A 57671-nucleotide genomic window follows, 5' to 3' on the forward strand; every position below is an offset into this window, starting at 1 on the left:
CCCGCCACGCGGGTCCGTGGCCGACGATCATCCAGGGCGGGATGGGGGTCGCCGTCTCCTCCTGGACGATGGCGCGCGCCGTGTCGCTCGCCGGCCAGCTCGGCGTGGTGTCCGGGACGGCGCTCGACGTCGTCCTCGCCCGCAGGCTGCAGGACGGCGACGTGGGGGGGCACCTGCGGCGCGCGCTCGCGCACTTCCCCGTGCCGGCGATCGCGCAGCGGATCCTCGACCGGTACCTGCGTCCCGGCGGACGTCCGCCCGGCCAGCCGTACCTGCCCGTGCCGAAGCTCAACGCCCGCCCGTCCGCCCGTGGCAGCGAGCTGGGCACGGTGGGGGCGTTCGCCGAGGTGTGGCTGGCCAAGGAGGGTCACGACGCGCCGGTGGGGATCAACCTCCTGGAGAAGGTCCAGCTGGCGACGCCGAGCGTGCTCTACGGCGCGATGCTCGCGGGCGTGGACGTCGTCCTCATGGGTGCGGGCATCCCCACCCAGATCCCGCGCCTGCTCGACCGCCTGGCCGGGCACGAGGAGAGCTCCCTGGACCTGCACGTCGACGGTGCCACCACGCGGCACGGCGTCGGCTTCGACCCCCGCGCCCTCACCGGGGTCGTGCTGGCCAGGCTCCGCCGGCCGCGGTTCCTGGCCATCGTCTCGGCGCACGTGCTGGCCGCCCACCTGGTCCGGGAGGAGGTGACCCGGCCGGACGGGTTCGTGATCGAGGGCTGGCGGGCCGGCGGGCACAACGCGCCCCCGCGTGGCCGCATGGTCCTCGACGACCAGGGGCAGCCGGTGTTCGGGCCTCGCGACGACGCCGACCTGGCCAAGGTGGCCGACATCGGCCTGCCGTTCTGGCTCGCCGGCGGCACGGGGAGCCCCGAAGGTCTGCGCGACGCGCTCCGCGCCGGCGCGACCGGCGTCCAGTGCGGCTCGCTGTTCGCCCTGGCCGAGGAGTCCGGCCTCGACGACACCCTGCGTGCGCAGATGCTCGCCGCGTTGCGCGCCGGGACGCTCGAGGTCCGCACCGACCCGCGGGCGTCGCCGACGCGCTTCCCGTTCAAGGTCGTCTCCCTGCCCGGGACGCAGTCCGACGACGCGGTGTACGCGGCCCGGCCGCGGCTGTGCGACATCGGCCACCTACGGACGCCCTACGAGCGGACGGACGGGTCGCTGGGCTACCGGTGCCCGGGTGAGCCGGTCGCGACGTACGTCGAGAAGGGCGGGCCGGAGGCGGAGACCGCCGGACGCAAGTGCGTGTGCAACGCGCTGCTGGCCGGTGCCGGGCTCGGTCAGGTCCGACGCGACGGGTACCGCGAGACGGCCCTCGTCACGCTGGGCTCGGACGTCGAAGGGCCGACCCGGATGCTCGCGGAGCACCCGGAGGGCTGGACCGCCGCCGACGTGGTCGCCTTCCTCCTGGACGGCTCCGGCGGCGTTCCGTCGAGCACGACGCCCGGCGGGCCCGACAGCGCCGTGTGACGGGCCGGCGGCCCTCCCCTGCCCCCTGCCGGGCGCGTCACGTCCGGCCCGGCCGCCGTGGTGATGGGCGTGTGGGGGCGGCCGCTGCGAGGCCGGGTGCCAGCCTCAGCCCACCTCGAGCGTCGACCCGGGGACCAGCTCGCGGATCGTCACGACGAGGGCCCGGGCGGCGTCCTCGTCCTCGTCGTACGTCTCGTGGTGGCAGACGGTCAGCTGCGGTGCGAGCGAGTCGTCGGTGAAGGAGACCTCGACCGCGTGGTCGGGCGGCACGGGCAGGCCGACCAGAGCCTCGAGCGCGGGCAGGTTGTCGTCCCACGCGGCGGACACGCGCTGCGCCCACTGCGCGTCGGAGACGTGCCGCGAGCCGTTGTCGGTGCTGCGGGAGCCCAGCGCGTCGGGGTCGCGCTCGATCGTGGTCCCGTAGACGACCTCCGCGTGCGCGCCGTCGACGCCGATGGCGATGCCGACCTCGACCGCGAGGGACGACGCGCTCCACCTGCTGCCCGCCGCCTGCAGCACGCCCTCCCACCAGCGGACGGCCACCTGGGCCGTCGCGACGGCGGCGTCACGCGGGACGTCGCTGATCGTGAAGGCGCCGTCCTCCGCGTCGAGGCTGATCGTCGTGGTGGGGATCGCCGCGTACAGGTCGTCGTGCGCCTGGGCCAGCACGTCGAGCGCGGGCACCGCGTGGTCGGGCAGCGCGAAGGCCGAGTACGGCGCGTGCTCGTCGTCGGAGTCGTGGACGGAGAGGTGGACCGACCAGCGCTCGTCGCCGGCGCGGACGACCTCGACGACGGAGGCCAGCAGCGCGGAGCTCTGCGACCGGTCGGCGACCGCCTGGACGAGGTACGTCAGCTCGATGCCCTTCTCGGGCTCGGTCAGCTGGATCTGCGCCCCGGCCGGCAGGGTCGACTCCAGCGTCCGGACCCGCGCGTGGGCCGCCTCGCGGTCGTAGGGCGTGTCGTTGCCGGTGAGGAAGTCGAGGAGTCCCATGGGGCGACGGTACGGGGCTGCGCGCCCGCCACCCGACCGGGACGCCACCCGCACACCGCCAGCGGGCTGGATCGCCCTCTGGCGGTGAGGGGTCGTTCCGGCCCCGCGCCGACCAGTCCGGCGAGCGTGATCGGTCGACCCGGCGACCTCCCGTTCCTAGACTCCCGCCATGGCCTGCCGCATCAGTGAGCTCGTCCTCGACGCCGCCGACCCCGAGGGTCTGGCCGTCTTCTGGTGCGGCGTCCTGGGGTACGTCGAGGTGGGGCGCGAGAGCGACGGCAGCATCGAGATCGGGCCGCCCGACGTGGGTTTCGGGGGCCCGCAGCCGACGATCGTCCTCAGCCCCAGCAGCGAGCCGCGCCGCGGCAAGCTCCCGCTGCACCTCGACGTCAGCCCCACGGACCGGGACCAGGACGCGGAGCTCGTCCGGCTGCTCGCACTGGGCGCGCGACCCGTCGACGTCGGTCAGCCCGCCGATGCGACCTGGCACGTCCTGGCCGACCCGGAGGGCAACGAGTTCTGCCTGCTGCGCACCCGGCTCCCCCCGGTCTGAGCCCTGGCGGACCTCAGGACGCGTCGTCCCACGACGCGATCCGCGCCCGGGACGTCTGGATCCACTCCAGCGTCGCGCGGCCGCGCAGCTCGCCCGCGTCGAGGGTGAGCAGCGCCCAGCGCTCGTCCGGGTCGTCGGTGTCGAGGGCGGCGCGGATCGCCGCGAGCCCGGCGAGGCGCTCGCGGACGTCCCGCTCGGTCGACGCGAGCAGGTCCAGGGCCCCCTGCCGGCCGAGCTGCCGTCCGAGGAACACGCGCAGCAGCACCCCGTCGCGCGGTGGCGCGGTCTCGGGCGGGGTGCGCAGCTCCTCCCGCAGGCGGGTGAGCCCGTCGGGGGTGATCGCGAACCGTCCCTCGTCGTCGCGGCGGACCAGGCCGCCGGCCTCGAGGCGCGCGAGCGTGGGGTAGATCTGCCCGTAGCTCTCGGTCCAGAAGTGGCCGAGCGTCTCGAGGATCTCCTGGCGCAGGCGGTAGCCGGACATGGGGGCCAGCGCGAGGGCGCCGAGGACGGCGAGCTCGGTCTGGGCGCGGGGACGCGGCATGGCTTGACTCTATCTGACAGATATACGACGCTCATCGCATGACCCAGCTCGCCGTCGTCGTCGCCCTGGTGCTCCTGGGCGCGCTCGCGGTGCTGCAGGTGCTGCTCGCCGCCGGCGCGCCCCTCGGGCGGTACGTCTGGGGCGGCGGGCACGACGTCCTGCCGCGCGGGCTGCGCATCGCCAGCGCGGCCTCGGTCCTGCTCTACGCCGGCTTCGCGCTGCTCCTGCTCGACCGCGCGGGCCTCACGGACGTCCTGCCGGACACCGTCGCGCGCGTCGGGACGTGGGTCCTGCTCGGCTACCTGGTGCTGGGGGCGCCGACGAACGCCCTGTCCCGCAGCCGCCGCGAGGCCCTCGTCATGACGCCGACGTGCCTCGTCCTGGCGGCCTGCGCGCTGGTCGTCGCGACGTCCGCCTGAGGCGCGTCCCCGCAGCTGGTCACCTGTCCGGGTGGACGGTGCGGCCCGTGTCACCCGTCTGCCCGCGGCCCGGGACGACGTCACCCGTCGTTCACCACCCCGACGTCCCGCGCTCGTCGTCCCGTCGCGGCACCCGCCTAGCGTCCCCTCCGACTTGCCGGCCCGCCGGCGCCCGTGAGGAAGGACCCCCGTGAGCGAGCACCGCCCGCAAGCCCCCCGTGCCCGGTACCGACGTGGGGCCGCGACCGTCGCCCTGACGACGCTGCTGGGCGCGGGCCTCGTCCCCGCGCTGCTGGCACCCGCGTCGGCGAACCTCGTCGCAGAACCGGTGCGCTACGACGCCACGGACGCGGCGCTCACGCTCGCACCGCTCGGCACCTACGAGACGGGCGTGTTCGACGCGTCGGCCGCGGAGATCGTGGTCTTCCACGCGGGCACGCAGCGGCTGTTCGTCGTCAACGCGGAGTCGGGCGAGGTCGACGTCCTCGACGCCTCGGACCCGTCCGCGCCCACGAAGGTCGGGACGATCGGCGTCGCCGGCATCGTGGACGCGCTGGGCGACACGGTGCCCGAGGGGGCCTCGGTGAACTCCGTCGACGTGCGCGCGGACGGGCTCGTGGTCGTCGCGGTCGAGCACGCGACGAAGACCGAGCGCGGCTGGGTCGCGTTCCTCGACGCCGTGTCGCTCGACGTGCTCGGTGCGGTGCGCGTCGGCGCGCAGCCCGACCGCGTGGTCGTCGCGCCCGACGGTGCGTGGGCCGTGACGGCCGACGAGGCCGAGCCCGCCGACGACTACAGCAGCGACCCGGCCGGGTCGGTGAGCGTCGTGGCCCTGCCGTCCGGCGTGGCCGCACCCAGCCAGGAGGCCGTCAGCACGGCGGGCTTCGACGCGTACGACGCACCCGGTGCGCTGCCCGACGGCGTCCGCGTCTTCGGACCCACCGGCCCCGGGACGCCCGCGCTGCTCCCGTCGCTCAACCTCGAGCCGGAGTACGTGACGGTCGTGGGCGGCACCGCCTACGTGACCCTGCAGGAGGCGAGCGCGCTCGCGACCGTCGACCTCGCCACCGCCACGGTCACGGGCATCCGCGCGCTCGGCACGCAGGACCACTCCGTCGTCCCGCTCGACCCGTCGGACCGTGACGGCGGCTTCTCCCCGCGCACGTACGACGGCCTGCGCGGCCTGTACCAGCCGGACTCGATCACGTCCTACGAGGCCGACGGCGTCACCTACCTCGTCACCGCGAACGAGGGCGACGCCCGCGAGTGGGGCGACTACGCCGAGCCCGCGCGCGTGAAGGACCTCGGCGACGACGGCCTCGCGCCGGTCTGCGAGCCGCTCGCCGGCCTCACGGGCGACGCGGACCTCGGGCGTCTCAACGTCTCGACCGCGTCCGGCCTGGCCGCCGACGGCTCCTGCTACGAGGAGCTGTACGCCTTCGGCTCGCGGTCCTTCTCGATCTGGACGACCGACGGCACGCAGGTCTGGGACTCGGGGTCCTCGTTCGAGGACGTCACCGAGGCCGCGGCGCCGGACTTCGTGAACTCGAACCACAGCGAGTCGAACCTCGAGGGCCGCAGCGACGACAAGGGCCCCGAGCCGGAGGCCGTCACGATCGGTGAGGTCGACGGGCGCACGTACGCGTTCGTCGGGTTCGAGCGCGTCGGCGGCGTGGCCGTCTACGACGTCACCGACCCGCGCGACGCGACCTTCGTCAGCTACGTCAACAACCGCGACTTCTCGGTGTCCGTCGAGGACGGCGGCGACCTGGCCGCGGCCGGCGACCTCGGGCCCGAGTCCATCACGTTCGTCCCGGCGGCGGACTCCCCGACGGGTGAGCCGATGCTCGCCGTCGGCAACGAGGTCTCGGGGACGACGACCCTGTTCGCCGTCGAGACCGACGCCCCCGCGGACGACGAGCTCGTCGAGCTGCAGCTGCTCGGCATCAACGACTTCCACGGGCGCCTCGAGCCGGACCTGCGCGGCGGTGTCGCCGGTGCGGCGGTCCTGTCCGGGGCGGTGCAGCAGCTGCGCGGCGAGAACCCCGACACGGTGTTCGTGTCCGCGGGCGACAACATCGGCGGGACGACCTTCCCGTCGGCCGTCGCGCAGGACGTCCCGACGATCGACGTGCTCAACGCCGCGGGCCTGGACGTCTCGGCCGTCGGCAACCACGAGTTCGACCAGGGCGTCGACGACCTCACCGACCGGGTGCAGCCGCTCGCCGACTTCCCCTTCCTGGGGGCGAACGTCTACGCGCGGGGCACGACGGAGCCGGTGCTGCCGGAGTACGAGGTCGTGGAGCGCTCCGGCGTCCGCGTCGCGTTCGTCGGCGTCGTCACCGCGCAGACGCCCACGCTGGTCTCCCCGGACGGCGTCGCGGATGTCGAGTTCGGCGACCCCGTCGCCGCGCTCGACCGCGTCGCGGCGCAGGTCGAGGCGCAGGACCTGGCCGACGTCACCGTCGCCCTCGTGCACGACGGCTCCGCCGTGAGCGACTGCACGACGGTCGGCACGGAGGCGAGCGACTTCGGGCGCGTCGTGCGCGACACGTCCGCCGACGTCGACGCGATCTTCTCGGCCCACACGCACCGCACCTACGCGTGCGCGTTCCCGGTCGAGGGCAGCGACGTGCCGCGGCCCGTCGTGCAGGGCGGCCAGTACGGCTCGCACCTGGCGCGCGTCGAGCTCACGTACGACCCGGCGGCGGACCAGGTCGTCGCCGCCACGCAGGACCTGCTGCCGATGGTCGTCGCCGGTGCCCCCGCCTACCCGGCGGACCCCGCGGTCCAGGAGATCGTCGACCGGGCCGTCGCGGACTCCGAGGAGCTGGGCTCCGAGGTCGTCGGGAAGCTGACGGCCGACGTCCTGCGGGCGCGGAACGCCGCCGGTGAGGTCGACCGCGGGCTGGAGTCGCCGCTCGGCAACCTCGTCGCCGACATGCACCTGTGGGCGACGAGCACCGCCAACCCCGCCTACAGCGGCCCGCCGGCCGACCTTGCCGTCATGAACCCGGGCGGCCTGCGCGCGGACCTGATCGCGGAGGAGGACGGCAACGTCACGTACCGCGCCGTCGCCGACGTCCAGCCGTTCGCCAACACGCTGGTCGTCGTCGACCTCACCGGCGCGCAGGTCGCCGCGCTCCTCGAGCAGCAGTGGGGCACGGCCGCCGCGCCGCGCGCCCGCCTGCACCTCGGGCTCTCCGCGAACGTCACCTACGTGTACGACGAGTCCGCGCCGGTCGGGCAGCGGGTCGTCTCGGTGCGGATCGACGACCGGCTCGTCGACCCGGCGGCCACCTACCGCGTCGCGGCGAACTCGTTCCTCGCGGCGGGGGGCGACGGCTTCACGGCGCTCGCGGACGGCGCCGCGCGCGTCGACTCCGGGCAGGTCGACCTCGCGGCGTCCGTCGCGTACGTCCGCGCCAACAGCCCGGTGTCGCCCGCCGCGCTCGGTCGGGCCGTGCCGCTGGCGGCTGTGCCGGGTGTCGTCCCGGGGCCGGGCGTCCAGCCCGCGCAGCCGGGTGCCCGTCCGGTCCCCGGGGCGGCCGCCGCGCGGCTCTCCGACACGGGCACCGACGTCGCGCTCGGCCTGCTGGCGGGTCTGGGCCTGCTGGGCGCAGGGGCCGCCCTCCTGGCAACACGATCCCGCCTCCGCCGAACCCGCCCGGCGACGGACTGACCCCGCCGGGCGCGGGTGGCCGGAAGTGGTCACTCGTGCCGGCTCGCCCCGCGGAAGTGGTCACCTACGTGACCACTTCCGCGGGGCTGTGGGGTTGGGCCAGGTGGGTGGTGCGGGGTCGGGGAGCGGTCGGGGCGTGCTGGGTGCCGGAGGATGGGGGGGCGGGTGCTTGCGGCCGGGCCCTCGGGCCCCCGACGATCGTGCCCGCGGCTGGCACGGTGCCGGCAGCCCGACCTCCGGAGCGCCCCATGTCGCAGCACCCCGTCCCCGCCCGTCCGACCGCCGCGTTCATCGGCGCGTCGTGGGTGGCCCTGCTCATCGCCATCAGCTCGTTCGCCATCGGGCTGTGGAACGCGGACATGCTCCTGTCGGAGAAGGGGTTCTACGGCACCCTGCTGCTGCTGGGCCTGTTCTCCGCGATCTCCCTGCAGAAGTCGGTCCGTGACCGCGCCGAGGGCGTGCCCGTGACCAGCATCTTCCTCGGCCTGTCGTGGAGCATGGTCATCGTCTCCCTCGTCCTGGTGGCGGTCGGCCTGGTCAACGCGACGCTGACCCTGTCGGAGAAGGGGTTCTACGCGCTGGGCTACACGATGGCGCTGTTCGCCGTCGTCGCCGTGCAGAAGAACATCCGTGACGTCGCCGCCGCCGGACCCGCGGCCCCGCAGCCGCCCGCCGAGCCGGACGTCCACGCGACCGTCTGGAAGTGAGGGCGGGGCCGGGCGGGCCCGCTCACGGCGAGTCACGGGGCAGCCACGCTGCGGCGTGCTGATCGGCCGGCTTGGGGACGGTCAACGTCGCCAACGCGGGCCCGGAGCCCCGGCGGCACTACTTCGCGATCTTCGAGCGAGTTGTAGCGCGCCGGGCGCGGCATGGTCGACCGGGTCGACGCCCTGACCCGCCTGACCCGCCAGCGCGGGGTGGGTATGGCGATGATCTCCCACACGATGATTGCCTGATCGGTGGCCGTTCGGCCGAGACGCTGAGCGACCTATTCACCCCGACGATGAAGAACCCGTGGAAGTAGGTTGACGGTGATCCCAGAGGAGACCCTGAGATGGCTCCAGCAACTCTCGGAACGCTGCGATCCACCACCGTGGAGGGCGAGCGCCGAAGGTCGTGATCACGAATCGGGCGAGGACATGATCATGACTGGCCCCGACGGTGATCGAGGGGAGGATATCTACGTCACGCGCGACAGTGGTCCCGCCTCGGCGGCGTACCTTGATCTTATCGCCGCAGCCCGGACCTACCTCCCTGTTCTCATTGACGAGTTGCGCGCCGCTCGGCAGCAGTAGGGCAACTGGTGGCCCGAAGGATCCTTGCGGTCATTCGTGCCTCATCGGCACTCTTGCATATCAATTGCCCCAGGGCCGAGATCCAGCCGGTGCGTCAGGCAAGCAAATCTCGAAGCCTGAAAGGTCCCCGACTCCCACGACCCAGGCTTGGGCGCTGTGCCTGCGCGCCACGGCCGCGCGACTTGCGGGCGTTCGGGCTTTTCGAGGCCGCATCGGCCTCGATTGCCGCAAGGCACGCGAGCACTCGGCGGAATTTGACAAACCGCTCCCGCGGAGGGGTGGCCGGTCAGAGTAGGACGCTCGGAGCGGTCCATCTGCGCTGCATCTCGACACCTAGCTGTGAGCCCCGGCCGTGAGCGCACGGGAACCCGACCCCTGCCGGCGGACCTGTAGACGTAGTTGTAGTAACTACGTCTACAGAACGAGCCCCCGCCCATCGACCGGCATCATGTCCCCATGAGCGCGACCCTCCAGACCCGTGGCGTGGCCGCCGCGTTCGGCGACCGCGAGCTGTTCGCCGGCCTCGACCTCGTCGTGGCGCCCGGGGACGTCGTCGGCCTCGTCGGCCCCAACGGCGCCGGCAAGACCACGCTGCTGCGCATCCTCGCAGGTCAGCGCCCTCCCGAGGCCGGGACTGTGCAGCTGTCGCCGCCGTCTGCGCAGGTCGGGTACCTCGTGCAGGAGGTCGAGCGGCGCGCGGACGAGAGCGTGCGGACGTTCCTCGAGCGGCGCACCGGGGTGGACGACGCGCAGCGCGCGATGGACGCCGCGTCGGACGCGCTCGCCGCCGACGAGCCCGACGCCGGGGACGTGTTCACCCAGGCGCTGGAGCGCTGGATGGCGCTCGGCGGCGCGGACCTCGACACCCGGCTCGCCGTCGTCGCCGACGACCTCGGGCTCGCCGTCGACCTCGACCTGCCGATGACGGCGCTGTCCGGCGGGCAGGCCGCGCGCGTCGGCCTCGCGGCGCTGCTGCTCTCGCGCTTCGACCTGTACCTGCTGGACGAGCCGACCAACGACCTCGACGCCGACGGCCTGGACCGGCTCGAGGAGTTCGTCGAGCGCGCGCAGGCACCGATCGTCGTCGTCAGCCACGACCGCGAGTTCCTCGCACGGACCGTCACGTCCGTCGTCGAGATCGACCGCAGCCTGCAGCGCGTCGCGACGTACGGCGGCTCGTACGACGCGTACCTCGACGAGCGCTCGACGGCCCGTCGGCAGGCGCGCGAGGCGTTCGAGGACTACGCGGGGCGCCGCGACGCGCTCGCCGGCCGCGCGCGCATGCAGCGCGCGTGGATGGAGAAGGGCGTCCGCAACGCCCGCCGCAAGGCGACCGACAACGACAAGCACGTCAAGCACCACCGCGGTGAGACGTCCGAGAAGCAGGCCGCGAAGGCCCGGCAGACCGACAAGATGATCGAGCGGCTCGAGACCGTGGAGGAGCCGCGCAAGGAGTGGCGCCTGCAGATGAGCATCGCGACGGCGCCGCGGTCGGGTGCCGTCGTCGCGACCGCGCGGGCCGCCGTCGTGCGGCGCGGGGACTTCGTCCTCGGGCCCGTGGACCTGCAGCTCGACTGGCAGGACCGCGTCGCGGTCACCGGCCCCAACGGCTCGGGCAAGTCGACGCTGCTCGCGCTGCTGCTGGGTCGCGCCATCCCCGACGCGGGCAGTGCCGCGCTCGGCCCGGGCGTGCTGGTCGGGGAGGTCGACCAGGCGCGCGCCGCGTTCGAGGGCGACGTGCCCGTCGGCGACGCGTTCGCGCGCGAGGTGCCCGACTGGACGACCGCGGACGTGCGCACGCTGCTCGCCAAGTTCGGCCTCGCGGGCCACCAGGTCGGACGGCCCGCCTCGTCGTTGTCCCCCGGGGAGCGCACGCGCGCCGCGCTCGCGCTGCTGCAGGCCCGCGGCGTCAACCTGCTCGTCCTCGACGAGCCGACCAACCACCTGGACCTGCCCGCGATCGAGCAGCTCGAGCAGGCGATGGAGTCGTTCGACGGCACGATCCTGCTGGTCACGCACGACCGGCGGATGCTCGACACCGTGCGGCTCACGCGCCGCTGGCACGTGGAGGACGGGCAGGTCGGCGAGGTGCAGCCGGACTGACCGGACCACGTCAGGGGCGGTCGACCCAGCGCTCCCCGACGCGGGTCGGCACGACGCGGCCCGACGTGAGCGCCGCGACGCTCGCCACGAGCGCCTGCGGGTCCGTGACGCCCAGCAGCAGGCGGACGTCCTGCGCGTACTCGGCCTCCAGCACCTCGACGCCCCGGAGGCGCAGCTCGCCCTCGACCCGCCCGGCGTCCGCGTGGTCGAGACGCAGGCTCCACTCCTGCAGCAGGCGCCGCTCCAGCGTGCCGACCTCCGCCAGCCCCGCGGCGACCGCGTCGCCGTACGCCCGGACCAGGCCGCCCGCCCCCAGCAGGGTGCCGCCGAACCAGCGGGTGACCACGGCCGCGACGTCGGTGACGCCGCGGCCCCGGAGCACCTCGAGCATCGGGGCGCCGGCCGTGCCGGACGGCTCACCGTCGTCGGACGAGCGTTGGAGCATCCCGTCCGGTCCGATGACGAAGGCCGAGCAGTGGTGGCGCGCGTCCCAGTGGGCCCTGCGCAGCTCCTCGACCATCGCCCGCGCCTCGGTCTCCTGCTCGACCCGGCGCAGCGAGCAGAGGAAGCGGGAGCGCTTGACCTCGATGGTCGTCTCTCCGCCACGGGCGATGGTCAGGTACGAGGTCATGGCGAAGCACAGGCTCCCACGGACGAAGCGCTCGGAGCGCAGCGCGCGGGGAAACGCCTCGGGGATCACCCCGAGGTCGAAGGGCCCAAACGGTTCTCCGTGGGGTTGACCGGGGGTCGTCGACCAAGAAACGCTGAGTTTCGGAAATGCCGCACCACCACCTCCGAAAGGACAGCGAGACATGCGTCAAGCTCTGCGTGCCACCGTGGCCACGATCGGCACCGTGGCGACCGTCGCCGCCACCCTCGTCCTCACCGCCGGACCGGCGAGCGCCGCGTCGTGCTGGGAGAACAGAACGCACACCAGCACCATCCTGCACAACATGTACCTCTACGACACCGGGGCCTACACCCGCCCGGTGGCCGACGGCCTGATCGACCGGGAGGACCTGCACCGGGTCCAGAACAGCAACGCGCCGAACGAGGTCCGCGACGCCGCCACCTACTTCATCAACAACCCCGGCGAGTTCGCCCGGCTGGAGAGCATCAACAACGGCGGCCGACAGGACGGCCTGCTCAACCAGTCCGACCTGGAGGCATTCCGGAACCAGCACGGCTGCGGCGAGAACTGCACGGCGAACCGCACGTACACCGAGCGCATCTTGCACAACGAGTACCTCTTCGACACCGGCTCGTTCACCCGTCCCTCCGCCGACGGCCTGATCGACCTCGAGGATCTGCGCCGGGTACGGGACGGTAGTTCGCCGATCGAGCTCCGCGACGCGGCGCGCTACTTCCTGAACAACACGGGCGCCTGGTTCACGATGGACGGCGTCAACAACGGCGGCCGCACCGACGGCCTGGTCAACCACGCCGACCTGGTCGCCTTCGGGGACCGGTACGGCTGCGGCTGAGCACACCCGCCCTGCGACCGACCCGCGTCGTCCCCGCGACCGATGCCCGGTCGCGATCCCGCTGGCTAGCGTGGCAGTCCGACCACAGGAGGCCCGACATGGCGACCGTCCCGAGCTCGCGTGCACTCACCGCCCTGGTGACCGGCGTGGCCACGACCGCGTACTACGCCGTCCCCGACGTCGCGTCGTCCCGCGCCGCCCGCGGCTGGCTCAAGGCGGCCTGCGCCGGCGTCATCGTCGCGGCGTCCGCGCCCGGCGGCCGCGAGGCCTGGCAGGAGATGCGGTCGTCGTGGCGCGACGCCTCCGACGCCCCGGACACCTCGGTCCTCGACGACGCGGAGCCCGACGCCGACGCGACCGGCTCCCCGGCCCGGGCAGCAGCGCTGGCCGTGGCCGGCGTGGCCGTGATCGTGGGCTCCGTCGTCCTGACCGTCGCCGGTGAGCGGTGGGTGTTCCGCCGTGGCGAGGCGCGCGCAGCAGCCGGCGTGCGGTTCGCGCACACCCGGGCGGCGCTGGTCTTCGGGGCGCTCAACGCAGCCGCGACCTACTTCCCCGACGCGCCCGGGCGTCGCTGAGGTCACGCCCCCCGGGGGCATGCGGCTTCCCTCCGGAGCGCGTCGTCCCTAACCTGGAGGTGAGTCCGCCGCGTCGTGGCGACCATCCCAGCCCCCGGGAGCGTGCGATGCCGGACGACCCGCAGATCCACGCCACCACCCGGCACGCCCTGGGACGGCGCACGTTCCTCGCGCTGACCGGGGCGACCGCGGCCGTCGTCGCCGGGGCGGGGGCCGCCGCCGCCCACGACGGACGCTCGTGGGGACCGCGGCCCGTCGTGCGGCCGGGACCCGGGCACCACCACGGCGGGCGGGCGGGTGCCGAGCGCGCCGCCGTCGCGTTCGTCCGCGCCGCCGCCGACGCCTACCCGACGATCAACACCGGTCCGCGCCTCGCGCAGAGCTACACCGACGAGCTGGGCCTGTTCTCCACCGCGTTCGTCTACGACAACGCGCTCGCGATCTGCGCGCTGCTGGGCGACGGGCGGCGCAGCAGCGTCGACTCGGCCCGCATCATCGGCGACGGGCTGGTGTTCGCGCAGGACCACGACCCCGACCACGCCGACGGCCGCCTGCGCCAGGGGTACAACGTCGGCCCGTACGTCTTCTACGACGGCAACCCGCAGCCCGACGGGTTCGTCCGCGCCGACGGCTACGCGAACATCGGCTGGCAGTTCGGGTTCCTCGGCACCGCGGTCGGCGACATGGCGTGGCCCGGCATCGCCCTGCTGCAGCTGTTCCGCGCGACGCGCGACCCCCGGTACCTGGACGCGGCGCGGCGCATCGGGGAGTGGATCACGACGAACACGTGGTCGACGGCCCCGCTCGGCGGCTTCTCGTTCGGCGTCGACGGCGGCAACGTGCCCGTGCCGAACGGCTCGACCGAGCACAACGTCGACTGCGTCGCGTTCTTCACGATGCTGCGCAAGGCGACCGGCGACCGGCGCTGGACCGACGCCGCGGAGCACGCGCTCGCGTTCGTCGACCTGATGTGGGAGCCGCGCTCCAGCTGGTTCTGGACGGGGACGAACGACGGCGTCGAGATCAACCGCGACCCCGTCCCGCTGGACCCCGCGACGTGGAGCCGGCTCGCGATCCGCGAGCGACGCTACGACGGCGCGCTCGACTGGGCCGCGACGGCGCTCGCGGTCACGGACGACGCGGCGGACGCGACGTCGCAGCTGCCCGACGACGCGCGACTCTCGGGTGTCACGTTCAGCAGCGCGTCGCTCACGTCCACCGCCCAGTACAACGGGGTGACCGTGCACCCGCAGGGCGTCTGGCTCGAGGGCACCGCGCAGCTCGCGACGTCGCTGCTCGACCGTGACCGCCGCGGGGACCGGCAGCAGGCCGAGAGCCTGCTGCAGCAGGTGCGGCGTGCGCAGGACATGCTCGGTGGCGGCCAGAACCTCGGCGGCAACCCGGTCAGCGGGGGCGTCGTCGCGGCGTCGAGCCTGCTGGACTCCGGCTTCGGGTTCGGCTACTTCCAGGTGCAGCACGTCGGCGCGACGTCGTGGTTCCTGCTCGCCTCGACGCACTCGAACCCGATGCGCTGGGGCGGGCTGCGCTGAGGGGCGGCCCGGCGAGCCGGCGCTCAGCCGGGCGGCGCGAGGCGCCCGTCGACGTACTGCCACCCGTCGGCACCACGGGTGAAGCTGCTGACCTCGCGCATCGACCCCCGGCCGTCCGGGCTGCGCCAGTGCGCCGCGAACTCCACGGTGCCGGTGGTGTCGAACGCACCGCCGCCGGACGTCGCGAGCACGTCGAGGCGGAGCCAGCGCACGTCGTCGTCGATCGTGAGGTCCGCGGGGCGCGTCGACGGGTGCCAGGAGCGCAGCAGGTACGCCGCGTCGCCGACGGCGTACGCGCTGAAGCGTGACCGCATGAGCTGCTCGGCGGTCCCGGCGGTGCGCTCACCCCGGTGCAGGGGCGCGCAGCACTCGTCGAGGGGCAGGCCGCTGGAGCAGGGGCACCGGGTCACGCACCCATCCTCGCGCAGCGCCGACGTCCCGTCGTCGGCGCGTCCCGTGGGTAGCGTGGCCGGGTGACGACGACGACGCCCCCGCGTGCCCTGGTCCTGACCGGTCGCGACCGCTACGGCGACCCGTGGCACGACCACGCGGCGACGTCGCACCGCATCGCCGGGGAGCTGACCGCCGCCGGGTTCGACGCCGACGTGCGCAGCACCTTCCCCGAGGCGCTCGACGGCCTCGCCGTCGCCGACCTGCTCGTCGTCAACGCAGGTCAGGGCCCTGCGGACGAGGACGACGCCGCGTGGCGCCCGTTCCACGAGCGCGTCCGGGACCATGCCGCGGCGGGCGGGCCCGTGCTGGCGCTGCACCAGGCGACCATGGCGTTCGCGGACAGCCCGTGGTGGGTCGACGTCGTCGGTGGGCGGTGGGTGCACGGCACGTCGTGGCACCCGCCCCTGGCGCTCGCGACGTTCGATGTGCAGCCCGGGCACCCCGTGACCGACGGCCTGGGCGCGCTCGTGGCCGACGACGAGCGGTACACCGACCTCGTCGTCGACGCGGGTGTGCGGGTGCTCGTCTCGCACGACGAGGCCGCGACGACGCACCCGGTCGTGTGGGTCACCGCCGCCGGGAACGTCGTCTACGACGGGCTGGGTCACGGCGTGGCGTCGTACGGGTCGGCGTCGAGGAGCGCGCTGCTGCGCCGCGAGGCGCGTTGGCTCGTCGGCCTGCCGATGACCTGAGCGGGCCTGACGGCCCGACCCGTCAGACCGTCTCGGGCCGTTTCTGCCGCGCGAACCGCGCGGGTGTGCTCGGGCCGTCCCACACCTGCACCGCACCCCAGATGGACGCGGCGATCGGCACCGCGAGCACGGCGCCGGTGATGCCCGCCAGGACGGTGCCGATGGTCAGGGCGACCAGGATGACCAGCGGGTGCAGGCTCAGGGAGCGCCCCATCACGACGGGCTGCAGGAAGTCGCCCTCGATCTGGTTCACGGCGACGACGATGGCGAGGACGACGAGCGCCTCGACCGGCCCGAGCGACACGAGCGCGACCAGCGCGGCGAGGGTCCCTGCGAGGGTCGCCCCGACGAGGGGGATGAACGCGAGCAGGAACACCAGGACCGACAGCGGGATCACGAGGGGCACGCCCACGATCGCCAGGCCGATGCCGATGCCGATCGCGTCGACGGCGGCGATGATCGCGGTGCCGCGGATGTACCCGCCGAGGGTCTGCACGGTCCTGCCGCCCACGCGCAGCCCGCGCTCGTAGCGCTCGCCCTCGAACGGCCGGAGCAGGAACTCCCAGATCTTGGGGCCGTCCTTGAGGAAGAAGAACAGCACGACGACCATGATGAAGAAGCCGGTGACGAAGTTCGCCGTCGCGGACAGGCCGGCCAGCGCACCGGCGCCGACGGTGTCGGACGCGAGCAGCCCCTGCAGGGCCTCCTGGGCCTCGGTGATCTGCTCGTCGGTGATCTCGAACGGCAGGCCCACGATGAGGGACTGGAGCTCGGTCAGGCCGTCGGACGCGGATGCCGCGAGCTCGTCCCACTGGTTGATGACGGCGAGGACGACGCCCCACACGATGAGGGCGAGCACGCCGACCAGCGCCAGCAGCGCGATCCAGGTGGCCAGCAGCGAGGGCACGCCCCGGCGGCGCAGCCACGACACCAGCGGGCTGATCGCTGCGGCGAGCACGAGCGCGATGAGCACGGGGATGACGACGAGGGTCAGCTGCATGACGGCCAGCACCCCGACGGCGACGACGGCCAGGACCGCGAGCGTCTGGAGCGACCGGGTGCCGGCGCGGCCGAACCCGTCGGCCCACAGGGCGCGGGTGGCGCTGCGAGGGGGCTCGGGCGGGGCGGGCGGGGGCACGGGCGCCACGTCGGGTCGCTTGCCGAACCAGCCCATGGGTGTCCTCCGTCGTCCCGGGTGCCCGGCGCGCCCGTGGTGTCCGACGCTACGGGCAGAGCCGTCGCGTGGCGCGGTGAGCGTGGGCGTGACCGTGGCGTGGGCGGTATGACCGGTTCATCCGATCGGGCGACGCGCCTCATCGTTCTCTCATGCCAGGGTTGGTGACCGATAAGTAAGTAATCCGTACGTATCCCGCCGGGGGGCGAGAGGAGCGCACGTGCGCCACATCAGAAGCAGACGTCTCACCGCCGTGACGGCCGCCCTGGCCCTGGCGACCAGCGCCGTCGTGGGAGCCGTCGCCGCCGCGCCGGCCGTCGCGGTCGGCCCCGACCGGTTGCCGATCGTCGTCGGCAACCAGTCCGGCCGCGCCGAGCAGGTGTACCTGTACGTCCTGGGCACGAACCTCGCGACGGGCCGCCTGGGCTGGGTCGACGGCAGCGGCGCGTTCCACGCCTGGCCCGCCGGCGCCAACCCGCCGTCGCCCGCACCCGACGCGTCGATCGCCGGACCCTCGAACGGGGGGACGGCCACGGTCCGCGTGCCGCGCGGGTTCTCCGGGCGCATGTACTTCTCGTTCGGGCAGAAGCTGCCGTTCTCGCTCACCCCCGACGGGCTCGTGCAGCCCGCGCCGTGGGCGGGCGGCGACCCGACGCGCGACATCCTGTTCGACTGGAGCGAGTTCACCTACAACGACTCCGGGCTGTGGCTCAACAGCTCGCAGGTCGACATGTTCGCCGTGCCGCACTCCGTGAGCGTCACCGGCGCGTCGGGCAGGACGAGCACCACCGGGCAGCTCGTCGCGAACGGCCGCACCGCCGTCGTCGACGCCCTGCGCGCCCGCCCCGAGTGGGCCGGCAGCGTCGTCACGCGCGCCGACGGGACCGTGCTGCGCGTGCTCGCCCCGGGCAAGGCCGCCGCCGCGGGGCTCATGAGCAAGACGTTCCTCGACGGGTACATCGCGTCGGCCTGGGGCGCGTACACGTCGCGGACCCTCACGGTCACGCCCTTCGGCGACCGCCCCGACGTGCGCTACACCGGCCGCAGCGTCGGCACGTCGCTCGTCTTCACCGACACGGGAGGGCGGCAGGTCGCGTCGTTCGCGCGCCCGTCGTCCGCCGACGTCTGGGGCTGCGACGGCGCGCTGCACGCGCCCAACGACCAGGTCGTCGGGCCCATCGCCCGCACGCTGTGCGCCGCGCTGTTCCGCGGCACGCTCGGCACGTCGACGCTCGAGCCCGTCACCGACGCGTCGCAGTTCTACCGTGCGAACCCCGTCAACGAGTACGGCAAGGCCGTCCACGCCGCCATGGTCGACGGGCGTGCGTACGCCTTCGCGTTCGACGACGTGGGCGCGTTCGAGTCCCTCGTGCACGACGGCGACCCGCGCTCGGCGCGCGTCGACCTCACGCCGTTCGTCGGCGGGAGCGGCACGGGCGGCGGGGGCACCGGCGGCGGCGAGACGGGTGGCGGGGACACCGGCGGCACCCCCGTCACCGGCCGGACCCTCGTGTCCAGCCTCAACGGCAAGTGCCTCGACGTCCCCAACTGGCGGTTCGAGCCGGGCACGCGGGTCGTCATGTGGGGCTGCCACGGCGGCACCAACCAGCGGTGGGAGCTGACCGGCGGCACCGTCCGCACGCAGGGCAACCAGTGCCTCGACGTCGCGTGGGGGGCGACCGGCAACGGCGCGCCCGTGCAGATCGCGACGTGCAGCGGCAACGCCGCGCAACGCTGGGTGCTCACGGGCGCCGGCGACCTGGTGAACCCGCAGTCCGACAAGTGCCTCGACATCGTCGACCTCAACCGCGCCGACGACGCGCTGCTGCAGATCTGGCAGTGCGGCGGCACGCCCAACCAGAAGTGGTCGCTGCGCTGACGGGCAGCAGCTGACGTTCCGACGGTGTCCTGCGGCGATACCGCAGGGCACCGTCGACGTCATCCCAGGACCGTGTACCGCAGCCCACCCGCCCCGCCGTCGACGAGGTCGACCGCGACCAGCAGCCGCTGGTACGCGGACACCTGGTCGGTGCCGTCCGGCAGCGGGCCGCGCCACATCTCCGAACCGTCGGCGGGGTCCAGGGCGACGATCTCGCTCTGCTCACCCCGGCTCGCGACCGCGGCGAGGGCCAGCAGGTGCCGCCCGTCCGTCACGGGATGCTGGTTCGTCGCGTCCGAGCGCCACAGCTCGGCACCCGTGCGCGCGTCGAGCGTCAGCACCTCCGTGCCGGTGTCGACGTGCACGCGCCCGTCGAGGACCAGCACGCCTTCCTCGGGCACGGCGTCGGCAGACCAGAGCCGGCCGCCGTCGACACCCCAGCCGGTGAGCCGGCCACCGACCGTCGTGAGGACGAGGCCGGGCACGCTGCCGTCGTCGACCGTGGAGAACAGGACGTCTCCCTCCACGTCGACGTCGCCCTCGGGGCGCACGACGGTGGTCGTGGTGGACCGCTCGACGGCCGACCCGCCGGCGCCCCGCTCGTACCCGTCCGGGTACGGCAGGAGATAGACCTCCTCGCCGGACCCGCCCGACGCCCGGCGGCCGTGGAGCGGCACGGTGCGCACGGTGCGTCCCGCGGCGTCGAACAGCCGGAGCTCGGTCTCCGTGGCGAGAGCGACGAGGTCCCCGACCGTCGAGACGTACGCACCCTGCGAGTCCACCGCGGGGACGTCCCGCTGCCAGGCGAGCGTCCCCTCCGACGTCACCGCGCGGACCTCGGTCACCCCGTCGTCACCGTGGGTGCCGACGACCACCAGGTCGCCCGCCACCGTGAAGCTCGTGCCGGAGGCCGGGTCGCCCAGCGCGTCGGCGAGATCGGCGACGACCGACCCGTCGGCGGTGTCGAGCAGGACCAGGCGGGCGGCCGACGCGGGGAGGTCGACGAACAGGTCGTCGACGGTCGCCGACATGCCGTCGTGCACCCAGCAGAGGGCGAGGTGCTCCTGCCCGGGGTACGCCGTGCACCGACCGGACCACGCGCTCACCTCCGCCGCGGGATCCGGTTCCGGCCGCGTCGTGCCGTCGAGAAGCTCGACCTCCCACAGCGTGTCGCCCGTGGCGGCGTCGAGCGCGACCACCCGCACCGGCCCGTCGGACGCGTGCTCCACCCCGACCAGCGACCCGTCCGCCGCGCGCAGCCCGGAGCCGTAGAACAGGTCCTCGTCCGTCGCCTCCCACCGGGCCGTCGGGGCACCCGACAGCAGGTCGACGGTGCCGGGCAGCGCGGCGACGGCGGCGAGCCGCGCGCGCTCACGGCCGTCGACGACGGACTGCCCGACGACCGCACCCACGACGACGAGCGTCAGCACCACGGCGCCGACGACCAGCGGGCGGGTGCGGCGGCGCCCGTCGCCCGGGTCGCTGGTCGACGGTGCCGGGTCCGGGCCGGGCGGGAGGTCGTCGTGCTCGTCGTCGTCGACGAGCTCCACGTCGTGCAGAGGTCCGCGGCGCGCCATCGTCGCAGGCTAGCGCCGCACCGCGCGGCTCCGAGGTGGTTCGGCCGCGGCGGTTCGGACGGGGTCAGCGCAGCACGCGGTACGCCCCGCCGCCCTCGCCGTCGGACTCGGCGCCGAGGAGCAGCCCCTCCACCACGGCGAGCGCGGAGTCGACCGGCATCGGCACCCGCCACGCCTCGGTGCCGTCGGCGGGGTGCAGGGCGACCAGGTCGTACGGCGCGCTGTGCCGCCCGCCCTGGGACGCCGTCACGTACAGGTGACGCCCGTCGGTCGCGGGGTTCCCGGTCGCCGTCGGTCGCCGGACCCGCCACAGCTCGGCGCCCGTGGCGCCGTCGAACGTCACGACCGCCGCGGACGTCCCCACGTGGACGCGGCCGTCGAGGATCGTCGCGTCCTGGGCGTCGACGATCGTCGTCGCCCACCGTGCCTCGCCGTCGTCCGCGTCCCACGCCTGCAGCCGCGGCATGCGCGTCAGGACGAGCCCGGGGACGCTGCCGTCGTCCACGGTCACGGGCAGGGGTGAGCCGTCGACCCGGACCTCACGCGCCGCCGACGCGATCGTCGTCCCCGTCTCGTCCCCCACGACGGCCGCCGCCAAGGGCCGCGAGGTGGCCACCCGCGTCGACTGCGTCAGGCCCGCCTCGACCGCGGCCGTCGGCGCACCCACCGTCCGCAGGACGTCGCCGTCCGTCGAGACGAGCGTGACGGCGCTGCCGTGGTCGACGGCCAGGGTCTGCTCGTCGACGAGCGCGCTCACGGCCGTCGCCAGCGAGAACGGCCCGTCGTCCGCCGCGACGTCGGCGGTCACGTGCCACCGTTCCGTGCCGTCCACCAGGTCCTGCGACCGCACGTGCACCACGCCGCCCACGTTGCCGACGAGCAGCACGTCGTCGCCGAGCGGCGTGAGCCACTGCGCCGACACGGGCACCTCGCGGTCGACGACCACCGTGCCGTCCGCGGGGTCGAGCACCAGCAGTCGCGTCGTCGTCGCCGGGTACGGGGTCCACCGGCCGGAGTCCAGGTCGGTCCCGCCGTCGCCCACCAGGCACGTCACCTGCCCGGGGCGGGCGGGCAGCGCCACGCAGGGCGCGGGGTCGGCCTGCGCGTCCGGGCTCCAGGCGGGCCTCGCGTCCACCAGGTCGAGCACCCAGGCCCGCGCACCCGTCGCGACGTCCCGGCCCTCGAGCGTGACCGCGTGGTCGGCCGTGACGTGCGCGGCGACCAGCATCGACCCGACCCGCGCGGCCCCGTCCAGGCGCGTTCCCGGGTCGACGTCCCACGCGACCGCGACCGTGCGGTCCAGCGTCGCGGCGACCCCGGGGACGGCCGCCAGCGCGGCCAGCTCCGCGCTCTCGCGGCGGTCCGTGACGACCTGGCCGACGACGAGCGCGAGGACCACCGTCACCGGGACCGCGGCCCACCACCAGCGGCGTCGGCCCGCCGGCGGGGCGGTCGGCCGGTCGGTCGGTGGCGGGTCGCTCGGCGAGGAGGGCGCGGCCTCGTCGGGGGCGTCGTCGAGGAGCACCTCGACCCTGCGTGCACGCGCCATGCCGCGCACGCTAACCCGCGGGGCGCGCGGAGGCGCGCGGGGGCAGCGGCCCTCACCCGACCGCGCCGCCGAGCTCGCAGCCCGGCGGCTCATCGCGGGCCGGAAGCCGCCGAAGGACGAGATCGGCGCCCGGCGATCGGTCGGTGGCCGGTGAGGGCGGCTCTCAGCCCAGGACCGTCAGGCTCGTCTCGTCGGCGTCCGGGTCGTACCGGTACGCGACCAGCAGGTGGAGCACCGACGTGAGCGCGTCGGTGGGGCCGGGCAGAGGGCTGCGCCACACCTCCGACCCGTCCGACGGGTCCAGCGCGACCAGCTCGCTGCCGGCGTCACCCGCCGGGTCGGATACCAGCGTCAGCAGGTGGCGCCCGTCGGTGACGGGTTGGTGGCTGCTCACCCCCGACCGCCACAGCTCGGCGCCCGTGCGCGCGTCGAGAGCCACCTGGTCCGTGCCGAGCGTCAGGTGCAGCCGCCCGTCGAGCAGGACCGCGCCCCAGGCGGTCACGGTGTCGAGGGACCACAACGCACGCCCCTCGCGGTCCCAGGCCCGCGTCCCGTTGCCGACGGCCGTGAGCACGAGGCCCGGCACGCTGCCGTCGTCGAGGCCCAGGCCGACGGGATCCCCGTCGACCTCGACTTCCCCGTCGGCGCGCACCACCGTCGTCCGCAGCGGCGGACCCAGCTCGTTGCCGTCGCTGTCGAACTCCTGGCGGTTCGTCAGGTAGAACGCGTCGCGCCAGGCGCCCATCACCGTGCGGTCGCCCAACGGGACGGCCCGGACCGTGGTGCCCTCGGCATCGAGCAGCAGCACGTCGGTCGGCGTCGCGACGGCCACGAGGTCGCCGACGGGCACGACGAGGCTGCTCGCCGCGCCGTCGGCGGCCGGCAGGGGCCTCTGCCAGGCCAGGGTCCCGTCGAACCGCACGCCGCGCACCTGCGTGTCGCTCCCCGTCAGACCGTCGTACAGGACGACGACGTCGTCGACGGTCGCGAGCCAGGGTGACGTGCCCGGGGCGAGCGCGTCGCTGAGGTCGGTGACGACCGACCCGTCCCGGGTGTCGAGGACGACGAGGCGCATCGTCGAGGGGGCCGCACCCCCCTCCCAGCTCCCGTCGGCGAAGGACGCCGACCCGTCGTGCGCCAGGCAGACCGCCAGGTGGTCGTCGGGCAGGCCGGCCGCGCAGGAGCCGGAGTCCCGGTAGAGGTCGTCGCGGGAGTCCGTGTCCGGCCGGCCGGACCCGTCGATCAGCTCGACCTGCCACGCCACCTCGCCCGTGCGGGCGTCGAGCGCGCGCACGTGGACGGGCCCCTCCGCGCTGTCCGACACCCCCACGAGCAGCCCGTCCGGCGTGCGCACGTCCAGACCGCTCAGCATCTCGTCCGACGCGGCCCACAGCAGCGACGCGGGTCCCGCGAGCGGCGCCACCGCCCCCGGCAGCTCCGCGACGGTGGCGACGCGGGCGCGCTCGCGGCGGTCGACGACACCCTGCGCCACGACGGCGCCGCCGACCACGACCGCGAGGACGGCGGCGGCCAGGGCGAGCCGACGGCGGGCGCGGGGGTCGGACGGGGCGGCGGCGGGCGGGGCGTCGGTGGGCGGGGCGTCGTCGGCGGGCGGGTCCGGCCGCACGTCGGCGGCCGACATCGGCTCGTCGTCCTCGACCAGCTCGACGTCGTGCATCGGACCACGTCCTGCCACGGTCGCAGGGTAGCGCCGTGCTGCCGTCGGGCGGAGAGCCTCGGGCGGGCTGTCCGCACGGGCTCACGGACCGTCGTCGCGCGGCGCGCCTGTCAGCCCAGGACCGCGAGGTGCAGGGCGTCGGACCCGGCGTCGTACCCGTACGCGATCAGCAGGTGCAGCTGGGACTCGACCTCGTCCGTGCCGTCCGGCAGGGGGCTGCGCCACACCTCCGAGCCGTCGGACGGGTCCAGCGCGACCAGCTGGCTGCGGGCGCCCCGTGCCGGCACCGCCGCCAAAGCCAGCAGGTACCGGCCGTCGGTGACGGGCGATCGGCTCGTCGCGTCCGACCGCCACAGCTCGGCGCCCGTGCGCGCGTCGAGGGCCACCAGCTCCGTCCCGCTGGTCAGGTGGACGCGACCGTCGAGCACGATCGCTCCCCAGGCCGACGTCTCGTCGTACGACCACAGCGCGCGACCGTCGCGGTCCCACGCCTGCATCTGCCCGTCCACGCCGGTCGTGAGCACGAGGCCCGGCACGCTGCCGTCGTCGACACCGACGCCGAAGACGTCCCCGTCGACCTCGACGTCGCCATCGGCCCGCACCACCGTCGTCCGGGGCGGCGGCCCCAGCAGGGTGCCGTCGTCGTCCCTCGCCGGCCTCGCCGACAGGTAGAGCGCACCGTGCCCCACCCCCATCAGCACGTGACCGTCCAACGGCACGCTGCGGACCGTCGCGCCGCGCGCGTCGAGCAGCAGGAGGTCCGTCGGCGTCGTGACGGCCAGGACGTCACCGACGCTCGTGGCGAAGGTCTGGGCGTCGCCGGTGCTCGCCGGCACCGGCACCTCCCAGACTGCCGTCCCGTCGACGCGGATCGCCCGCACGGAGGGCTCCTCGTCCTGAGCGCCGTCCGCGTGCAGGACGACGAGGTCGTCGAAGGTCGTGAGGGTGGGCGTCGAGCCCTCGACGAGCGTGTCACTGAGGTCGGCCACGACCGACCCGTCACGGGAGTCCAGGACGACGAGGCGCGTCGTCGTGGGCGCCACCTCCGCCCAGGTGTCGTTCGCGACGTACGCCGACCCGTCGTGCGCCAGGCACACCACCAGGTGCTCGTCGCTCAGCCCACCGGTGCAGGAGCCCGACTGCGCGTAGACCGAGCCCCGCAGGTCCGGAGCCCGCCGGTCCGCCCCGTCGACCAGCTCGACCTGCCACGCGGTCTCGCCCGTGCGGGCGTCGAGCGCGACCGCCCGGACCGGACCCTCGGCGGTGTGCGCCAGCCCCACGAGCAGCCCGCCCGGCGTCCGCACCTGGACCTGCTCCAGGTGCTCGGCCGGCGCGTCCCACAGGACCGTCGCCGGTCCCGCGAGCGGTTCCACCGCCCCCGGCTGCGCGGCGATGGCGGCCACGCGGGCGCGCTCGCGACGGTCGACGACGCCCTGCGCCACCACGGCACCGGCGACCGCGACCGCGAGGACCGCGGCGCCGAGCGACAGGCGGCGCCGCCGGCGACGGACGCGCGCCGGGTCGTCGGCGGTGGGGCCAGGCGCAGCGGCGTCCGACGTGGGCTCGTCGTCCTCGACGAGCTCGACGTCGTGCCTCGCACCGCGGCCCGCCACCGTCGCAGGCTAACGCCGCACGGCGCGGCCAGGGACGGTGGGCCCCACCCCAGGGCGCGAGAGGTCGATCCAGCCCCACCACCCCGGTCACCCGGAGCGGGGCGCGCCCTCAGCCCAGGACGGCGAGGACCTGCCCCGAGCCGCCCGGACCCCCCGAGGTCGTCCGCGCGAGCAGCGTCCCCTCGAGGGCGCGCAGGTCCCGCACGTCGTCCGGGAGCGGACCGCGCCACAGCTGCGAGCCGTCCGCCGGGTCCAGCGCGACGAGGTCGAGCTCCCCCGACGACGCGCCGTCACGGTCGACGGTCCGGAACAGGTGCCGGCCGTCGGTCAGCACCGCGCCGCCCTGGTCGCCCTCCCACGAGCGCCACAGCTCGTCGCCGGTGCGCGCGTCGATGGTGACCAGCGACGTCGACGTCTGCAGGTGGACCCGTCCGTCGAGGACCGTCGCGTTCCACGTCGACGGCACGGGCGCCGTCCACAGCGCCTGCCCGTCGCGGCCCCAGGCACGCAGGTCGACGTCGTCGGTGAGCACGAGCCCGGGCACGCTGCCGTCGTCGATCGCCGTGGGGACGGGGGTCCCGTGCACCGTGACGTCGGCGTCGGCGCGCACCACGGTCGTCGTCCCGTCCTGCACGACGTTCAGCCGTCCGGCGTCGGGGTCCCACGACGTGACGTACCCGCCTGCGGACTCGTCGACCGTGTGGGTGCGGCGCACCTCGCCCGTCGCACCGTCGAGCACGACGACCTCGGACGACGTCATCACGGCCACGGCGTCATCGAGACGCTGGACGCTCAGCGGCGTCCACGGGCCCGTCGCCGCGCCCACGCGGACCACCTGCCACAGGAGCGCGCCGTCGCGGTCCACCGCGCGGACCGCGACGTCCCCGCCGGGCGTCGTCCCTGCCAGGACGGTCGACGTGCCCAGGACCGCGGAGGCCGTCGCCCAGCCGTCGGCCGCCGAGCCCGCAACGAGGTCCGACATCACCGAGCCGTCGACGACGTCCAGCACCAGCAGCCGTGCCGACGTCGGCGCCACCGCCGTCCACCGGCTCAGTTCCACGACCCGCCACAGGTCGCTGACCAGGCATGACACGTGCTCGCCGTCGCCCGGGACGCGCTGGCAGCCCTGCAGCACCGGCTGCGCGTCGGGCGACGGGCGGGTCGCCGGGCCGGCGGCGGGCTGCTCCCACCGTGCCTCGCCCGTCGCGACGTCGACGGCGACGACGGTCCGGGACCCGTCCGCCGCGGTCCGCACACCCACGACGCTCGACCCGTCGACCGTGCGCACCCCCGTCGCCAGCACGTCCGCGACGTCGCCCGACCAGCGGACCCCGGGCGGTGCGTCGAGCGGTGCGACGACGCCGGGCAGGCGCGCCAGGTCGGCGAGGTATGCGCGCTCCCGCGCGTCGACCGCCACCTGGGCGCCCGCGAGGGCGACGGCGAGTGCCACGGCGGCGGCGGTGCCGACCAGGAGGCGGCGGGTGCGTCGCGGGTGGGGGGTGACGGGAGGGGGTGCGTCGGGTGCGACGGGTCCGTCGCGCCCGGCGGACGAGGGTGGCGCACCGGCGACGTCGGGCGTGGTGCTGCCCGACGATCTCCCGCCGGGGCGCCGGGCCGGCGAGGCGTGACCGGGACCCCGCGTCGGGCCGAACGCGCGGGGCACCTGGTCGAGGACCTCGTCCTCGACCAGCTCCACCTGGAGCATCGCGCCACGTCGCACCACGCTGCACGCTAACCGCACCACCGGCAGCTGGACCTCACCCCCCACCCCGGTTCACCCGACCGCACAGTGGTCGATCGTCCGGTCCCCAGGTGGCGAAGTGGTCGCACAACTGACCACTTTCCGCGGGTGTGGGCTGGGTAGACGTCACCCCCCGGCCGGGGGGGAGGGCCGGGGGGTGACGGGTGTGCGGGGCGGGCGCTGGTGCGCCCGCCGGTCAGCTGTCGGTGCGGTGGCGGCGACGTGCCAGGACGAGTGCGGCACCGCCGGCGATGGCGGCGATGGCGGCGAGCAGACCCATCACGGCCTGCGTGCCGGTCGCGGCGAGCGTGTTGTCGTCCTCGACGGCGGCGAGCACCTCGGCGCGCTCCGTCGCGGTGGGCGACGGGGCGGACGAGGGGGCCGGCGACGGCGCGGGCGTGCTGCTCGCGGTGGGCGTCGGCGTGTCCGCCGGTGCCGGCAGCACCTCGCTGGTCTCCGACGGGGACGGCGACGGGGTGGGCGTCGGCGTGGCCTCGGGCTCGTCGTCGACCTCGGCGGTCGGCGACGGGGTCGGGGTCGGGGTGGACGACTCGGTCGGCGTCGGGGTGGGCGACTCCGACGGCTCCGGCGACGGGCTCGGCGTGGGCGACTCCGACGGCTCCGGCGTCGGCGTCGGGGTGACCGTCGGCTCGGGCGTCGGTGTCGGTGTCGACGTGACCGTCGGCTCCGGCGTCGGCGTCGGGAGGACCTCGTCCTCGGCGCACAGCGCGTCGACGTCGACCAGACCGCTCACGTCGTAGTGCCCGTAGAACGCCAGCGTGAAGTCGGTGGGGAACCCGCCGTCGGGCGGCGTGATCGCGGTCGGCATGATCGACGGGACGTCGAGCCCGCGTCCCGCGATGCCGTCGCCGATGAGGTCGACCTGCAGGCCGTACGCGTCGGGCTCCGCGCAGACCGCGGCGACGTCGGCGTCGTCGAGCTCCAGCGGGATGATCTGCGGGTTCTTCGGCAGCGCACGCGACGCACCGTGGCGCGCCGAGCGGTCGGCCGTGGGCCAGGCCCACACGTCGTGCAGGGCGACACGGTGCTGCGGGCCGCTGTTGGAGAAGGACGCCGACTTGCTCGCGTCGAGCTTCTCGTACAGGAAGTACCCGGTCGCCTGCTCGCAGGTGTAGTCGTTCCACCCGATGACGGCGCCGGCGCGCTTGCCGCCGCACAGGTCACCGCTCAGGGCGGGCGTGGGACGGCCCTTGTCGGGCTTGCCGCGGTCGGACCCGGCCGAGTGGCCGGGCTTCCCGGAGCCGTGGTTGCCGCCGGCGGTGGCGGTCGCTGCGGGCAGCACGGTGAGGGCTGCGACGGACAGGAGAATGAGGGGTGTTCGGCGGTTCACGGGGATGACTCCTCGGCCGCGGACGCTTGGACGGGTGCCAGACGGCTGCGGCCGCACCATCGGGCAGAACGGACAATAGAGGCAAATGTCAGAGATTGGTGAACTTCTGTCCAACTTGTGCCCGAATCATCCGTTCGGACCCCTGATCGGCCGCTGACCAGGCGCGTGCGAGTACGACAGGGCCCGTCCCTGCTGTACATCGCCGGGTGTTGCGGCCCTCAGGCAGATGTCGCCAGCGACGCGACGGCGCGGGCGAGCAGGTCCAGCGACCCCTCGGCGCGGGCGTCGTCGTGGTCGACGACCCAGGTCTGGATGACACCGTCGGTCGCCGACAGGACCAGGGCCGCGACGTGCTCGGCGTCGCCGGCCCACGTCACGCCGCCGTGCTGCGACCAGGTGGCGAGCTGCCGCTCGATCTCGGCCAGGTACTGGCGGCGTTCCCACGCGGCGGCGCTGACTCCCGCGTCGTCGCGGGCCGCCCGGATGAGCGCGGCCACGACCGCCTGGTGGGCGGGGTCGGCACGCACGATGTCGAGCTGCGCGCGCAGGGCCTGGCGCAGCGCCGTCTCGACGTCGTCCGTCGCCACCGCGGCACCCCACGCGGCGGCGGCGCCCGTGAGCTCGCGGTCGATCAGCGCGCGGACCAGCGCGGCCTTCGACCCGAACACGTAGTGGAAGATCCCGTGCGGCACCCCCGCGCGCGACGTGACGGCCCGCGTCGTCAGGCCCGGCAGGCCGTGCTCGCGCAGCACCTCGACCGCCGCGTCGAGCAGCTGTGCCCGTCGTTCGTCGGCGGAGCGGTGAGCGCCTCCCGCGATGTTCACCCCCTCATCCTAGTGACGACTTGGCCACATGACTTGGACGCATGGCCAACTTCGTCTTACGGTGGTCACAGCGCCCTAGACCCAGACGTAGGAGGACTCGTTGATCGTCGTCGCACCCGCTGCGCGCTCCGACCTCCACGCCGCGGTCGCCGTGCTCGCCGCGGCCTTCGAGCACGACCCCGTGACCGGCGCGGTCGTCGGCGGTCCGCCCACCGACCGGCTCGAGCGCACCCACCACCTCTTCACCGGTCTGCTGCGCCCGGCGCTCGCCGACGGCACCGTCGACGTCGCGCGGTACGCGGGGGACCCCGACATCCTCGGCGTCGCGATCTGGGAGGCGCCCGGCGCCGTGACGAGCATCGTGCGGCTCGCCGCCCAGCTGCCGTCGTTCTGGCGCGCCTGCGGCCCCGACGGCGTCCTGCGCGCCGCCACCATCAAGCACGCGATCGACCGCCACCGCCCCCGCCGCCCGCACTGGTACCTCCAGGAGATCGGCGTGGCCGTGCGCGCGCGCGGCATGGGGGTCGGCGGTGCGCTGCTCGAGGCACGCCTCGCCGACGTCGACGCGAGCGACGCGCCCGCCTACCTCGAGTCGTCCACCGAGCGGAACCGCCGCCTGTACCGGCGCCACGGCTTCGTCGACGTCGCCCCCGTGCGCGGCGTCACCGCGGCACCCATGTCGATGTGGCGGTCGTCCCTCTCGGAGCGGTCGGCCCGGACCGAGCCGACGCCCGACCCCACCGTCTGACGAGTCGTCGGCTGACGCGTCGCACGGCGTTCGTCGCCCGGTCGTGGCGCGCGCTCGGACCGTGGCCTAGCCTGCGCGCGTGACCACCGCCCTGCCGCGCCGCCTGGGCCCCGGCGACGCGGTCATGGTCGGGCTGGCGGCGATGCTCGGCGCGGGCGTGTTCTCCGTGTGGGCGCCCGCCGCGCAGGCCGCCGGTGCAGGTCTGCTGGTCGGGCTCGTCGTCGCCGGGGCCGTCGCGTGGGCCAACGCCACCTCGACGGCCCGGCTCGCGGCCGCGCACCCCGTCGCCGGCGGCGTCTACGCGTACGGCCGCGCCGAGCTCGGGCCGTGGTGGGGGTTCACCGCCGGGTGGGCGTTCGTGGTCGGCAAGACCGCGTCGTGCGCCGCGATGGCCCTGACGTTCGCGGCGTACGCCGCCCCGGCCGGATGGCAGCGGCCCGTGGCGGTCGGTGCCGTGCTGCTGCTCCTCGGTGTGGACCTGCTGGGCGTCACGCGCACCGCGCGCCTCGCACGCGTGCTGGTCGTCCTCGTCCTCGCGTCCCTGACCGTCGTCGCGGCCGCGGGCACCTGGGCCGACGAGCCCGCGGGCCTGCCCCCCGCCGGCGACGTGCTCGCAGCGGGGCCGCTCGGTGTGCTGCAGGCCGCGGGCCTGATGTTCTTCGCGTTCGCGGGGTACGCGCGCGTCGCGACGCTCGGCGAGGAGGTGCGCGACCCCGCGCGGGCGATCCCGCGGGCGATCGCGATCGCGCTGGTCGTCGTCCTGCTGGTCTACACGATCGTCGGGATCGCGGTGCTGCACGTCCTCGGACCGGAGGGCGCCGCCGCGTCGCGGGCGCCGCTCGCCGACGTCGTCGCGGCCGCCGGGTGGGACACCGCCGGACCCGTCGTGCGCGTCGGGGCCGCGGCCGGGAGCCTCGGCGCGCTGCTCGCGCTGCTCGCAGGCGTCGGACGCACCGTGCTCGCGATGGCCCGCGAGCACGACCTGCCCGGCGCGCTCGCGGCCGTCGACGCACGCCGGGGGACCCCGTCCCGCGCGACGACCGCCGTCGGCCTCACGGTCGCCGTGCTGGTGGCGACGCTCGACCTGCGCGGGGCGATCGGGTTCTCGTCCGCGGGGGTGCTGCTGTACTACGCGGTCGCGCACGTCGCCGTGCTGCGGGGCGGGACCTGGCGGGGGCGGGCGGCGCACGCGGTCGGGACGCGCCTCGCCCCGGGCACGTGGGCGGTGCGCGTGCTGCCCGTCGCGGGACTGCTCGGGTGCCTCGTGCTCGTCGCGACGCTGCCGCCCACGGCGGTGCTCGCCGGCGTCGGCGTCGTGGCGGTGGGCGTCGTCGGACGGCTCGTCCTGCGCCGGCGGTGACCCGGTGGTGAATGCCGCACCCGGGTGACGAGGCCGCCCACGTGGGCACGGGGGCGGCGGGGGCGACAGGACTTACCCCGCCATCCCGGGAGCAAGCTGGCGGTGCGGTTGGGGCGAGTGGCCAACTCCGCCTACCGTCGAGTCAGCCACGTCGAGAAGCCGGGAGGAGACCCCATGATCGTCGTCTCCGCCGCCGCCCCGGGTGACCTGGTCGCCGCCGCGGGAGTCCTCGCCGAAGCGTTCGTGGACGACCCCGTCACGGGTGCGGTCGTCGGCGGGTCCGCGCACGACCGGCTGGAACGGACGCGCCACCTCTTCCTCGGTCTGCTGCCCTCGGCGATCGCCCACGGCACGGTGGACGTCGCACGGCACGTGGACCGGCCCGAGATCCTGGGCGTCGCGCTCTGGGAGGCGCCCGACGCCGCGACCAGCGTCCTGCGGCTCGCGGCCCGGCTCCCGTCGTTCTGGCGGGCGCTGGGGCCCGGCGGTCTGTACCGCGGCGTCAGCACGAAGATCGCGATCGACCGGCACCGACCACGGCAGCCCCACTGGTACCTGCAGGAGATCGGCGTCGCCGCCGCGGCGCGGGGCCAGGGCGTCGGCGGCGCGCTCATCCACGCGCGCCTGGCGAGCGTCGACGCGCAGGACGCCGCTGCCTACCTCGAGTCGTCGAGCGAGCGGAACCGTCGCCTGTACCGCAGGCACGACTTCGTCGAGGTCGCCGTGCTGGACGGCGTCGTGGGGTCGCCGACGACGATGTGGCGCGCGTCGGCCTCCGATCGCAGCGTCGGCCTGACCTGTCGCGGCGCCCGACCCTGTCGCCCTGCCTGACCCTGTCGCCCTGCCTGACCCTGTCGCCCTGCCTGACCCTGTCGCCCCGCGCCGGGTTCGGGGAGCGGTTCGCAGCGGGTCGGGAAAAGCCCTTGGCGGGCGCCGGACCGCGACGTAGCGTCGGACGCACACGGAGAGGAGGTGGTCTGAGACATGAAGTCTTCTCGGACGAGTGAGGTGGCTGCCCGCTAGCCGCCCGAGTCATCGGACGGACTGCTCGGTCCGCAGGTGCCCCGCCGGTCTCCCCGGCCGGGCGGCAGCGAATCCGCGGCAGTCACCGCAGCCCGTGGGAGCCGCGACCTCGTCCTTCGCGGCAGCCCCTCCGCAAGGAGGCGCAGCCCACGGGCTGTCCCCTGCCCACACCCACACCTGCACTCGTGGGAGTGGTCGCGTGCGGGCCGGGTGGTGAGAAACTGACGCCCGTGTCCCTCAAGTCCCCCGCAGAGATCGATCAGATGCGCCCCGCCGGGCGGTTCGTGGCGAGCGTCCTGACGTCGCTGCGCGCGCACGCGCAGGTCGGCATGACGACGAACGACCTGGACGCCCACGCGCGCGGGCTCATCGCCGACGCGGGCGCGCACTCCGTCTACCTGGGCTACCACCCGAGCTTCGGGGCGATGCCGTACCCGGGGGTCCTGTGCACGTCGGTCAACGACCACGCGCTGCACGGGCTGCCGTCCGACCGTGTGCTGGTCGACGGCGACGTCCTGAGCATCGACTTCGCGTGCCAGGTCGAGGGCTGGGTCGCGGACTCCGCGCTGACGTTCCAGCTCGGCACGACGACGCCCGAGGCGCAGGCCCTGATCGCCACGACCGAGCAGGCGCTCGCCGCAGGCATCGCCGCCGCGCAGCCGGGGGCCCGCATGGGTGACGTGTCCGCGGCGATCGGTCGCATCGGCCGGCAGGCGGGGTACGGGCTCAACACCGACTTCGGCGGGCACGGCGTCGGGCGGACGATGCACGAGGACCCGCACGTCCCCAACGACGGCCGCCCCGGCACGGGCATCCGCCTCAAGCCGGGCACGGTCATCGCCATCGAGCCGTGGTTCATGCTCGGCGGCAGCGGCTACGTCATCGACGACGACGGCTGGACCATCCGCAGCGCCGACGGCGCCCTCGCGGCCCACGCAGAGCACACGATCGCGATCACGAAGCGCGGCCCGGTGGTCCTGACGGCCCGCGACTGACCGTCCACAGGGAAGTGTGAAGGGTTGTTGCCGGCACACGGCAACAACCCTTCACGCTCTGGGGACACGACGGGGCGGCGTGTGCCAGGGTGGCGGGATGAGCGGACACCAGGGGGCAGCGGGGATCCCGGCGACGCGGTCGGTCGAGGCGCGGGAGTACCGCTCCGACCCGTCCGTCGACGACGGCGACGGCGCGCCCTGGTACCGCGACGGGGACCGGTGGCTGCGTGCCGGGATGGCCGGCGCCCTGGTGCTGGCGTTGACGCTCACCGACGTCGGACCCGCGGTCCTCCTGGCGATGGTGGTCGTGTCGGCGGCGAGCACCGTGCGGGCCCGGCGCGGCGGCGTGGTGTGGTGGACCGCCCTGGAGCTGGTCCTGTACGCGCTGATCGTGGTGATGGTGCTGACGCTCACGGACGCGGCACGTGCGCTGTCCGGCGTCGAGCTCGCCGCCCAGCTCCTCGTCGGGGCCCTCGTGGGCGCGGGCCTCGTCGCCCTGGCCGTCACCGTCAGGCGTCGTCGCGCAGCTCCGGCGGGACCGCCGACGGCGGCGTGACCCCCACGGGCTCGACGAGGACGAGCGGGTCGGCGTCCAGGTCGAGCACCCGTGAGCGGGCCGGCGCGGTGACGGCCGTCTCGAGGCGCACGGTCGCCTCCCGGCCGCGCACGTGCACGACCCACCCGCGGCCGAGGGTCGCGTGCTCCACGTCGAGCCCGGGCCGCGCGTTGGTCTCGTCGAGCGGCGCCCCGACCTGCGAGCCGCCGAGCGGCCGACCGACGACGGCCTTCTCCGCGCCGATCAGCCGTGCGTCGTCCTCGACGAGCCGGGCGACCTCGTCGTCGACGAGGTCCTGCAACGGCTCACCCGCCGCGGCGTCGTCCGGGAGCACCGGACCCGGATCGTCCGCGTCGCCGGCCACCGACGCGAGCCGACCGCTCACGTGGTCGTGCTCCCCGACGACCGCGCGCCGCGGCGCGTCGAACAGGTGCGCGTCGAGGTCGAGCGCGAGCTGCGCGTGCGCGGACAGCGCGTGGAACGCGACGCCCAGCAGCCGCACGGGCTCGACGACCCCGGCGGCGAGCACGGCGCGGCGGGCGGCGTCGCGCAGGTCGGCGTCCGACGCGGTCGGGTGCGGGAACGTCACGGACCGGGTGACCGTCGAGAAGTCGGCGTAGCGGACCTTCGCGACGACGGTGCGCGCGGCACCGCCGTGGCGTTCGAGCCGCTGCAGGGCCTCGTCGACGACGTCGTCGACGGCGGACAGCACGACGTCGCGCCCGCGCAGGTCGACGGCGAACGTGCGTTCGGCGCCGGCGGACTTGCGCTCGGTCGTCGTGACGACGGGCCGGTCGTCCAGGCCGCGGGACATGAGGTACAGCCCGGTGCCGTGCGCCTCGCCGAGCGTCATCGTCAGGGTGTCCAGCGGTTGACGTCGCAGGTCGGCGACGGTCCGGACGCCGAGCCGTTCCAGGGCGCCCTGCGTCGCGGGTCCGACGCCCGGGACGGTCCGCACGTCGAGGGGCAGCAGCACGTCGTCCTCGTCGGCCGGGCGGACCACGACGACGCCGCCGGGCTTGCGCAGGTCGGACGCGATCTTCGCGACGAGCTTGGACCGGGCGACGCCCACGGACACGGTCAGCCCGGTGAGCTCGACGACGCGGGCCTGCACCCGGGCCGCGGCCTCCTCGGGTTCGAGGACGCCGTCGGGCGCCAGCGCGAGGTCCGCGAACGCCTCGTCGATGGACAGCGGCTCGACCGCGGGCGTCAGCTCGCGCAGCACCCCCATGATGACCTGCGAGTACGCGGCGTACGCGGCGAACCGGGGGACGAGGACCGCGGCGGCGGGGCTGAGCCGGCGGGCGCGGGCCATGGGCATCGCGGACCGGGCGCCGTCGCGTCGCGCCTCGTACGACGCGGTCGACACCACGCCGCGCCCGCCGACGCCGCCGACGAGCACCGGCCTGCCCCGCAGCGACGGCTTGTCGCGTTGCTCGACGGCCGCGAAGAACGCGTCGGCGTCGAGGTGCAGGACGGTCGCGGCGTCGCGCATGCGCACGGCCGCCACGAGCCGCTGCGCCTGCTCACCTGCGGGGTCCACGCCCCCATCCTCCGACGCCGCACCGGGGCACTGCGTCCACGTGGCGGGACGGCGTGCAGGCGAGACCGGGCTGGGTCGTCTTTCGACGGGCCATGAGACGACCCACGCCGGTCTCGCACGACCCGCGTCCCGGGATGTGGACGTCGCGTCGGCGCGGGACGGCCGACGGCGGCTCAGCAGGTCGCGTGGATCGCGTCCGGCTCCGAGCGCGGCAGCACGTCCACGTCGCGCAGGATCACCGACAGGCCGGGCGCGCGCGTCACCGGGTCCCCCTGCTCGGCGCAGGCCGCGTCGAACGCGGCCCGGTCGTACTCGACGTCGAGGACCACGGGGTAGACCGACGTGTAGACGTCGCACTCCTCCCACTCGCGGCACTCCTCGGCGACCACGAGGTCCGCACCGAGCGCACGCACCTCCGTCGTGAGCTCCGCGGTGTTCTTCTGCGCGAACGCCAGGCCCGCCGCGTGGGCGCGCGCGACGAGCAGCGCCGCGTAGTCGAGCGTGTCCTGCGGGGCGATGCGGCCGAGCGACCGCGTGTAGGAGTCGAGGTTGTCGACCTCGACGGCGTCGAACCCGGCGGCGGCACACGCGTCGATGACGGCCCCGACGCGCGCCGCGACCCGTTCGCGCAGGTCGGGGCGGGTGAGGTCGTAGAGCACCTCGTCGGGCCAGCCCTCGTCGCGCAGAGGCTCGCCGTCGTGGTGCAGGACCAGCTCCGGCTCGGTGCGGATCAGGCGGTCGGTCTCGTCGGGCTGCGTCTGGAAGCCGTTGACGTAGCAGACGTCGTACAGGCCCGTGGGCGGCGCGGTCGAGTCACGCACGACGACGCCCGTGCCCACCGCGGGCGCGTCGGGGCCGCCGAGCTGGTACTCGAACGGCGTCCCCGGGGCGGGCAGCGCCCAGGTCGGGGCGGCCGGTGTCGCGCGGGGCGTCGGCGTCGCGGTGGGGGACGACGTGGGTGCGGGGGCCGTCGTCGCCGGTGCGGGCATCGGTGCGGCGGTGCCCTCGACGACGGGCGACGGGCTGGTCGTCGGCCCCGCGGCCACGGGCGCGCCAGGGGCGGCGGTCACGGTCGGGCCGGCCACCGGCGGTGACGTCGGTGCGGCGCCGTCGACGGCCGGGCGGCAGGCTGCGAGCACCGCGACGAGCGTGCACGCGACGGCCAGGGCGGTCGCTCGCCGGGGCGTCGTCGGAGGCACGCGGTCACTGTAACGGGACGAACGGGGCATGCTCCCGTGGTCCACACGGATGAGTGATCCGGTGCGGAACGGCGGTGACAGTCATCACGAACCGGTAACGGGCCGCCCGTGACCTGGGACGATGGCTGCGTGCCCGACTCGTACCGCGTGATGACCGTCTGCACCGGCAACATCTGTCGCTCCCCGATGGCCGAGGTCGTGCTCCGTGCGCGGCTCGCCGACGCGGGCCTCGCCGACGTCGTCGAGGTCGACTCGACCGGCATCAGCGACGAGGAGCACGGCAACCCCGTGGACTGGCGCGCCCGCTCGGTGCTGCGCCGTCACGGCTACCCGACGGGGGAGGGCCACCACGCGCGGCAGACCCGCGCGTCGCACCTCGCCACGCGTGACCTCGTCCTGCCCATGACGGCCGCGCACGCCCGCGCGCTGCGCCGCCTCGCAGGGGACGACCCGGCGCTGACCGCGCGCATCCGCATGTACCGCAGCTTCGACCCGGCGGCCCCCGCCGAGCCCGACCAGCCGGAGCAGGTGCTCGACGTCGACGACCCCTGGTACGGCCCCGAGGAGGGTTTCGAGGTGACCCTCGCGGAGATCGAGGCCGCCGCCGACGGCATCGTCACCCACGTGCGCCAGGCCCTGCGCTACCGCGAGGACAACGACACCGCCTGACCTGCGGGGCGTGAGGGGGTCGATCCGGCCCCGGGTGTGGCAGCGTGCCTGCTGTGCCCGACCCGATCCGCCACGTCCTGTTCCCCGGCCGCCACCACCTGGTCACCGCGTTCCAGGTCGCGTACCTGACCGACCTGCTCGCGGGCCGCGTCCGCGCCGCCGACGGGGAGCCCGTGACCTGCGCACCCGACGCGCGCGTCGTGTGGGCGCTGACGTCCGCGACGCACAGCGGCACCCGTCGCAACCCCGTCCCGGCGCACCGCCGCGAGGCCATGATCGAGGCGGTGACGACGCGCGCCGGGCTGCCCTCGCTCGTCGTCCCCGTGGCCGACGTGCCGCCCAGCCCGCGGTTCGCGCACACGGTCCTGGCGACGTCCGAGCTGGTCCTGGGCGACGCCCTGACGCCGGCCGGCACCGTGGTCGCCTGCTCGACGCCCGAGGTCGCGGCGATGTACGCGGTCGAGGGGTTCCGCATCGCGACCGTCGAGGACGGCGCGCCCGGCGACCCGGCCCGACCGTGGGACGTCCTCGAGCGGATGGTCGCGGGTGACGACGCGTGGCGCACCCTCGCGCACCCCGACGCGGTCGCGTTCTACGAGCGGTACCACCTCGACGCGCAGGTCCGGCTCGTGCACACCGACCCCACCGTGCAGGACGACGGCGACCTCACCGAGACCCGGGACTACGCGACGTACACGGCCGCGTTCGACGACGCGTCGGACCGCAAGTGGGAGCAGGTCGCCCCGCACGTGCGGCCCGGGAGGGTCGTCGACCTGGGCTGCGCCGCCGGTGGCCTGCTGGAGCGCGCCGCGCGCGACCCCCGGCTCGCGGAGTCGGACTTGTACGGCGTCGACGTGTCCCGGCACCTGGTCGCGGAGGCCGAGCACCGTCGCGCGCAGGGCGTGTTCGCCAACCCCAACGTGTTCTTCGCGCAGCGCAACCTGCTGCTCGGCCCGGTGTTCCCGGCGCGGACGGTCGACACGACGACGACGGTCGCGCTGACCCACGAGATCTCCAGCTACGGCGACGGACGCGCGGACCTGGAGCTGCTGGCGCGGCGCATCTTCGACCAGACGCGGCCCGGTGGGGTGTGGATCAACTCCGACGTGCTCGGCCCGGCGGACCCGGACCGCGTCGTCGACCTGGTGCTCGACGGCGACGGTGGCGTGCCCGCCCGCGACCTGACCGGCCTGGACCGGGCCGAGGCCGCCGCGCACGTCGCGGGCCTGTCGCCCGCAGCGCGGCTCGTGCAGTTCGCGCAGGACTTCCCGGTGCTGTCGGGGGCGACGGTGACCGTCGAGTGGGTGGCGCAGGGCGAGGCGTCCAGCGTCGCGCGCACGACGCTGCGCACCGCCATGGAGTACCTGTACACGCGCGACTACACCGACTCGTGGCTCTCCGAGTGCCACGAGCGCTTCTGCGACATGACGGGCGACGACTGGCGGGCCCTGCTCGAGGGCGTCGGCTTCGAGCTCGACCCCGGCAGCGGCCCGTGGCGCAACGACTGGCTGGTCGAGCACAGGCTGAGCGTCGGCGCGGCCCTGCGCGACCCCGCGACGGGGGCGCCGGTGGCCTGGCCGGACACGCACGTGCTGACGGTCGCGCGGCGGCCGCTGGTCCCGGTCGCCCGGTGACGCGGCGAGGCTGAGACTGCGCCGGCCGCCCGCGCGACAAGAGGACGTCGGCCGAGTCGTCGCGTGCCTGTGCCGATAAAGCTCGACGGTCGTCGAGAAAACTCGACGGTCCTCAGCGCGCGATGGACGCGCTGGTGCGTGCCGCCGCCGACCTTCCGTGAGCCCTGCCGTCGATCGAGTGTCCGCGTGCCGTCGGCGCGGCAGGATGGACCCATGAAGGTCGCCGCGCGTGCGCACGTGCCCCCGTTCGCCGTCATGGAGATCCTGGCCGCGGCCAATGCGCGCCGGGCCGCGGGTGAGCACGTGCTCAACCTGTGCGCGGGGGAGCCGTCGACGGGCGCGTCGGACGTGGTGCGGCAGCGGGCGATCGAGCTGCTGACGGCCGGCGACCTCGGGTACACCGAGTCGCTCGGGGCGCCGGGGCTGCGCGCGGCGATCGCGACGTACTACGCCGACACGTACGGCGTGCACGTCGACCCGGGGCGCGTGGCCGTGGCGACGGGGTCGTCGGGCGGGTTCATGCTGGCGTTCCTCGCGGCGTTCGACGTCGGCGACCGCGTCGCCCTGGCGCGCCCCGGGTACCCGGCGTACGCGAACATCCTGGCGGCGCTCGGGTGCGAGGTCGTCGACCTGCCGTGCGGGCCGGAGCAGCGGTACCAGCCGACGGTCGCGCAGCTCGAGGCCCTGGACCGCCCCGTCGAGGGGCTGGTGATCGCGTCCCCCGCCAACCCGACAGGCACGATGATCGAGCCGGGCGAGCTCGCGGCCCTCGCCGCGTGGTGCGGCGAGCACGGTGTGCGGCTCGTCAGCGACGAGATCTACCACGGCATCACGTACCCGGACGCGTCGGGGACGACGCCCGCGACGGCCACTGCTGCGGAGTACCTCGGCTCCGGCGCGGTCGTCGTCAACTCGTTCTCCAAGTACTGGGCCATGACGGGCTGGCGCCTGGGCTGGCTCGTCCTGCCCGACGACCTGGTCACGGTCGTCGACGCGCTCGCCGGCAACGTCGCGCTGTGCCCGCCGGCGCTCGCGCAGCACGCGGGCGTCGCGGCGTTCAGCCCCGAGGGGATGGCGGCGGCGCGGGCCAACGTCGAGCGGTACGCGGAGTCCCGTCGGCTGCTGCTGGACCGCCTGCCGGACCTGGGCTGGGACCCCGTCGCCCCCGCGGACGGCGCGTTCTACCTGTACGGGGACGTGTCCGCGTCCGGGCTGGACTCGGTGACGTACTGCGCGCGCCTGCTCGACGAGGCCGGGGTGGCGCTGACGCCCGGCACGGACTTCGACCCGGCGGCGGGCCGCGACTGGGTCCGCCTCTCGTTCGCGTCCGCCCCCGAGGTGGTGGCGGAGGCAGCAGACCGCCTCATCACCTGGCAGCGGACCCTCTGACCCGGGCGGTGGTCACCCACAGTGGTCACACAGCCGACCACTTCGACGTCACCAGCGGGCAGATCTGACCACTTCCGGCCCGCGCGCGGGCTCAAGCGCGCAGGCTCAGAGGATGTCGGACGTGCGGATCACCGTGATGCCCGCCGGGTCCAGCAGATCCGCCAGGCACGTCACCACGCGTTGCACGTCCGCGACCTCTGCGTCGGCGACCATCACCAGGCCACCCGAGGTCGTCGGCGCGTCCGGGCTCACGAAGCCCTCCGAGACGGCCGGGTCGTCCGTGCAGCCGTCGGCGGTCATCAGGTCACCGGAGACGAGCACCGTCCACGGCCCGGTGGCGGGGATGTCGATCGTCGTCGGCGACGACCCCCCGCCGAAGGCCGCGAGGGCCCCCAGCAGCGTCGTCCCCACCAGCGCGGCGACGACGACGACGGCGACCGCGCGGGTACGCGTCGTGCGAGACGGCACGTGACCCTCCTGCCGGTCGGGGACGTCGCAGCCTAACCCCGGCCCGGCAGGTCCGCGCTGCCCGCCGGGTACTCCTCGAGCGGGGCCGCACCGTCCGCCCAGGCGGCGAGGATCGGCTCGACGATGCGCCAACCCTCCTCGGCCTCCGCGGCGCGCGCGGACAGCCGGGTGTCCCCCTCGATGACGGCGAGCAGCAGCTGCCCGTACGGGGTGGGGTCCTGCTGGGCGAGCTCGGCGTCGAGGGTGACGGTCTCGAGCGCGAACGGGTCGCCGATGCCGTTGACGTTGAGGTCGAGGGACATGCGGTCCGGGTCGAGCTGCAGGCGCAGCTCGTTGCGCGTCGGCGCGGCACCCTCGAAGACCCGCAGCGGCACCTCGCGGAACCGCACGACGATCTCGCGCCGGGCCGCCGCCAGGGCCTTGCCGGTGCGCAGCCGGAACGGCACCCCGGACCACCGCCACGTGTCGACGTGCAGGGTGACCTCGGCGTACGTCTCGGTGCCGCGGTCGGGGTCGACGCCCGGCGCGTCGACGTACGACGCGACCTGCTGCGGCCCGTCCGGCCCGGTGACGGTACCGGCGGTGTACCGGCCGCGGCGCGTCCACCGCGCGACCCCCTCAGGGTCCAGCGGTCGCACGGCGCGCAGCACGTCGGCCTTGTGGGACGCGAGGTCCGCCGGCGCGACGGACGTCGGCGGCTCCATCGCCACGTACATCAGCAGCTGCAGCAGGTGGTTCTGGACCATGTCGCGCAGCGCACCGGACCGGTCGTAGTACGACGCACGGCCTTGGGCGTCGACGCGCTCGTCGAAGACGATGTCGACGGACTCCACGTGCGCGCTGCTCCACAGCGGCTCGAGGATGCGGTTGGCGAACCGCAGCCCGATGAGGTTGAGGACCGTCTGCTTGGCAAGGAAGTGGTCGACGCGGAACACCTGCTCCTCGGGCAGCAGGCGCGCGAGGGCCGCGTTGAGCTCGATCGCCCCGGCCAGGTCCTCCCCGAACGGCTTCTCGATGACGAGCCGCAGCCCCGCCGGCAGGTCGACGTCGGCCAGCGCGCGCACGACCCGCAGGAACAGCACGTGCGGCAGGGCCAGGTACAGGACGAGCGGGTCGGTGTCCGTGACCTCGCAGGCGTCGAGGGCGGCCTGCAGCGTCGTCGGGTCGGTGACGTCGCCGCGCATCCAGACGGCGGCGTCGACGAGCGCGGCCACCGCGGGGTCCGGGTCGCCCGGGGCGTGCCCGGCGACCTTCTCGTGGACGAGGGCACGGAAGCCGTCGTCGTCGAGGTCGTCGTTGGCCACCCCGACGAGCCGCAGCCCACCGGGCACGGCCGGGACGACCCGCGCGAGGCCCGGCAGGATGTAGCGCGCGGTGAGGTCGCCGGTCGCGCCCAGGACGACGATCCCGGCGGTCACGGGCGCGCTCCGGCGGGGCACACGGCGGGCAGGGTGCGGGCAGCGGAGGTCATCGCCCCATCCTCCACGGGCGGGCGGGGTGTGTGCGCGTCGGGACGCCGGACCGGCCGTCACGCTGCCCCGCTAGGGTGCGGGCACCCACCACGACAGGAGAGTCATGGGACTGTTCCGGCGCGACCACACGCCCGCCGCCGACGCCCTCGGCACGGGGACGCCCCTGACGGTCGACGTGGTGGACGGGCAGTTCGTGTCCGCGCTCACGTGGACACGGGCCGTGCGACGCGTCGTCGACCTGGCCCAGCCCACGCTCACCGTGCTGCGCCGCGCGGGGGTGAGCGGGAGCGTGCACCTGCGACCGGGCCCCGTCGTCGGTGGCGTCGAGGGCGACGTGCGGCTCAGCGGCGGAGGCGCCCTGGGCGTCGTCGTCGACGAGAACGGCCACGGGTTTCGTCTCGTGCTGCGGCTCGTGGGCACGGAGCGCAGCGAGACGCACCTCATCGACGTCGGGGTCGAGCTCTGGCCCCACCAGGCACTCGACGACGTCGTCCTCGCGGTGTCGTCGCTGATCTCGACGACCGAGGACGCCCCGGTGACACTCCCGGAGCCGCTGGCCGTCACCAAGGCGAACCTCCAGCTCCTGCACCCCACCCCCGACGTGCCCGAGCAGTGGTGCGCGTGCGTGTTCGTCACCCGCGCCCACGACGTCCCGGCCGACGCCGACGACGACGAGCGGTCCGCGCTGTGGGTCTCCCACACCGTCGGGGTCAAGCTGCACCTGGACGGCACCGTCGCCCGCAACCCGGACGACGACGATCCCCACGGGGAGGTCTCGCGGGAGAACCTGGCGACCGCCGCCGGGTGGGCGGCTGTCGACGTCGACCTCGTGCCCTACGCGCGCTGGCTCGCGGACCGGACGCAGCAGGTGCTCGGGATGCGCGTCCGGGGGCTGTGAACCGGCCGCGAGGCGACGCGCCAGCACTGCCGGACCTTGGGCTGGCCCACGTCCTCCACCTACCGTGACCAGGGTGTACATCCACGCGGCCTCCTCGTGGGAGCAGGCGGACGAGGCCTTCGAGTCCTTCGTGGCCGGCCTGCCCGAGCGTCGGCGGGAGCTGGCGGAGCGGGTGGCCGCCTCGGGCGGGCCGTCGCTCGACCTGTCGGTCGAGAGCCTCGGTGGGTTGAACGCGTGGTTCATCGACGAGGTGCTGCGCGTCCCGGAGCCGGCCGAGGTCGACTACCGGTCGCCGTGGCTGCCACCCTCCAACCCGGACTACCACTGGGAGCCCGGCAAGCTGCGTCCGGTACCGGCGTGGCTGCTGCTCCTGTGGGACCAGGTGACGGCGTACGTCGGCGACGTGATGATGGCGCAGGTCCCCGGGGCGCGCTGGGTCTGCTGGCGGGCGAAGCACCCGGGCGACATCACCAACGGGATGCCGGTGGTCGACATCGGCGTGCCCGTGCGCCCGTTCGTCGCGACGGCCTGCGCGAACGCCGGCGTGCCCGGGTTGTGGACGGCCCGCGGAGTACCGGGGCGCGACGGGCAGCCCGACTCGACCCGGCAGCTGGACCACTTCCGCGCCACCCTGGCCGGGCGGGAGACGTACCTCGCCACCCACCCGGCGCGGTGGCAGTCGGCGCCGACCGGGCCGCGCGCGCGCAGGTCCCAGGCCACCCCGCCGGGCTGACCAGGTCGTCCCGGGGCCGCGGTCAGGGCGGTGGGCCGGCGACGCCGAACAGCGCCAGCAGCTCGTCGACGTCGTGCGATGCCGTCGTCGGGTGCCGGAACGGCTGGTGCGCGGCGATCGTGTAGTGCGTCCGCCGGCCCTCGCGGTGCCGCTGCAGGTACCCGGCGGCCTCGAGGTCATGCAGCACCAGCAGCGTCGCGCGGGGCGTGATGCCGACGTACCCGGCGATGTCAGCCACCCGCAGGTCCGGGTCGCGGGCGACGGCGAGCAGCACGTGCGCGTGGTTGGTCAGGAACGTCCACGACGTGCGCGCCCGTGCGCCGTCCACCCGCGACCCGGCGGTCATCGCCGGACCAGGGGGCGGCGTCGGAACACGGGCTCGAGCTCGCGCGTCTCGTCCGGCGTCGCGACGCGGAACGGCGGGTCGACCGGCGCCTCCGTCGCCTTCCGGCCCTGGCCGCGCGTCGCGTACAGGCTCGCGCCGATGCTCACGGCCAGGATCGTGACGACGATGGCGAGCGACAGCGTGGTCGGGATGTACAGCAGGTCGATCTTCAGCAGCATCTTCACGCCCACCCACATGAGGACCAACGCCAGGCCGATCTTCAGGTACACGAAGCGGTGCATGAGGTCGGCGAGCAGGAAGTACATCGCACGCAGGCCGAGGATCGCGAACGCGTTGGCGGTGAAGACGAGGAAGACGTCGTCGGTCACCGCGAAGATAGCCGGGATGGAGTCGACCGCGAAGACGATGTCCGTGACCTCGATGAGGATCAGGACGGCGAGCAGCGGCGTGGCGAGCAGGACGCCGTCGCGCCGGACGAGCAGACGCTGGCCGTGGAACGCGTCGGTCATGGGGACGTGACGGCGGAACAGCCGCCAGGCGCGGGACTGCTCAGGGTCGAGGTGCTCGTTGCGCTGCCGCAGCATGCGGTAGCCGGTCCACAGCAGGAACGCCGCGAACAGGTACAGCACCCAGCCGACGCTCTCGATGAGCGCCGCGCCGCCGGCGATGAAGATGGCGCGAAAGACGAGGGCACCGAGCACCCCGAGGAACAGGACGCGGTGCTGCAGCTCCCGCGGGACGGCGAAGAACGTGAAGATGATCGCCCAGACGAACACGTTGTCGACGGCGAGCGACTTCTCGATGAGGTACCCGGCGAAGTACTGCTGGCCGGCCTCGCTGCCGTACATGCGCCAGACGATGGCACCGAACCCGACGCCGCACGCGACCCAGACTGCCGACCACACGGCGGCCTCGCGCACCGCGATCACGTGCGCATGGCGGTGCGCGAAGAGGTCGATGGCCAGCATGAGCAGGATCGCGGCCAGCACGGCCAGCCACATCCACAGGGGCACGTCCACGAGCATCACCTTCCGGTCGACAAGACAACCGGAGGTCTCTCCCGGCCCGGCGTGCGGGCCCGCTGCGCCGGGGCGTCCTCGGGGACGGCCGTGATGACGACGCAGCGTCGGGGGATACTCCCCTCCACGGAGATGAGTGAACCGCAGTTCACCTGTCGACGTCAACCGCAGCGCGGGTACCCGTTTCACCCGCGCCCGCTCGTGACTGCGACAAATCGGACCTTCTACGCTTCGAGGGCGCGGCGTCGCGCTGGAGCTGGCTGGGGGGCCCATGCATCCGAGGACGATCTCGTCGATCACCGCCGTCGCTGTGCTGACCGGGCTGCTGGCCGCCGCACCACCGGCGGCGGCGGTCCCGACGCCCGCGGGGGACGTGACGATCACCCCGGACGTCGGGTCCACCGCCGGCGGTGACCCGCTCCGGTTCACGGTCCCCGGCGCTGCGTGGGCCGCGGTCGCGGGAGGTGGGCGGCACACGCTGGGCCTCGCGCGCGACGGCGCCGTGTACGCGTGGGGCGAGGGGTCGTCGGGACAGCTGGGCACCGGGTCGACGGCCGACTCCCCGGTGCCGGTGCGCGTCGACGTACCGCTGCCCGACGGCGTGACGATCAGCGCGGTGAGCGCCGGCGCGGACTTCTCGCTCGCGCTCGCGTCGGACGGCACGCTGTGGGCGTGGGGCGCCAACGCGCAGGGGCAGCTCGGCCTCGGCACGACCGACGCGCAGCCCGAGCCGCGGCAGGTGCCGCTGCCCATCGGCGTGGAGCGCGTCGACGCGGGCGGGCAGTTCGTCGTGGCGCTCGACACCGACCGACGGGTGTGGACGTGGGGCGCGAACGACGCCGGGCAGCTCGGCGTCGGCGACCGGCAGCCGCGCACGAGCCCCGTGCCGATGCCGCAGCTCGGGAGCTCGGGGCCCCTCGAGGACATCACGGCGGGCCACCGCCACGCGTTCGCCCTGGTCAACCACAACGAGGTGTTCGCGTGGGGCGACAACTCCTACGGGCAGCTCGGCGCGGACGTCGGCGCACGGCTCACGGTCCCGACGGCCGTGTGGGGCGGCGGCGGCTGCTGCACCGGCACCTCGCGGATGTTCGCCGTCGGGGACAGCACGTTCACCTACGGCGCTCCGGACGAGCTCGTCGCGTTCGGGCGCAACGACCGCGGGCAGCTCGGCATCGGCTTGGTGAGCCGCTCGGCTCCCGCGACGCGGGTCGCGTTCCCGGACGGGGCGCTCCTGGTCGAGGAGGTCGTCGGCGGGGCCCAGCACGTCGTCGCGACGACGCTGGACGGCACGGTCTGGGTCTGGGGCGACGACCAGCTCGGCCAGCTCGGCACCGCGGGGACGGCGACGCTCGCGGCGACGCCGGTCCCGCTGCTCCGGGACGCCCCCGACGCGGCGGTGGCCGCGGGCGAGGCGTCCACGTTCGTCGTCGTCGACGGCGGGGTCGCGGCCGCGGGCCAGAACGCGTCCGGTGAGCTGGGCGACGGCTCGACGACCACACGCCCCACGCCCGTGGACGTGCGCACACCCCTGGACGTCGTGGGCGTGCGCGTCGGGGACGTCCCGGCGGGTGCCGTGGCGCGCGGGGCGGGCGGCACGTTCGCGACGGTCACACCGCCGCTGCCGGACGGTGTCCTCGACGTCGTCCTCGAGACGCGCGACGCCGCCGGCGCCGCCGGCCCGCTCCTGCTGCTCGAGGACGCGTACACCGCGACCGCGACACCCCCGCCGACGTTCGTCACGACGGCCTACCCGGTGGCCGCGGTCGATGAGCCGTACGCGTTCGTGCCCGAGCTGCGCGGACCCGGTCCGATCACGTTCACCAGCGGTGACCTGCCGCCCGGCCTCGTGCTGGACCCGGCAACCGGGGCGCTGAGCGGCACCCCGACACAGGTCGGTGACGCCGACGTGCAGATCACCGCGACCAACGCGTACGGCAGCACGACGCTCACCGCGAACCTGCGCGTGCTCACGCCGCCCGCGCTCTCGTCCGACCCGCTGCCCGCCGGAGCGGTCGGCCGGGCGTACCGCGGGACGCTGTCCCTGGCCGACGAGTGGCCCTGGCGGCCGGCTGTCCGGGTGACCGTCACGGCGGGGGCGCTGCCCGACGGGCTCGGCGTCCGGACGGTGCTGGCACGCGACGGCGCGATCGTCGTCGAGGTCGCGGGTACGCCCACGACGGCCGGCGCCTTCACCTTCACGCTCACGACGACCTCGCCCGTGCCGCGCAGCGTCGAGCAGACGATCACGATCGGCGTGTCGCCGCAGGTCACGTCCCCCGTGCCGCCGTCGGGCACGGTCGGTGCGCCGTACACGCACACGTTCACCGGCAGCGGGTCCGACGTGGCGTTCGTCGTCGCCGCGGGCTCGTTGCCGCCGGGCCTGACGCTCGACCCGGTGACCGGCACGCTCGCGGGCACGCCCACGACCGCAGGCCGCTGGGACGTCGTCGTCGCGGCGCGCACCGCGTTCGCGCAGGAGGCGACGGACGTCGTGCTGCGCATCGTCGGGCCCGGTCTGTCCGCGCCCGTGACGCCCGCGGTCGGGCCCGTGCAGGGCGGCACGACCGTCAGCGTCGCGACGCCCTCGCCGCGGTTCTCGCAGATCACCACGACGGGCACGTGGACCAGGACGGCGACCCTCGGCCTGACCGCCGACGGGTACGTGTGGGCGTGGGGCGACGGGGCGGTGCCGCTGCTCAGCGAGCGGGGCGAGGACGTCGACCCCACCCTGCCCGTGCGCCTGGCGCTGCCGCTCGAGCCCGGCGTCAAGGTCACGCAGCTGGCGTCCGGGTCCGCGTCGTACGTGCTCGCGTCCGACGGGACCGTGCGACACCTGACCGCCGACCCCGCGACGCCGACGGGCACGCGCGTGACCACCGTGCCGCTGACGCTCCCTGCGGGCGTGCGCGTCACCGGCGTCGCCGCGGGGGCGGACCACGCGCTCGCGCTCGCGTCCGACGGCAGCGTGTGGGCGTGGGGCGCGAACGACCAGAACCAGCTCGGCGACGGCACCGCGACCGAGCGCGCGACACCCGTGCGCGTGGCGTTCCCGGCCGGGGTGCGCGTCCGGTCGGTGAGCGCGTCGCACGACGCCTCGCTGGCCGCCGACACCGCCGGTCGCATCTGGACGTGGGGGGTCGACGTCGCCGAGGGGTGCGCCCTGTGGGACGAGTGCGAACCCGTGCTGCACGGGGTGCCGACGCGCGTCGCAGCGCCCGCCGCCCTCGTCGCGACCCGCGTCGTCGTCGCGCAGACGGCGGCGCTGGCGATCGGCAGCGACGGCTCCCTGTGGTCCTGGGGAGGCAACTGGTACGGCGAGCTGGGGCGCTCGGGCGGTGACAGCGTGCCCGAGCCGGTCGAGCTCGAGCGGCCGCCGGGCGTCACGACGCAGGACGTCGCGCTCGCGCGTGAGGGCGGCGTCGCCGTGCTGTCCGACGGGACGGTGTGGCGGTGGGGCCGCGTCCAGTGCTACATCGACTGGACGCAGGACTTCTGCGGGCGCTTCGACGACGACGGCGTGTACGAGCGGCCGACGCGCGTCACCTCCCCCGTCGACCAGCCCGCCGCGCGGGTCGCGGCGTGCGTGCAGTGCGGCCTGGTGCTCACCACCACCGGGGCCGTGTGGGGCTGGGGCGCCAACGACGCCGGCCAGCTCGGGGACGGCACCCGCGTGCGGCGCCCCGACCCGGTGGCGGTGCCCGCACCGTTCACGGTCAGCGGCATCACGTTCGACGGCGTCGCCGCCCGGCTCACCGGGTCACCGGCCAACGCGGTCGCGACGGCCGTCACGCCGGCGCACGCGACAGGGGCGGTCGACGTGGTCGTCACGACCCGGCGCCCGGACGGGTCACCCGGCCCGTCGGTGCGCTACAGCGGAGCCTTCACCTACGGCGCCGCGCCGCCGGGCGCACGACCCAGCGCGGTGGACCCGCGGGTTCGTCCGCGCGAGGTGGGGTGACGAGCGAGCCCTTGCGGCGGACGGATCGGGTGGGTGGTCGGACGCCGGGGTCGTCGGGGACGTGACCGACGAGACCTCCCGCGGCAGGGGCGATGCGCCCGCGGGGCGGTTTCCCGTAGGTTCGTCCCTGCCTCGACCCGAAGGAGCGCCCCCATGCAGTGCCCCGTGGACCAGACCCAGCTCGTCATGACCGAGCGCCAGGGCGTCGAGATCGACTACTGCCCCGTGTGCCGCGGGATCTGGCTGGACCGCGGCGAGCTGGACAAGATCATCGACCGCGCCGGCCCCGCCGCCCCGGGGGTCGACCCGCGCGCCGTCCCGGGGGCGCAGGCGCCGCCGCCCGGCTACGACGACCGCCGCCGCGACCGCGACGACGACCGCGACGACCGGCGACGCGCAGCCCCCGCCTACGGCACCCCGGACTACGGCACGCCGACGCACGACGCCCCGGGCTACGGCGCCCCGGCCTACGGCGCACCGGGCTACGACCCCCGCGGTCGTGACCCCCGTGGCGACTCCCGCGGCTACGACTCCCGGGGCCACGACCCGCGCCGCCGCAAGAAGAAGGACTCCTGGCTCGAGGACCTCTTCGACTTCTGACCCGAGGCTGGATCGACCCCCCCACCGGGGGTGGGGGCGCACGGACGCGGTAGTGGTCACACAGGTGACCCGGACCGTCCCTCCGGGTGGCCAGGTGTGCCTACTGTCGCGATCGCGGCGTGGACCTCGTCCGCGAAGCGCCACAGCGCGTCCTCGCGGGCCTCGTCGTAGGAGGCCGGCGACGGCGGCACGACGCGCGAGCGGTCGACGTAGGCGCCCGTGGGGGCGTCCACGTCGCCGAGGAGCGCCGCGGCGAGCCGTCGGCCGGCAGTCTGCACGTCGTCGATCGACGGCTGGAGGGTGAGCACCTGCAGCACCCGGCCGGCCACGAATCGGGCGACGGGGCTCGCGGCACGCGTGAGGCCGGTGCCGGGGACGAAGCCCGGGTTGTACGCGAGCACGTCGACGCCCACGGGCAGGTGCCGCGCCCACGCGTGGACGAGGTGGACGGCCGCGAGCTTGCTGGTGGAGTAGGCGGTCCGGCCGGCGACGGCGGTCGACGGTCGCGGGAACGCCGCCGGCTGCGCGAGCGTCGCGGGGTCCGACCAGCGGGGCGCGGGGACGAGCCCGCCGGTGTGCCGCAGGTCCCCGAAGTGCGTGTCCGAGACGGTGACGACGACGCGTGCGGGCGTCCGGAGCCACGGCTCGAGGCTGCGCAGCAGCACGTGGTTGGCCAGCACGTTGACCGCGAACGTCGTCTCGAAGCCGTCGGGCGTGGTGTGCAGGGCGTCGACGAGCTGCACGCCGGCGTTGGCGCCGACGACGCGCAGCGGCGGCAGGTCGCCCGCGTCGAGCAGGCGCCCGACCGTGGCGGCCGCCCGGCGGACGGACGTGAGGTCCGCGAGGTCCGCGTCCAGCGGCGTGACGTGCGGTGCGAGGGCGCGCAGCTCCGCGGCCACGGGGTGGACCGAGGACGCGCGACCCAGCAGGACGAGGTGGGTGGTGGGGTCGCGGCGCAGGATCTCGGTCGCGGCCGCGCGGCCGATGCCGCGGGTCCCGCCGGTGAGGAGCACGGTGTGCACGGTGGTGCCTTCCGTCGGACGCCGGGCGATCGCCGACGTGATCGAGTTGACAGTGTCAACGTTACGCATCCCTCGGTGGACGCTGTCAACTATGCTGGTCACGTGGCCGCACGAGCACAGACCGCGGCAGAGACACGTCAGGCGCTCCTCGACGCGGCGTCCGCGCTGCTCGACCGCGGCGGCGTCGACGCCGTCACGCTGCGCGACGTCGGCAGCGGCGCCGGCGTCTCCCGGTCCGCCCCGTACCGGCACTTCGCCGACAAGGACGACCTGCTCGCCGCCGTCGCCGCCGCGGCCTGGACGACGCTCACCGAGGACCTGCGCGCCGTCGTCGCCGGTGCGGACGACACCCCCGCCGCGACCCTGCGCAGCGCGCTCGACGCCCTCGTCCGCCTCGGACGCGGCCGCCCGCACCTCTACCGGCTGATGTTCGTCGGCATCGTCGGGCCGCCCGTCCCCGGCAGCGGCGCGGAGGCTGTCGCGACCGCCGCGTCGGCGGCGCAGGACGAGTTCCTCGTGCTCGTCGAGCGCGTCGTCGGCGCCGCGCGGGCACGCCCCACGGCCGGTGTGCTGCTCGCCGCCACCCACGGCGTCGTCGACCTCGACGTCAGCGGCCACCTCCCGGCGGTGAAGTGGGGAGCCGACGCCGACGCCCTGCTGGACCTGCTCGTCCGGACGGTCGCTGCCACCTGATATCACCCGGGCGCCGGACCGGGGGATTGCTCCGCAAGCGCGGCATCACGGACACGACGCGGGTCTAGGGTGCGGCGACCCACCGGATCGAGCACCAGGACGCCACGTGATCTTCTTCGGCTGGGGCCGACGCTCCAAGACGGCTGAGCTCGACCCCGGACGCGCCCTCGTGCGCATCTGGGCCCACTTCCACCTGTTCTGGCTGTTCCGCATCTCGTGGCCGACGGGGTACCGGCTGGCGACCGCCACCGACGCCGGCTGGGCGCAGCAGCCGATCTCGAACGAGGAGGGTCGCGCGCTGGACCCCCAGGGCCAGACGGACGTGAACCTCTGGTGGCGCTTCGGCCTCCTGCTGCCGGTCGTGGGCATCGTGTTCTCGATCTTCATGGCCACGGTGTTCCCGGAGGCCTGACCGGCCCGACCGCTCGACGGGTCGGTGCGACCTGCCCCGTCCAGGACCCGACCGGGGCGTGCAACGTCCGCGTCACCTGACGCCCGTAGCCTCACGGCATGGACGTGGCGGTGCTCGGTGCGACGGGCGATGTGGGACGGCAGGTGTGCACGCAGCTCGTCGAGCGGCAGGTGCTGCCGACGACGTCGCGCCTGCAGCTCGTGGGGCGGCCCGACGGGTCGTCGGCGCGGGCCGTGCACGGGCTGCGCGCGGACCTGATCGACGCGTACGACGAGCACGCGCCGGTGCTGGACGTCGCGCTCGACCCGGCGGACGTGGTCGCGGACGTCGTCGTGGTCGCCGCCGGCCGCACGATCCCGCCGCGCAGCGACGGCACACCGCCGAGCCGTGGCGCGCTCGCCGAGCAGAACTCGGCCGTCTTCCGCGCCTACGCCGACGCGCTCGCGGCGCACGGGTCCGGCAGCGAGGTCGTCGTCGTGGTGTCCAACCCGGTCGAGCTGGGCGTGGCGATCATGGCGCAGCGGCTGGGTCGGCACCGGGTCATCGGGATGGGCGCGTGGCTCGACACGCTGCGGTTCCGGCGCGAGATCGCGGTGGAGCTGGGCGTGCGGCGGCACCGTGTGGGCGGGTTCGTCGGCGGGCAGCACGGCGATGACGCGGTGCCGCTGTGGTCGACCGTGCGCATCAGCGGGCTTGACGTCGCCGAGCGCGAACGGGCCGTCGCCCGCCTGCGCGGCCCGCGGACGCTGCGGACGTTCCCTGCCGAGATCGCGGACGCCAAGGCGCGCCTGACCGCGCTGGCGTCGCAGGACATGGCGGCCGCGTTCGCGCTGATCGACACGTGGCCGCCGGACCTGCGGGTCGTCGCGCGGCCGTGGATGACGCACCAGTCGGGCGCCAAGACGGCCGCGGGGACGGCGTCCGCGACCATCGACCTGCTCGAGACGGTGCTCGACGGACGCGACATCGTCGTCGCCGGTCAGGTGGCCCTCGCGGGCGAGGTGAGCGTGGGGGGCGCGCCCGTGCACGGGGTGCTCGGCGTGCCCGTCGTCCTGGGCCCCGAGGGGTGGGGGCGCGTCCTGCTCGACCCGCTGCCCGCCGACGAGGACGCGCGGCTCGCGCAGGCGGGTGCGGCGATCGGCGCGGCCGCCGCGCCGTGGACCGACGGGCAGGGGGCACGATGACCGACGACGACACCCGGTGGGTCGGCTGGGTCCGCGCCGAGCACCGCACGGGGAGCATCTCGGCGCTCGCGGGCGTCTTCTCCACGCGCGGCGTCAACGTCGGCTCGATGGCCACGGGCGACGTCCACGACGACGCCGGTCTGGTCGTCGTGACGTTCCGGGCGAGCGAGCGCCGCGCGCGCCTGCTGGCACGTACCCTCGACCGGCTGCCGCAGGTGCGGTCCGTCCAGGTGCGGCGTGCCGACGACCTCGGGGTGCGCGCGGCGGCCGTCGTGCACGTGCCGCGCGGGGTCGTCTTCACCCCGCCGCCGCACGCCGCCGTCCGCTGGTCGGGCCGGACGGACGCCGGTGAACCCCTGCTGGTCGAGGGCGCGCTCGCGGACGTCGAGGCCACCGTCGAGGCGGCGCGCGCCGCGGGCGCGACGAGCGACGCGACGGTCATCCAGCCGCCCCACGGCTGACGCGCCGGTGTCGGTGGGCGGGCCTAGCCTTGCGGTCGTCGGCGGACGCGCACCGGGCGGACGCGCACCGGTCAGGGGGCCACGCATGGACGACACGACGGACCAGGACCATCTGCCCGACGGGTCGCCCCGCGTCAGCGCGGCACAGTTCCACGCCGCGCCGGGCGTCGAGGACTGGCGCGTCCTGTTCTGGGGGGCGCACGCGTGCTACCGGACGACGTCGTTCGCGCAGGCCGCCGCGTTCGTCGCGGCGATCGCGGGGGCCGCGGCCGTGGTGGGCCACGACCCCGACGTGGACGTGCGGCCCGAGGGGGTGACCGTGCGGACGTGCTCGCGGGTCGACGGCGCGCTGGGTCGCCCGGACGTCGACCTCGCGGTGGCGGTCAGTCGCGCCGCGCACGTGCTGGGTCTGACTCCGGACCCGTCGGCGCTGCAGGTCGTCGGCATCGCCGTCGCGCAGGACGCCGGCGTCGACACGCGGGCGTTCTGGGAGGCCGCGTTCGGCTACCGGCGCGTCGGTGACGAGGACCTCACGGACCCGCTGCGCCGCGGGCCGCACCTGTGGTTCCACGAGGTCACGCCCCCACGGCCCGGCCGGGGACGCACCCACATCGACGTGTCCGTCCCGGCCGATCAGGCGCAGGCTCGCGTCGACGCGGCCGTCGCGTTGGGCGGCCGGATCGTCAGCTCCGGCGGAGTCCCGCACACGTGGACGATCGCGTCTCCGGACAACCACGGCGTGGACATCGCCGGGTGGGCGGACACCGAGGCGTGAGCCGAGGTCGTGAGCGCGGGCTCCTTGCCGACGAGCGCGGACCAACCTAAACTTCGGCGTAGGCCGCGCCATCGAGGTGGTTGCGGAAGTGAGCCTCGGGAGATCCTGCCGGACGACAGGGCCCGAGGCTCGCGTCACTTCAGCACCACGTCGTCAACGACGTGCACAGTCATCCGGCTTTCGAGAATCCGCCACCAGCGACCTTCACCGACGCGCTGTGCGACCAGGGCGCCACACACTGCGTCCGCGATCCACAGCATCGGATCCGCAGGTCCGGGGGCATGATCCAGCCGTAGGGTCGAGCTGATGTGCCGTCGGGATCGCAGCGCGTCCAGCATCTCGCGGTCCCGCCTGTCGGCCATGGCGCCGCGCGACTCCAGCACCAGGTGTGTGCAGCCCGCTGCCACGAGCTCGGGAGCGAAAGTCTCGAAGCACTTCCGGCGCTGGCGCTCGTCCTTCTCGCTGGGCCCGCCCCGCCGGACGACGACGACGCCCTCGATCGGCAGGCTGGAGATCACCGCCACGACTGCATCGTGGCGGTGATCCGAGTCGGCTCGCCAATGAAGCTTCTTCTCGGAGGGCCTCTGGAGCTCCACCATGGCCGAGCGCAACTCGTCGGCACGGGCCGGGTCGGCGAGGACTGCACCCATCAGGTAGACGTCAGGGTCACGCTTCGCGACAGATCTGGACTCGTCGCCCCAAGCGTGGAACACGTGGCGTAACCCTTCCGCGGCACCGCCCGGTCCGCTCCGGGTGGGACGGTACACACGCGGGGTGACAGCGGAAGCAGGCACTCTCTGCGTGGAGGGGTAGGCCTGAGTCCGCCCGGCGGCCGAGGCCGTCGGTGCGGCGGCGTGTCCGAGGGCGAGCGGCGTCCAGCACGATCGTGCTGCTATTTCCGCACGACCGTGCTAATCTCGCCGGATGGTCGACACCGCCCTCCCCAAGGGCCGACGCACGCGGGACGCGATCCTGGTGCGCGGCGTCGAGCTCGCGTGCCGCGTCGGGCTCGGGGGTCTCACGATCGGCGGGCTGGCCGACGAGGTCGGCATGTCCAAGAGCGGGATGTACGCGCACTTCGGCTCGAAGCAGGCGCTGCAGCTCGCGGTGCTCGACGCGGCCGCGCAGGAGTTCGCGACCTCGGTGATCCTGCCCGCGCTGCGCGTCCCGCGCGGCGAACCGCGGGTGCGCGCGCTCGCCGACCTGTGGATCACGTGCGGCATCGAGCGTCAGCCCGGCGGGTGCCTGTTCGTCAAGGCCAGCACCGAGCTCGACGAGCAGGACGGCCCGGTGCGCGACCGCCTCCGCGAGCAGCACCACGAGCTCGCGCGGAGCATCGCGCGGATCGTCGCGGGCGGCGTCACCGACGGCCAGTTCCGCCCCGACACCGACACCGCGCAGTTCGCGACCGACCTGCACGGCGTGATGCTCGGGATGTACCACGGGTACCGGCTGCTCTCCGACCCGGCAGCCGAGCAGCAGGCGCGCACCGCGATCGAGCGGCTGCTCGCCGCTGCGCGCGCGGCACCGGCGACCACGGCCGTCGCACCCGCATGACCCACCGTCTCCCCCTCGTCCGAGAGCTCCACAGCACCCGAGAGCAGGCCGCCGCATGAGCGCCGTCGACACCTCCGCCTCCGGCACCTCCGCCTCCGGCACCACCGCCCCCGCGACGCCGACGCGTGCGCCCCGGCGTCGGCAGCTCGCCTCCCGCGCGCGCCTCGCCTACGTCCGCGGACGGCTGCGCGTCCTGAGCGTCGTCGCACCGCGCGTCGCCGGCGCCGAGGCGTTCGCCCTGTGGTGCACGCTCCCCGGGGGGACCGGGCGCCGCAAGGACTACCGCCCGCACACCGGCGAGGTCGTCGAGCTGACCTCGCCCCGGGGCGGCCGGGTCGTCGCCGAGGCGTGGGGCGACGGGCCTGTCGTCTACCTCGTGCACGGCTGGGGTGGCTGGCGGGGGCAGCTCGGGGCGTTCGTCGGGCCGCTCGTCGACGCCGGCCACCGCGTCGTTGCCGTCGACGCGCCGGGGCACGGGGACTCCGACCCGAGCGTGCTCGGTCCGCGACGCGGGACCCTGGTCGAGGTCATGGAGGCGCTGGAGACCGTCGGCGCGCGCTTCGGCGACCCGGTGGCCGTCGTCGCCCACTCCATGGGGACCACCGCCGCGTCCATGGTGCTCAGCGCCGGGAGCATGCGAGCCGACCGTCTCGTGCTGATCGCGCCCAACCACGACTTCGCCGACATCCTCGGGGAGTTCGCCCGGACGCTGCGCCTGAGCGATCGCGTCCAGACGCTGCTGCGCGCGGCGCTGGAGGAGTTCGCGGAGCGCCCGCTCAGCGACTTCGACCTCGGACCGCTCGGGGCGGACGGGCAGCTGCCGCAGACCCTCGTCGTGCACGACCGGCGCGACAAGGAGACGCCGTTCGCGGTGGGGCGCAGCGTCGCGGCCGCGTGGCCGACGGCGACCCTCGTCGCGACCGACGGGCTCGGCCACCAGCGGATCCTGCGTGACGAGGCGACGATCGAGCTCGTCGTGCAGCACGTCACCGCGCGCTGAGCGACGGCCGCGGGCGCGCTGACGCCCGGCGGCCACGCGGGCCACCGGGCGTCGGCGCGTGCGATCGGTGCTCGACCGAGGTCGCGTCAGACGGGACGCTTCTTCGGCGCCGTCTCGGCGGTCATCCGGGCGTCGCGCTCGACGACGTCCCCGAGGGCCTCGTCGATCCGCGCCATCGCCTCGGCCGGGATGCGCACGCCCGCGGCCTTGACGTTCTCGTGGACCTGCTCCGGACGCGACGCGCCGATGAGCGCGGCGGCGACGTTGTCGTTCTGCAGCACCCACGCGATGGCGAGCTGCGCCATCGACAGGCCCAGCTCGTCGGCGACGGGCTGCAGCGCCTGCACGCGCGCCAGGACGTCGTCGTTCATGAACCGCTTGATCATGTTCGCGCCGCCCTTCTCGTCCGTGGCGCGCGACCCGGCCGGGGGCTGCTCGCCCGGCTTGTACTTGCCGGTGAGCACGCCCTGGGCGACGGGCGACCAGACGATCTGCGAGACGCCGAGCTCGCGCGACGCGGGCACGACCTCGTCCTCGATGACTCGCCAGAGCATCGAGTACTGCGGCTGGCTCGAGATGAGCTGCACGCCGAGCTCGGTGGCGAGGGCGTGACCCGCGCGCAGCTGGTCCGCGGTCCACTCCGAGACGCCGATGTACAGGGCCTTGCCCTGGCGGACGACGTCGGCGAACGCCTGCATCGTCTCCTCGAGCGGGGTCTCGGTGTCGTACCGGTGCGCCTGGTACAGGTCGACG

51 protein-coding genes and 1 pseudogene (2 of these 52 cut by a window edge) are annotated in these 57671 nt (G+C 74.9%); 31 read left to right on the forward strand and 21 right to left on the reverse strand.

The window, feature by feature from the left end; translation table 11 throughout:
* Positions 1 to 1475 carry the 3' portion of a nitronate monooxygenase gene (locus OKX07_RS00265; protein ID WP_265629864.1) on the forward strand. It extends 7 nt beyond the left edge of the window, so the window shows 1475 of its 1482 coding nt (coding positions 8–1482); its start codon lies beyond the left edge, outside the window; it ends in the stop codon at positions 1473 to 1475.
* 105 nt (positions 1476 to 1580) lie between these two features.
* Here the strand turns inward: OKX07_RS00265 and OKX07_RS00270 are convergent, their stop codons facing one another.
* Positions 1581 to 2468 carry a hypothetical protein gene (locus OKX07_RS00270; protein ID WP_265629865.1) on the reverse strand — a complete coding sequence of 296 codons (888 nt, stop codon included), beginning with the start codon at positions 2466 to 2468 and terminating at the stop codon, positions 1581 to 1583.
* A gap of 169 nt (positions 2469 to 2637) precedes the next feature.
* Between OKX07_RS00270 and OKX07_RS00275 the strand changes: the two genes are divergently transcribed.
* Complete coding sequence (locus OKX07_RS00275) at positions 2638 to 3021, forward strand: VOC family protein (protein WP_265629866.1); 384 nt, start codon at positions 2638 to 2640, stop codon at positions 3019 to 3021.
* 13 nt (positions 3022 to 3034) lie between these two features.
* Here OKX07_RS00275 and OKX07_RS00280 read toward each other — a convergent pair whose 3' ends face one another.
* The gene (locus OKX07_RS00280; RefSeq protein ID WP_265629867.1) at positions 3035 to 3562 is read right to left on the reverse strand and encodes a PadR family transcriptional regulator; all 528 of its coding nucleotides are present in this window, start codon (positions 3560 to 3562) and stop codon (positions 3035 to 3037) included.
* A gap of 38 nt (positions 3563 to 3600) precedes the next feature.
* Between OKX07_RS00280 and OKX07_RS00285 the strand changes: the two genes are divergently transcribed.
* The 5 genes and pseudogenes from OKX07_RS00285 (at position 3601) to OKX07_RS00305 (ending at position 11061) form a co-directional block, all read left to right on the forward strand.
* Entirely contained in the window at positions 3601 to 3981 is a 381-nt protein-coding gene (locus OKX07_RS00285) for a hypothetical protein (protein WP_265629868.1), read from the forward strand.
* A 190-nt stretch (positions 3982 to 4171) separates the two neighbouring features.
* A complete protein-coding gene (locus OKX07_RS00290; protein WP_265629869.1) occupies positions 4172 to 7663 on the forward strand; it encodes a choice-of-anchor I family protein in 3492 nt (1163 codons plus the stop codon).
* A 248-nt stretch (positions 7664 to 7911) separates the two neighbouring features.
* Positions 7912 to 8370, forward strand: coding sequence for an inner membrane protein YiaA (gene yiaA, locus OKX07_RS00295; RefSeq protein WP_265629870.1), 459 nt, complete (start codon positions 7912 to 7914; stop codon positions 8368 to 8370).
* A gap of 62 nt (positions 8371 to 8432) precedes the next feature.
* A pseudogene (locus OKX07_RS00300) lies at positions 8433 to 8610 on the forward strand (ATP/GTP-binding protein); the annotation flags it as partial.
* An 804-nt stretch (positions 8611 to 9414) separates the two neighbouring features.
* The gene (locus OKX07_RS00305; protein ID WP_265629871.1) at positions 9415 to 11061 is read left to right on the forward strand and encodes an ABC-F family ATP-binding cassette domain-containing protein; all 1647 of its coding nucleotides are present in this window, start codon (positions 9415 to 9417) and stop codon (positions 11059 to 11061) included.
* A 10-nt stretch (positions 11062 to 11071) separates the two neighbouring features.
* Here the strand turns inward: OKX07_RS00305 and OKX07_RS00310 are convergent, their stop codons facing one another.
* The gene (locus tag OKX07_RS00310; protein WP_265629872.1) at positions 11072 to 11692 is read right to left on the reverse strand and encodes a YigZ family protein; all 621 of its coding nucleotides are present in this window, start codon (positions 11690 to 11692) and stop codon (positions 11072 to 11074) included.
* Positions 11693 to 11873: 181 nt separating this feature from the next.
* Between OKX07_RS00310 and OKX07_RS00315 the strand changes: the two genes are divergently transcribed.
* From OKX07_RS00315 to OKX07_RS00325, 3 genes are all read left to right on the forward strand, one after another.
* The gene (locus tag OKX07_RS00315; RefSeq protein WP_265629873.1) at positions 11874 to 12545 is read left to right on the forward strand and encodes a hypothetical protein; all 672 of its coding nucleotides are present in this window, start codon (positions 11874 to 11876) and stop codon (positions 12543 to 12545) included.
* Positions 12546 to 12643: 98 nt separating this feature from the next.
* Positions 12644 to 13120 (forward strand): hypothetical protein, encoded by a 477-nt coding sequence (locus OKX07_RS00320; RefSeq protein WP_265629874.1) that lies wholly within the window; start codon positions 12644 to 12646, stop codon positions 13118 to 13120.
* 107 nt (positions 13121 to 13227) lie between these two features.
* On the forward strand, positions 13228 to 14670 hold the full coding sequence (locus OKX07_RS00325) for a Tat pathway signal sequence domain protein (protein ID WP_265629875.1): 1443 nt from the start codon (positions 13228 to 13230) through the stop codon (positions 14668 to 14670).
* A gap of 23 nt (positions 14671 to 14693) precedes the next feature.
* On the opposite strand, the gene OKX07_RS00330 is transcribed toward OKX07_RS00325, so the two are convergent.
* Positions 14694 to 15080, reverse strand: coding sequence for a YchJ family protein (locus tag OKX07_RS00330; RefSeq protein WP_265629876.1), 387 nt, complete (start codon positions 15078 to 15080; stop codon positions 14694 to 14696).
* A 63-nt stretch (positions 15081 to 15143) separates the two neighbouring features.
* On the opposite strand from OKX07_RS00330, the gene OKX07_RS00335 reads away from it, so the two are divergent.
* Positions 15144 to 15815, forward strand: coding sequence for a ThuA domain-containing protein (locus OKX07_RS00335; RefSeq protein WP_265629877.1), 672 nt, complete (start codon positions 15144 to 15146; stop codon positions 15813 to 15815).
* Between the two features lie 22 nt (positions 15816 to 15837).
* On the opposite strand, the gene OKX07_RS00340 is transcribed toward OKX07_RS00335, so the two are convergent.
* The gene (locus tag OKX07_RS00340) at positions 15838 to 16989 is read right to left on the reverse strand and encodes an AI-2E family transporter (RefSeq protein WP_265629878.1); all 1152 of its coding nucleotides are present in this window, start codon (positions 16987 to 16989) and stop codon (positions 15838 to 15840) included.
* 220 nt (positions 16990 to 17209) lie between these two features.
* Here OKX07_RS00340 and OKX07_RS00345 point away from each other — a divergent pair, with 220 nt between their 5' ends.
* Positions 17210 to 18868 (forward strand): beta-1,3-glucanase family protein, encoded by a 1659-nt coding sequence (locus OKX07_RS00345; protein ID WP_265629879.1) that lies wholly within the window; start codon positions 17210 to 17212, stop codon positions 18866 to 18868.
* Positions 18869 to 18927: 59 nt separating this feature from the next.
* Here OKX07_RS00345 and OKX07_RS00350 read toward each other — a convergent pair whose 3' ends face one another.
* From OKX07_RS00350 to OKX07_RS00380, 7 genes are all read right to left on the reverse strand, one after another.
* On the reverse strand, positions 18928 to 20445 hold the full coding sequence (locus tag OKX07_RS00350) for a PQQ-binding-like beta-propeller repeat protein (RefSeq protein ID WP_265629880.1): 1518 nt from the start codon (positions 20443 to 20445) through the stop codon (positions 18928 to 18930).
* A 64-nt stretch (positions 20446 to 20509) separates the two neighbouring features.
* A complete protein-coding gene (locus OKX07_RS00355; RefSeq protein WP_265629881.1) occupies positions 20510 to 21994 on the reverse strand; it encodes a hypothetical protein in 1485 nt (494 codons plus the stop codon).
* Positions 21995 to 22157: 163 nt separating this feature from the next.
* Positions 22158 to 23690, reverse strand: coding sequence for a PQQ-binding-like beta-propeller repeat protein (locus OKX07_RS00360; RefSeq protein WP_265629882.1), 1533 nt, complete (start codon positions 23688 to 23690; stop codon positions 22158 to 22160).
* Between the two features lie 92 nt (positions 23691 to 23782).
* Positions 23783 to 25285 (reverse strand): PQQ-binding-like beta-propeller repeat protein, encoded by a 1503-nt coding sequence (locus tag OKX07_RS00365; RefSeq protein WP_265629883.1) that lies wholly within the window; start codon positions 25283 to 25285, stop codon positions 23783 to 23785.
* A gap of 109 nt (positions 25286 to 25394) precedes the next feature.
* A complete protein-coding gene (locus OKX07_RS00370; RefSeq protein ID WP_265629884.1) occupies positions 25395 to 26990 on the reverse strand; it encodes a PQQ-binding-like beta-propeller repeat protein in 1596 nt (531 codons plus the stop codon).
* 232 nt (positions 26991 to 27222) lie between these two features.
* Positions 27223 to 28377 carry an LPXTG cell wall anchor domain-containing protein gene (locus OKX07_RS00375; RefSeq protein WP_265629885.1) on the reverse strand — a complete coding sequence of 385 codons (1155 nt, stop codon included), beginning with the start codon at positions 28375 to 28377 and terminating at the stop codon, positions 27223 to 27225.
* Positions 28378 to 28595: 218 nt separating this feature from the next.
* On the reverse strand, positions 28596 to 29201 hold the full coding sequence (locus OKX07_RS00380; RefSeq protein WP_265629886.1) for a TetR/AcrR family transcriptional regulator: 606 nt from the start codon (positions 29199 to 29201) through the stop codon (positions 28596 to 28598).
* 100 nt (positions 29202 to 29301) lie between these two features.
* Between OKX07_RS00380 and OKX07_RS00385 the strand changes: the two genes are divergently transcribed.
* The 5 genes from OKX07_RS00385 to OKX07_RS00405 all read left to right on the forward strand — a co-directional run bounded on the left by OKX07_RS00385 (position 29302) and on the right by OKX07_RS00405 (position 33883).
* Positions 29302 to 29949 (forward strand): GNAT family N-acetyltransferase, encoded by a 648-nt coding sequence (locus OKX07_RS00385; protein ID WP_265629887.1) that lies wholly within the window; start codon positions 29302 to 29304, stop codon positions 29947 to 29949.
* Between the two features lie 124 nt (positions 29950 to 30073).
* On the forward strand, positions 30074 to 31309 hold the full coding sequence (locus tag OKX07_RS00390) for an APC family permease (protein WP_265631980.1): 1236 nt from the start codon (positions 30074 to 30076) through the stop codon (positions 31307 to 31309).
* A gap of 174 nt (positions 31310 to 31483) precedes the next feature.
* Entirely contained in the window at positions 31484 to 32140 is a 657-nt protein-coding gene (locus OKX07_RS00395; protein WP_265629888.1) for a GNAT family N-acetyltransferase, read from the forward strand.
* 422 nt (positions 32141 to 32562) lie between these two features.
* Positions 32563 to 33327 carry a type I methionyl aminopeptidase gene (map, locus tag OKX07_RS00400; protein ID WP_265629889.1) on the forward strand — a complete coding sequence of 255 codons (765 nt, stop codon included), beginning with the start codon at positions 32563 to 32565 and terminating at the stop codon, positions 33325 to 33327.
* Between the two features lie 97 nt (positions 33328 to 33424).
* Positions 33425 to 33883 carry a hypothetical protein gene (locus OKX07_RS00405; protein WP_265629890.1) on the forward strand — a complete coding sequence of 153 codons (459 nt, stop codon included), beginning with the start codon at positions 33425 to 33427 and terminating at the stop codon, positions 33881 to 33883.
* Here the strand turns inward: OKX07_RS00405 and OKX07_RS00410 are convergent.
* Positions 33837 to 35426: a DNA polymerase IV gene (locus tag OKX07_RS00410; protein WP_265629891.1), complete on the reverse strand. Its 1590-nt coding sequence runs from the start codon at positions 35424 to 35426 to the stop codon at positions 33837 to 33839. The two genes, OKX07_RS00405 and OKX07_RS00410, sit on opposite strands and share 47 nt — an antisense overlap.
* Before the next feature lie 173 nt (positions 35427 to 35599).
* Complete coding sequence (locus OKX07_RS00415; protein WP_265629892.1) at positions 35600 to 36625, reverse strand: endo alpha-1,4 polygalactosaminidase; 1026 nt, start codon at positions 36623 to 36625, stop codon at positions 35600 to 35602.
* Positions 36626 to 36754: 129 nt separating this feature from the next.
* On the opposite strand from OKX07_RS00415, the gene OKX07_RS00420 reads away from it, so the two are divergent.
* From OKX07_RS00420 to OKX07_RS00430, 3 genes are all read left to right on the forward strand, one after another.
* Positions 36755 to 37294, forward strand: a complete 540-nt coding sequence (locus OKX07_RS00420) for a low molecular weight protein-tyrosine-phosphatase (RefSeq protein ID WP_265629893.1) — start codon at positions 36755 to 36757, stop codon at positions 37292 to 37294.
* Between the two features lie 53 nt (positions 37295 to 37347).
* Positions 37348 to 38928, forward strand: coding sequence for a class I SAM-dependent methyltransferase (locus OKX07_RS00425; RefSeq protein ID WP_265629894.1), 1581 nt, complete (start codon positions 37348 to 37350; stop codon positions 38926 to 38928).
* A 213-nt stretch (positions 38929 to 39141) separates the two neighbouring features.
* Positions 39142 to 40317, forward strand: a complete 1176-nt coding sequence (locus OKX07_RS00430; RefSeq protein ID WP_265629895.1) for an aminotransferase class I/II-fold pyridoxal phosphate-dependent enzyme — start codon at positions 39142 to 39144, stop codon at positions 40315 to 40317.
* A 105-nt stretch (positions 40318 to 40422) separates the two neighbouring features.
* Here OKX07_RS00430 and OKX07_RS00435 read toward each other — a convergent pair whose 3' ends face one another.
* The gene (locus OKX07_RS00435) at positions 40423 to 40785 is read right to left on the reverse strand and encodes a hypothetical protein (protein WP_265629896.1); all 363 of its coding nucleotides are present in this window, start codon (positions 40783 to 40785) and stop codon (positions 40423 to 40425) included.
* A gap of 32 nt (positions 40786 to 40817) precedes the next feature.
* A complete protein-coding gene (locus tag OKX07_RS00440; RefSeq protein WP_265629897.1) occupies positions 40818 to 42203 on the reverse strand; it encodes a glucose-6-phosphate dehydrogenase in 1386 nt (461 codons plus the stop codon).
* 157 nt (positions 42204 to 42360) lie between these two features.
* On the opposite strand from OKX07_RS00440, the gene OKX07_RS00445 reads away from it, so the two are divergent.
* Both OKX07_RS00445 and OKX07_RS00450 read left to right on the forward strand, forming a co-directional pair.
* Positions 42361 to 43155 (forward strand): hypothetical protein, encoded by a 795-nt coding sequence (locus OKX07_RS00445; RefSeq protein WP_265629898.1) that lies wholly within the window; start codon positions 42361 to 42363, stop codon positions 43153 to 43155.
* A gap of 73 nt (positions 43156 to 43228) precedes the next feature.
* Entirely contained in the window at positions 43229 to 43888 is a 660-nt protein-coding gene (locus tag OKX07_RS00450; protein WP_265629899.1) for a hypothetical protein, read from the forward strand.
* Positions 43889 to 43910: 22 nt separating this feature from the next.
* On the opposite strand, the gene OKX07_RS00455 is transcribed toward OKX07_RS00450, so the two are convergent.
* Both OKX07_RS00455 and OKX07_RS00460 read right to left on the reverse strand, forming a co-directional pair.
* Complete coding sequence (locus tag OKX07_RS00455) at positions 43911 to 44234, reverse strand: helix-turn-helix transcriptional regulator (protein ID WP_265629900.1); 324 nt, start codon at positions 44232 to 44234, stop codon at positions 43911 to 43913.
* Positions 44231 to 45253 (reverse strand): TerC family protein, encoded by a 1023-nt coding sequence (locus OKX07_RS00460; RefSeq protein ID WP_265629901.1) that lies wholly within the window; start codon positions 45251 to 45253, stop codon positions 44231 to 44233. The genes OKX07_RS00455 and OKX07_RS00460 overlap by 4 nt, the downstream gene beginning before the upstream one ends.
* 271 nt (positions 45254 to 45524) lie before the next feature.
* On the opposite strand from OKX07_RS00460, the gene OKX07_RS00465 reads away from it, so the two are divergent.
* Both OKX07_RS00465 and OKX07_RS00470 read left to right on the forward strand, forming a co-directional pair.
* Positions 45525 to 49214: a putative Ig domain-containing protein gene (locus OKX07_RS00465; protein ID WP_265629902.1), complete on the forward strand. Its 3690-nt coding sequence runs from the start codon at positions 45525 to 45527 to the stop codon at positions 49212 to 49214.
* Positions 49215 to 49367: 153 nt separating this feature from the next.
* Positions 49368 to 49814: a zf-TFIIB domain-containing protein gene (locus tag OKX07_RS00470; protein WP_265629903.1), complete on the forward strand. Its 447-nt coding sequence runs from the start codon at positions 49368 to 49370 to the stop codon at positions 49812 to 49814.
* 56 nt (positions 49815 to 49870) lie between these two features.
* Here OKX07_RS00470 and OKX07_RS00475 read toward each other — a convergent pair whose 3' ends face one another.
* Complete coding sequence (locus tag OKX07_RS00475; protein ID WP_265629904.1) at positions 49871 to 50836, reverse strand: SDR family NAD(P)-dependent oxidoreductase; 966 nt, start codon at positions 50834 to 50836, stop codon at positions 49871 to 49873.
* 102 nt (positions 50837 to 50938) lie between these two features.
* Between OKX07_RS00475 and OKX07_RS00480 the strand changes: the two genes are divergently transcribed.
* The 5 genes from OKX07_RS00480 (at position 50939) to OKX07_RS00500 (ending at position 54361) form a co-directional block, all read left to right on the forward strand.
* Entirely contained in the window at positions 50939 to 51529 is a 591-nt protein-coding gene (locus tag OKX07_RS00480; RefSeq protein ID WP_265629905.1) for a TetR/AcrR family transcriptional regulator, read from the forward strand.
* Between the two features lie 106 nt (positions 51530 to 51635).
* On the forward strand, positions 51636 to 51941 hold the full coding sequence (locus tag OKX07_RS00485) for a hypothetical protein (protein ID WP_265629906.1): 306 nt from the start codon (positions 51636 to 51638) through the stop codon (positions 51939 to 51941).
* Between the two features lie 98 nt (positions 51942 to 52039).
* Entirely contained in the window at positions 52040 to 53125 is a 1086-nt protein-coding gene (locus OKX07_RS00490; RefSeq protein ID WP_265629907.1) for a lactate/malate family dehydrogenase, read from the forward strand.
* The gene (locus OKX07_RS00495) at positions 53122 to 53586 is read left to right on the forward strand and encodes an ACT domain-containing protein (protein WP_265629908.1); all 465 of its coding nucleotides are present in this window, start codon (positions 53122 to 53124) and stop codon (positions 53584 to 53586) included. The genes OKX07_RS00490 and OKX07_RS00495 overlap by 4 nt, the downstream gene beginning before the upstream one ends.
* Before the next feature lie 85 nt (positions 53587 to 53671).
* Positions 53672 to 54361 carry a VOC family protein gene (locus tag OKX07_RS00500; protein WP_265629909.1) on the forward strand — a complete coding sequence of 230 codons (690 nt, stop codon included), beginning with the start codon at positions 53672 to 53674 and terminating at the stop codon, positions 54359 to 54361.
* A gap of 134 nt (positions 54362 to 54495) precedes the next feature.
* Here OKX07_RS00500 and OKX07_RS00505 read toward each other — a convergent pair whose 3' ends face one another.
* A complete protein-coding gene (locus OKX07_RS00505; protein ID WP_265629910.1) occupies positions 54496 to 55011 on the reverse strand; it encodes a hypothetical protein in 516 nt (171 codons plus the stop codon).
* 274 nt (positions 55012 to 55285) lie between these two features.
* Here OKX07_RS00505 and OKX07_RS00510 point away from each other — a divergent pair, with 274 nt between their 5' ends.
* Positions 55286 to 55918: a TetR/AcrR family transcriptional regulator gene (locus tag OKX07_RS00510; RefSeq protein WP_265629911.1), complete on the forward strand. Its 633-nt coding sequence runs from the start codon at positions 55286 to 55288 to the stop codon at positions 55916 to 55918.
* Positions 55919 to 55973: 55 nt separating this feature from the next.
* The gene (locus OKX07_RS00515) at positions 55974 to 56918 is read left to right on the forward strand and encodes an alpha/beta fold hydrolase (RefSeq protein ID WP_265629912.1); all 945 of its coding nucleotides are present in this window, start codon (positions 55974 to 55976) and stop codon (positions 56916 to 56918) included.
* Between the two features lie 86 nt (positions 56919 to 57004).
* Here OKX07_RS00515 and OKX07_RS00520 read toward each other — a convergent pair whose 3' ends face one another.
* Positions 57005 to 57671, reverse strand: the 3' portion of a protein-coding gene (locus OKX07_RS00520; RefSeq protein ID WP_265629913.1) for an aldo/keto reductase family protein. 344 nt of this gene lie beyond the right edge of the window; only the last 667 of its 1011 coding nucleotides appear in the window; its start codon lies beyond the right edge, outside the window — the gene reads right to left on this strand; it ends in the stop codon at positions 57005 to 57007.

This window comes from Cellulomonas sp. S1-8 (genome assembly GCF_026184235.1).
Lineage (GTDB): Bacteria > Actinomycetota > Actinomycetes > Actinomycetales > Cellulomonadaceae > Cellulomonas.

Coding starts and splice junctions, on each gene's coding strand:
- OKX07_RS00270 (WP_265629865.1), bottom strand. CDS start 2,468: ATGGGACTCCTCGACTTCCTCACCGGCAACGACACGCCCTACGACCGC.
- OKX07_RS00275 (WP_265629866.1), top strand. CDS start 2,638: ATGGCCTGCCGCATCAGTGAGCTCGTCCTCGACGCCGCCGACCCCGAG.
- OKX07_RS00280 (WP_265629867.1), bottom strand. CDS start 3,562: ATGCCGCGTCCCCGCGCCCAGACCGAGCTCGCCGTCCTCGGCGCCCTC.
- OKX07_RS00285 (WP_265629868.1), top strand. CDS start 3,601: ATGACCCAGCTCGCCGTCGTCGTCGCCCTGGTGCTCCTGGGCGCGCTC.
- yiaA (WP_265629870.1), top strand. CDS start 7,912: ATGTCGCAGCACCCCGTCCCCGCCCGTCCGACCGCCGCGTTCATCGGC.
- OKX07_RS00305 (WP_265629871.1), top strand. CDS start 9,415: ATGAGCGCGACCCTCCAGACCCGTGGCGTGGCCGCCGCGTTCGGCGAC.
- OKX07_RS00310 (WP_265629872.1), bottom strand. CDS start 11,692: ATGACCTCGTACCTGACCATCGCCCGTGGCGGAGAGACGACCATCGAG.
- OKX07_RS00315 (WP_265629873.1), top strand. CDS start 11,874: ATGCGTCAAGCTCTGCGTGCCACCGTGGCCACGATCGGCACCGTGGCG.
- OKX07_RS00320 (WP_265629874.1), top strand. CDS start 12,644: ATGGCGACCGTCCCGAGCTCGCGTGCACTCACCGCCCTGGTGACCGGC.
- OKX07_RS00325 (WP_265629875.1), top strand. CDS start 13,228: ATGCCGGACGACCCGCAGATCCACGCCACCACCCGGCACGCCCTGGGA.
- OKX07_RS00340 (WP_265629878.1), bottom strand. CDS start 16,989: ATGGGCTGGTTCGGCAAGCGACCCGACGTGGCGCCCGTGCCCCCGCCC.
- OKX07_RS00350 (WP_265629880.1), bottom strand. CDS start 20,445: ATGGCGCGCCGCGGACCTCTGCACGACGTGGAGCTCGTCGACGACGAC.
- OKX07_RS00355 (WP_265629881.1), bottom strand. CDS start 21,994: ATGGCGCGTGCACGCAGGGTCGAGGTGCTCCTCGACGACGCCCCCGAC.
- OKX07_RS00370 (WP_265629884.1), bottom strand. CDS start 26,990: ATGCTCCAGGTGGAGCTGGTCGAGGACGAGGTCCTCGACCAGGTGCCC.
- OKX07_RS00390 (WP_265631980.1), top strand. CDS start 30,074: ATGGTCGGGCTGGCGGCGATGCTCGGCGCGGGCGTGTTCTCCGTGTGG.
- OKX07_RS00395 (WP_265629888.1), top strand. CDS start 31,484: ATGATCGTCGTCTCCGCCGCCGCCCCGGGTGACCTGGTCGCCGCCGCG.
- OKX07_RS00405 (WP_265629890.1), top strand. CDS start 33,425: ATGAGCGGACACCAGGGGGCAGCGGGGATCCCGGCGACGCGGTCGGTC.
- OKX07_RS00430 (WP_265629895.1), top strand. CDS start 39,142: ATGAAGGTCGCCGCGCGTGCGCACGTGCCCCCGTTCGCCGTCATGGAG.
- OKX07_RS00445 (WP_265629898.1), top strand. CDS start 42,361: ATGGGACTGTTCCGGCGCGACCACACGCCCGCCGCCGACGCCCTCGGC.
- OKX07_RS00455 (WP_265629900.1), bottom strand. CDS start 44,234: ATGACCGCCGGGTCGCGGGTGGACGGCGCACGGGCGCGCACGTCGTGG.
- OKX07_RS00465 (WP_265629902.1), top strand. CDS start 45,525: ATGCATCCGAGGACGATCTCGTCGATCACCGCCGTCGCTGTGCTGACC.
- OKX07_RS00470 (WP_265629903.1), top strand. CDS start 49,368: ATGCAGTGCCCCGTGGACCAGACCCAGCTCGTCATGACCGAGCGCCAG.
- OKX07_RS00490 (WP_265629907.1), top strand. CDS start 52,040: ATGGACGTGGCGGTGCTCGGTGCGACGGGCGATGTGGGACGGCAGGTG.
- OKX07_RS00495 (WP_265629908.1), top strand. CDS start 53,122: ATGACCGACGACGACACCCGGTGGGTCGGCTGGGTCCGCGCCGAGCAC.
- OKX07_RS00500 (WP_265629909.1), top strand. CDS start 53,672: ATGGACGACACGACGGACCAGGACCATCTGCCCGACGGGTCGCCCCGC.
- OKX07_RS00505 (WP_265629910.1), bottom strand. CDS start 55,011: ATGGGTGCAGTCCTCGCCGACCCGGCCCGTGCCGACGAGTTGCGCTCG.
- OKX07_RS00510 (WP_265629911.1), top strand. CDS start 55,286: ATGGTCGACACCGCCCTCCCCAAGGGCCGACGCACGCGGGACGCGATC.
- OKX07_RS00515 (WP_265629912.1), top strand. CDS start 55,974: ATGAGCGCCGTCGACACCTCCGCCTCCGGCACCTCCGCCTCCGGCACC.